The 57,671-nt window shown below is 38.1% G+C and carries 48 protein-coding genes (2 of these 48 cut by a window edge); 29 read left to right on the forward strand and 19 right to left on the reverse strand.

Annotated elements, in window-relative coordinates; genetic code table 11:
- On the reverse strand, positions 1 to 288 hold the 5' portion of the coding sequence (locus CWD90_RS06710) for a DUF58 domain-containing protein (protein ID WP_103475170.1). It extends 579 nt beyond the left edge of the window; the window shows 288 of its 867 coding nt (coding positions 1-288); the start codon lies at positions 286 to 288; the stop codon falls past the left edge of the window.
- Positions 289 to 377: 89 nt separating this feature from the next.
- Positions 378 to 1,379: an AAA family ATPase gene (locus tag CWD90_RS06715; RefSeq protein ID WP_103475171.1), complete on the reverse strand. Its 1,002-nt coding sequence runs from the start codon at positions 1,377 to 1,379 to the stop codon at positions 378 to 380.
- Between the two features lie 159 nt (positions 1,380 to 1,538).
- Between CWD90_RS06715 and CWD90_RS06720 the strand changes: the two genes are divergently transcribed.
- From CWD90_RS06720 to CWD90_RS06730, 3 genes are read left to right on the forward strand one after another with little or no spacing between them, the layout of a single operon-like run.
- Positions 1,539 to 2,414, forward strand: a complete 876-nt coding sequence (locus tag CWD90_RS06720) for an aldo/keto reductase (protein ID WP_103475172.1) — start codon at positions 1,539 to 1,541, stop codon at positions 2,412 to 2,414.
- Between the two features lie 47 nt (positions 2,415 to 2,461).
- Complete coding sequence (locus CWD90_RS06725) at positions 2,462 to 3,235, forward strand: SDR family NAD(P)-dependent oxidoreductase (RefSeq protein WP_103475173.1); 774 nt, start codon at positions 2,462 to 2,464, stop codon at positions 3,233 to 3,235.
- Positions 3,232 to 4,368 (forward strand): ATP-binding protein, encoded by a 1,137-nt coding sequence (locus CWD90_RS06730; protein ID WP_103475174.1) that lies wholly within the window; start codon positions 3,232 to 3,234, stop codon positions 4,366 to 4,368. Before CWD90_RS06725 ends, CWD90_RS06730 begins: the two co-directional genes overlap by 4 nt.
- Positions 4,369 to 4,387: 19 nt before the next feature.
- Here CWD90_RS06730 and CWD90_RS06735 read toward each other — a convergent pair whose 3' ends face one another.
- Both CWD90_RS06735 and CWD90_RS06740 read right to left on the reverse strand, forming a co-directional pair.
- Positions 4,388 to 5,335, reverse strand: coding sequence for a carbohydrate kinase family protein (locus CWD90_RS06735; RefSeq protein WP_103475175.1), 948 nt, complete (start codon positions 5,333 to 5,335; stop codon positions 4,388 to 4,390).
- Positions 5,336 to 5,462: 127 nt separating this feature from the next.
- On the reverse strand, positions 5,463 to 8,015 hold the full coding sequence (locus CWD90_RS06740; RefSeq protein WP_103475176.1) for an adenosylcobalamin-dependent ribonucleoside-diphosphate reductase: 2,553 nt from the start codon (positions 8,013 to 8,015) through the stop codon (positions 5,463 to 5,465).
- A gap of 408 nt (positions 8,016 to 8,423) precedes the next feature.
- Here CWD90_RS06740 and CWD90_RS06745 point away from each other — a divergent pair, with 408 nt between their 5' ends.
- Positions 8,424 to 9,149 carry a metallophosphoesterase gene (locus CWD90_RS06745; RefSeq protein WP_103475177.1) on the forward strand — a complete coding sequence of 242 codons (726 nt, stop codon included), beginning with the start codon at positions 8,424 to 8,426 and terminating at the stop codon, positions 9,147 to 9,149.
- Between the two features lie 63 nt (positions 9,150 to 9,212).
- Entirely contained in the window at positions 9,213 to 10,211 is a 999-nt protein-coding gene (locus tag CWD90_RS06750; RefSeq protein ID WP_103475178.1) for an acyl-ACP desaturase, read from the forward strand.
- 137 nt (positions 10,212 to 10,348) lie between these two features.
- Here CWD90_RS06750 and CWD90_RS06755 read toward each other — a convergent pair whose 3' ends face one another.
- From CWD90_RS06755 to CWD90_RS06775, 5 genes are all read right to left on the reverse strand, one after another.
- A complete protein-coding gene (locus CWD90_RS06755) occupies positions 10,349 to 10,900 on the reverse strand; it encodes a hypothetical protein (protein ID WP_103475179.1) in 552 nt (183 codons plus the stop codon).
- Positions 10,901 to 10,931: 31 nt separating this feature from the next.
- Complete coding sequence (locus CWD90_RS06760; RefSeq protein ID WP_103475180.1) at positions 10,932 to 11,117, reverse strand: hypothetical protein; 186 nt, start codon at positions 11,115 to 11,117, stop codon at positions 10,932 to 10,934.
- 630 nt (positions 11,118 to 11,747) lie between these two features.
- Positions 11,748 to 13,301, reverse strand: coding sequence for an L-piperidine-6-carboxylate dehydrogenase (gene amaB / locus CWD90_RS06765; RefSeq protein ID WP_103475181.1), 1,554 nt, complete (start codon positions 13,299 to 13,301; stop codon positions 11,748 to 11,750).
- Between the two features lie 164 nt (positions 13,302 to 13,465).
- Positions 13,466 to 14,011, reverse strand: a complete 546-nt coding sequence (locus CWD90_RS06770; protein ID WP_103475182.1) for a 3-hydroxyanthranilate 3,4-dioxygenase — start codon at positions 14,009 to 14,011, stop codon at positions 13,466 to 13,468.
- A gap of 122 nt (positions 14,012 to 14,133) precedes the next feature.
- Entirely contained in the window at positions 14,134 to 14,610 is a 477-nt protein-coding gene (locus CWD90_RS06775; RefSeq protein ID WP_103475183.1) for a CAP domain-containing protein, read from the reverse strand.
- A 350-nt stretch (positions 14,611 to 14,960) separates the two neighbouring features.
- On the opposite strand from CWD90_RS06775, the gene CWD90_RS06780 reads away from it, so the two are divergent.
- Both CWD90_RS06780 and CWD90_RS06785 read left to right on the forward strand, forming a co-directional pair.
- The gene (locus CWD90_RS06780; RefSeq protein ID WP_103475184.1) at positions 14,961 to 20,471 is read left to right on the forward strand and encodes an alpha-2-macroglobulin family protein; all 5,511 of its coding nucleotides are present in this window, start codon (positions 14,961 to 14,963) and stop codon (positions 20,469 to 20,471) included.
- Between the two features lie 85 nt (positions 20,472 to 20,556).
- Entirely contained in the window at positions 20,557 to 21,087 is a 531-nt protein-coding gene (locus tag CWD90_RS06785) for a DUF5004 domain-containing protein (RefSeq protein ID WP_103475185.1), read from the forward strand.
- Between the two features lie 71 nt (positions 21,088 to 21,158).
- On the opposite strand, the gene CWD90_RS06790 is transcribed toward CWD90_RS06785, so the two are convergent.
- Positions 21,159 to 21,707, reverse strand: coding sequence for a CvpA family protein (locus CWD90_RS06790; protein WP_103475186.1), 549 nt, complete (start codon positions 21,705 to 21,707; stop codon positions 21,159 to 21,161).
- A gap of 107 nt (positions 21,708 to 21,814) precedes the next feature.
- On the opposite strand from CWD90_RS06790, the gene CWD90_RS06795 reads away from it, so the two are divergent.
- The 4 genes from CWD90_RS06795 (at position 21,815) to CWD90_RS06810 (ending at position 26,620) form a co-directional block, all read left to right on the forward strand.
- On the forward strand, positions 21,815 to 22,171 hold the full coding sequence (locus tag CWD90_RS06795) for a hypothetical protein (protein ID WP_103475187.1): 357 nt from the start codon (positions 21,815 to 21,817) through the stop codon (positions 22,169 to 22,171).
- Between the two features lie 2 nt (positions 22,172 to 22,173).
- Positions 22,174 to 22,485: an antibiotic biosynthesis monooxygenase family protein gene (locus tag CWD90_RS06800; RefSeq protein ID WP_103475188.1), complete on the forward strand. Its 312-nt coding sequence runs from the start codon at positions 22,174 to 22,176 to the stop codon at positions 22,483 to 22,485.
- Positions 22,466 to 24,856, forward strand: coding sequence for a penicillin-binding protein 1C (gene pbpC / locus CWD90_RS06805; protein ID WP_103475189.1), 2,391 nt, complete (start codon positions 22,466 to 22,468; stop codon positions 24,854 to 24,856). Before CWD90_RS06800 ends, pbpC begins: the two co-directional genes overlap by 20 nt.
- A 96-nt stretch (positions 24,857 to 24,952) precedes the next feature.
- Entirely contained in the window at positions 24,953 to 26,620 is a 1,668-nt protein-coding gene (locus tag CWD90_RS06810) for a glycerol-3-phosphate dehydrogenase/oxidase (RefSeq protein WP_103475190.1), read from the forward strand.
- 171 nt (positions 26,621 to 26,791) lie between these two features.
- Here CWD90_RS06810 and CWD90_RS06815 read toward each other — a convergent pair whose 3' ends face one another.
- Entirely contained in the window at positions 26,792 to 27,793 is a 1,002-nt protein-coding gene (locus CWD90_RS06815) for an NAD(P)H-dependent glycerol-3-phosphate dehydrogenase (protein WP_103475191.1), read from the reverse strand.
- A 466-nt stretch (positions 27,794 to 28,259) separates the two neighbouring features.
- Between CWD90_RS06815 and CWD90_RS06820 the strand changes: the two genes are divergently transcribed.
- The 3 genes from CWD90_RS06820 to CWD90_RS06830 all read left to right on the forward strand — a co-directional run bounded on the left by CWD90_RS06820 (position 28,260) and on the right by CWD90_RS06830 (position 31,999).
- A complete protein-coding gene (locus CWD90_RS06820) occupies positions 28,260 to 29,186 on the forward strand; it encodes a nicotinic acid mononucleotide adenyltransferase (protein WP_103475192.1) in 927 nt (308 codons plus the stop codon).
- 222 nt (positions 29,187 to 29,408) lie between these two features.
- Positions 29,409 to 30,380, forward strand: coding sequence for a phytanoyl-CoA dioxygenase family protein (locus CWD90_RS06825; RefSeq protein WP_103475193.1), 972 nt, complete (start codon positions 29,409 to 29,411; stop codon positions 30,378 to 30,380).
- A gap of 83 nt (positions 30,381 to 30,463) precedes the next feature.
- Positions 30,464 to 31,999, forward strand: coding sequence for a SulP family inorganic anion transporter (locus CWD90_RS06830; protein WP_103475194.1), 1,536 nt, complete (start codon positions 30,464 to 30,466; stop codon positions 31,997 to 31,999).
- A 435-nt stretch (positions 32,000 to 32,434) separates the two neighbouring features.
- Here the strand turns inward: CWD90_RS06830 and CWD90_RS06835 are convergent, their stop codons facing one another.
- Together CWD90_RS06835 and CWD90_RS06840 are read right to left on the reverse strand one after the other, a co-directional pair.
- Positions 32,435 to 32,914 carry a c-type cytochrome gene (locus tag CWD90_RS06835; protein ID WP_103475195.1) on the reverse strand — a complete coding sequence of 160 codons (480 nt, stop codon included), beginning with the start codon at positions 32,912 to 32,914 and terminating at the stop codon, positions 32,435 to 32,437.
- Between the two features lie 42 nt (positions 32,915 to 32,956).
- The gene (locus CWD90_RS06840; protein WP_103475196.1) at positions 32,957 to 33,919 is read right to left on the reverse strand and encodes a YheT family hydrolase; all 963 of its coding nucleotides are present in this window, start codon (positions 33,917 to 33,919) and stop codon (positions 32,957 to 32,959) included.
- Between the two features lie 271 nt (positions 33,920 to 34,190).
- Here CWD90_RS06840 and CWD90_RS06845 point away from each other — a divergent pair, with 271 nt between their 5' ends.
- From CWD90_RS06845 to CWD90_RS06855, 3 genes are all read left to right on the forward strand, one after another.
- Positions 34,191 to 35,573 carry a 3-keto-disaccharide hydrolase gene (locus CWD90_RS06845; RefSeq protein ID WP_103475197.1) on the forward strand — a complete coding sequence of 461 codons (1,383 nt, stop codon included), beginning with the start codon at positions 34,191 to 34,193 and terminating at the stop codon, positions 35,571 to 35,573.
- A gap of 27 nt (positions 35,574 to 35,600) precedes the next feature.
- The gene (locus CWD90_RS06850; RefSeq protein ID WP_103475198.1) at positions 35,601 to 36,959 is read left to right on the forward strand and encodes a Gfo/Idh/MocA family protein; all 1,359 of its coding nucleotides are present in this window, start codon (positions 35,601 to 35,603) and stop codon (positions 36,957 to 36,959) included.
- A gap of 251 nt (positions 36,960 to 37,210) precedes the next feature.
- Positions 37,211 to 38,260, forward strand: coding sequence for a substrate-binding domain-containing protein (locus CWD90_RS06855; RefSeq protein ID WP_103475199.1), 1,050 nt, complete (start codon positions 37,211 to 37,213; stop codon positions 38,258 to 38,260).
- A gap of 81 nt (positions 38,261 to 38,341) precedes the next feature.
- Here the strand turns inward: CWD90_RS06855 and CWD90_RS06860 are convergent, their stop codons facing one another.
- Positions 38,342 to 39,316 carry an NAD(P)H-dependent flavin oxidoreductase gene (locus tag CWD90_RS06860; RefSeq protein ID WP_103475200.1) on the reverse strand — a complete coding sequence of 325 codons (975 nt, stop codon included), beginning with the start codon at positions 39,314 to 39,316 and terminating at the stop codon, positions 38,342 to 38,344.
- A 137-nt stretch (positions 39,317 to 39,453) separates the two neighbouring features.
- Between CWD90_RS06860 and CWD90_RS06865 the strand changes: the two genes are divergently transcribed.
- Positions 39,454 to 39,930 (forward strand): acyl-CoA thioesterase, encoded by a 477-nt coding sequence (locus CWD90_RS06865; protein WP_103475201.1) that lies wholly within the window; start codon positions 39,454 to 39,456, stop codon positions 39,928 to 39,930.
- On the opposite strand, the gene CWD90_RS06870 is transcribed toward CWD90_RS06865, so the two are convergent.
- Positions 39,914 to 40,807 (reverse strand): DMT family transporter, encoded by an 894-nt coding sequence (locus CWD90_RS06870; protein WP_103475202.1) that lies wholly within the window; start codon positions 40,805 to 40,807, stop codon positions 39,914 to 39,916. The genes CWD90_RS06865 and CWD90_RS06870 overlap by 17 nt on opposite strands.
- Entirely contained in the window at positions 40,804 to 41,157 is a 354-nt protein-coding gene (locus CWD90_RS06875; RefSeq protein ID WP_103475203.1) for an arsenate reductase family protein, read from the reverse strand. The genes CWD90_RS06870 and CWD90_RS06875 overlap by 4 nt, the downstream gene beginning before the upstream one ends.
- 113 nt (positions 41,158 to 41,270) lie before the next feature.
- Between CWD90_RS06875 and CWD90_RS06880 the strand changes: the two genes are divergently transcribed.
- Positions 41,271 to 41,735, forward strand: a complete 465-nt coding sequence (locus CWD90_RS06880) for a DinB family protein (protein ID WP_103475204.1) — start codon at positions 41,271 to 41,273, stop codon at positions 41,733 to 41,735.
- Here the strand turns inward: CWD90_RS06880 and CWD90_RS06885 are convergent.
- Positions 41,732 to 42,475, reverse strand: coding sequence for a DUF3298 and DUF4163 domain-containing protein (locus CWD90_RS06885; protein WP_103475205.1), 744 nt, complete (start codon positions 42,473 to 42,475; stop codon positions 41,732 to 41,734). The two genes, CWD90_RS06880 and CWD90_RS06885, sit on opposite strands and share 4 nt — an antisense overlap.
- An 89-nt stretch (positions 42,476 to 42,564) precedes the next feature.
- On the opposite strand from CWD90_RS06885, the gene CWD90_RS06890 reads away from it, so the two are divergent.
- The 4 genes from CWD90_RS06890 (at position 42,565) to CWD90_RS06905 (ending at position 48,436) form a co-directional block, all read left to right on the forward strand.
- Positions 42,565 to 43,719, forward strand: a complete 1,155-nt coding sequence (locus tag CWD90_RS06890; RefSeq protein ID WP_103475206.1) for a cystathionine gamma-synthase — start codon at positions 42,565 to 42,567, stop codon at positions 43,717 to 43,719.
- A 104-nt stretch (positions 43,720 to 43,823) separates the two neighbouring features.
- A complete protein-coding gene (gene gdhA / locus CWD90_RS06895) occupies positions 43,824 to 45,167 on the forward strand; it encodes an NADP-specific glutamate dehydrogenase (protein ID WP_103475207.1) in 1,344 nt (447 codons plus the stop codon).
- A gap of 139 nt (positions 45,168 to 45,306) precedes the next feature.
- Positions 45,307 to 46,026 carry a DNA repair protein RecO gene (gene recO / locus CWD90_RS06900; RefSeq protein WP_103475208.1) on the forward strand — a complete coding sequence of 240 codons (720 nt, stop codon included), beginning with the start codon at positions 45,307 to 45,309 and terminating at the stop codon, positions 46,024 to 46,026.
- A 1-nt stretch (position 46,027) separates the two neighbouring features.
- Positions 46,028 to 48,436 (forward strand): TonB-dependent receptor plug domain-containing protein, encoded by a 2,409-nt coding sequence (locus CWD90_RS06905; protein ID WP_239986478.1) that lies wholly within the window; start codon positions 46,028 to 46,030, stop codon positions 48,434 to 48,436.
- 61 nt (positions 48,437 to 48,497) lie between these two features.
- On the opposite strand, the gene CWD90_RS06910 is transcribed toward CWD90_RS06905, so the two are convergent.
- Positions 48,498 to 48,851 (reverse strand): hypothetical protein, encoded by a 354-nt coding sequence (locus CWD90_RS06910; RefSeq protein WP_103475210.1) that lies wholly within the window; start codon positions 48,849 to 48,851, stop codon positions 48,498 to 48,500.
- A 294-nt stretch (positions 48,852 to 49,145) separates the two neighbouring features.
- Here CWD90_RS06910 and CWD90_RS06915 point away from each other — a divergent pair, with 294 nt between their 5' ends.
- From CWD90_RS06915 to CWD90_RS06935, 5 genes are all read left to right on the forward strand, one after another.
- Positions 49,146 to 50,093: a DUF4382 domain-containing protein gene (locus CWD90_RS06915; protein ID WP_103475211.1), complete on the forward strand. Its 948-nt coding sequence runs from the start codon at positions 49,146 to 49,148 to the stop codon at positions 50,091 to 50,093.
- A 126-nt stretch (positions 50,094 to 50,219) separates the two neighbouring features.
- On the forward strand, positions 50,220 to 53,621 hold the full coding sequence (ileS, locus tag CWD90_RS06920; RefSeq protein WP_103475212.1) for an isoleucine--tRNA ligase: 3,402 nt from the start codon (positions 50,220 to 50,222) through the stop codon (positions 53,619 to 53,621).
- A 4-nt stretch (positions 53,622 to 53,625) separates the two neighbouring features.
- Positions 53,626 to 54,009, forward strand: a complete 384-nt coding sequence (locus CWD90_RS06925) for a TraR/DksA family transcriptional regulator (protein WP_103475213.1) — start codon at positions 53,626 to 53,628, stop codon at positions 54,007 to 54,009.
- Positions 54,010 to 54,044: 35 nt separating this feature from the next.
- Positions 54,045 to 54,665: a DUF4097 family beta strand repeat-containing protein gene (locus tag CWD90_RS06930; protein WP_103475214.1), complete on the forward strand. Its 621-nt coding sequence runs from the start codon at positions 54,045 to 54,047 to the stop codon at positions 54,663 to 54,665.
- A 34-nt stretch (positions 54,666 to 54,699) separates the two neighbouring features.
- Positions 54,700 to 55,350 (forward strand): lipoprotein signal peptidase, encoded by a 651-nt coding sequence (locus tag CWD90_RS06935; RefSeq protein ID WP_103475215.1) that lies wholly within the window; start codon positions 54,700 to 54,702, stop codon positions 55,348 to 55,350.
- Here CWD90_RS06935 and CWD90_RS06940 read toward each other — a convergent pair.
- On the reverse strand, positions 55,322 to 55,882 hold the full coding sequence (locus CWD90_RS06940; RefSeq protein ID WP_103475216.1) for a 5-formyltetrahydrofolate cyclo-ligase: 561 nt from the start codon (positions 55,880 to 55,882) through the stop codon (positions 55,322 to 55,324). The two genes, CWD90_RS06935 and CWD90_RS06940, sit on opposite strands and share 29 nt — an antisense overlap.
- Before the next feature lie 577 nt (positions 55,883 to 56,459).
- Here CWD90_RS06940 and uvrC point away from each other — a divergent pair.
- A protein-coding gene (gene uvrC, locus CWD90_RS06945; RefSeq protein WP_103475217.1) for an excinuclease ABC subunit UvrC crosses the window boundary here: on the forward strand, positions 56,460 to 57,671 show its 5' portion. The gene runs 576 nt beyond the window's last position; 1,212 of the gene's 1,788 nt are visible here — the first part of the coding sequence; it begins with the start codon at positions 56,460 to 56,462; the stop codon falls past the right edge of the window.

Genomic DNA, 57,671 nt, shown 5'->3' on the forward strand with positions numbered 1-57,671 from the left:
CTGATTGGTGGTACCAAAAAGTTCTGAACCACTTACGTCTACCATTAGCATCATGGTAAGTTCCCTTTCCTCCTCAAAAACCTTTACATAAGGCTCGTTATAGCGTGCGGTAACGTTCCAATCTATAGACCTTACATCATCGCCAAATTGATATTGACGCACTTCACTAAAGGTCATACCCCTTCCTTTAAAGGTAGAGTGGTATTCCCCACCAAAAATATGGTCGGAAAGACGTCTCGTCTTTATTTCAATCTTGCGAACTTTTTTTAATAATTCCTTGGTATCCATTTTCAGTTTGCAGTTTGCAGTAAAAAGTATTCGGACACATTGTTTATCGTACTAAGACCGATGACTGTGGACCGATAGCTGTAGACTGATTAAGGTACTTCAATTTCGTTTACAATCTTGTTTATAATTTCTTCCGAAGTAATATTCTCGGCCTCTGCCTCATACGTAATTCCAACTCTGTGGCGTAAAACATCATGAATAACGGCCCTTACGTCTTCAGGAACCACATAACCCCGCCTTTTAATAAAGGCATAGCATTTGGCAGCTACCGCTAAATTAATACTACCCCTTGGTGAAGCACCAAAACTTATTAAGGGTTTTAGACTTTCTAAATTGTATTTTTCAGGGTATCGTGTAGCAAAAACAATGTCGAGTATATATTTTTCAATTTTCTCGTCCATATACACATCGCGGACCGCCTTTTGGGCACTTAAGATCTGTTGAACAGTCACCACAGGTTTTACCTCTTCGTAATCACCTTTAAGATTTTGGCGAATAATTAGTTGCTCCTCACTAAGTTTGGGGTAATCTATAACGGTCTTCAGCATAAAACGATCCACCTGGGCTTCCGGCAATGGATAAGTTCCTTCCTGCTCCACGGGGTTTTGGGTGGCCATAACCAAGAAGGGTTTGTCCAAAATAAATGTTTGATCGCCAATGGTCACCTGTTTTTCCTGCATGGCTTCAAGAAGTGCCGATTGCACTTTTGCAGGAGCACGGTTAATTTCATCCGCTAAAACAAAATTGGCAAATATGGGGCCTTTCTTGATAGAGAAATCATTGAGCTTCATATTGTAGATCATGGTTCCCACCACATCGGCAGGCAAAAGATCTGGTGTAAATTGTATTCTGCTAAAACTACCTTGAACAGCTTTGGCCAAGGTATTTATTGCTAAAGTTTTTGCTAAACCGGGAACACCCTCAAGTAGAATATGACCCTGGCCCAAAAGTCCAATTAGCAATCGTTCTATCATATGTTTTTGACCAACTATTACTTTATTCATTTCTAAAATAAGTAGGTCTATAAAAGCACTCTCTTTGGCAATTTTCTCGTTCACGGCGCTGATATCTACCGAAGTATTTTCTTCCATATAATCCTGTGTTTTTTTTTGTTTAATGTGGTTAACTCCAAAAGTGGGTGCAAATTGAAAATTTATTTAGTTATTGGCTGTTAATGTATGGTTAAAAGTTAAGCAATGGGTCCAGTTTTGTGAACTATTTAAGGGAATTATTCATAATTTCACAAACATATGAAAAATAAAACATCTTATTCCAAAATCATTGCAGGGACAATGACTTGGGGTAATTGGGGTAAAAAGCTATCTGTTGGGGAGGGGGCAAAATTAATTGGTCATTGTTTGGATCAGGGAATTACCACTTTTGACCATGCGGATATCTATGGTTCTTATAACAACGAATTGCTTTTTGGAAATGCCTTTACCTCTTCTAACATAAGCCGTGATAAAATACAGCTGATCAGTAAATGTGGAATTCAAATGGTTTGTGAGGAGCGCAAAAACAGCGTTAAGCATTATAACTATTCCAAGGATTATATTATTTGGTCTGTTGAGCAGTCCCTTAAAAATTTAAAAACGGATTATTTGGATATGTTGTTATTGCATAGACCAAGTCCTTTGATGTGTCCTGGGGAAATCGGGGACGCTGTACAGCAATTGAAAAAAGAGGGTAAAATACTTGATTTTGGGGTGTCCAATTTTACACCTTCCCAAGTAGAGTTGTTAGAAACTACGGTAGAGGTACAATCCAATCAATTGGAATTTTCCTTAACGGCCAATGAAGCCATGAATAATGGAGGGTGGGACGATTGTATTATCCATAAAAGAATGGCAATGGCCTGGAGCCCGTTGGGGAGTTATTATCGGGACAAGAATAAGCGTAGCAAGCGCATAAAAAAAGTATTAAAACAATTAAAGAAGAAATACCAGGTAAATGCGAGTCAGCTCTTATTGGCATGGATTTTTACGCATCCGGCGGCAGTACATCCCGTAGTAGGGACCACAAATCCCAAGCGGTTGTCTGATGCAATGAAAGCAACGGAGATAGATCTTGAGCAGGAAGATTGGTTTATGTTGTTAGCGGCCAGTATGGGGGAAGATGTGCCTTAAAGTTAGGCTACCTGTATAATGAGAAACAGTATTTAGAACTAATTTTTATGAATAATACCAACAATGATAAACCAACTGCATTTATAACTGGCGCAACTAGTGGTATAGGCCTTGCAACCGCAAAAATTTTTGCTTCCAACAAGATTAATATAGTTATCTGTGGGAGGCGAAAAAAGCGATTGGATGCACTAAAAAAGGAACTGTCCAGACATACCAAAGTTTTTACTTTGGTATTTGATGTGCAGGACAAAAAGGCGGTTTTTAAAGCTATTGATTCCCTGCCAACGGAATTCTCCAATATTGATATTCTTATCAATAATGCGGGGAATGCCCATGGTCTCAGTTCTATCGAGGAAGGAAATCTGGAAGACTGGGAGGCAATGTTGGACATTAATGTCAAAGGGCTGTTGTACGTTTCCAAGGCCATAATGCCGCAAATGATCAAAAATAAAGCCGGACATATTATAAATATAGGCTCCATTGCAGGCAAAGAGGTGTACCCCATGGGGAATATTTACTGTGCCAGTAAATATGCTGTGGATGCTATAAACCAAGGGATGAGAATTGACCTTAACAAATATGGTATTCGGGTTGGGGCTATAAATCCGGGATTGGTGGAAACAGAATTTAGTAAAGTGCGCTTTAAAGGGGATAATGGCCGGGCTTCTGATACCTATAAAGGATATAAACCGTTACAAGCTGAAGACATCGCAGACATTATCCATTTTATGGTCACCAGGCCTTCACATGTTAATATTGCAGATTTATTGGTTATGCCAACGGCACAGGCGAGTGCTACTATTGTCAATAAGAAATTATGATCAATAAACGTTTACTCGTAAAAAACCTTCTTGCCCATAATGACGAGAACAGCTTTTATGATAAAAAGCGGTTTATAGATATTGGAAAAAGGGAGGGGAAGGCTAAATTTTTAAAGCATGTTTGTGCACTGGCCAATAGTAATCCGAAAAACAACTCTTTTATTGTTATTGGAGTAGAGGATGAGGACAACGAAATTGTAGGGGTCGATTTTTTTGATGATAGCAAAATTCAAAATTTGGTAAATGCCTATTTGGACAATCCGCCACGCATTACTTATGAAAATATTCCTTTTCCCCATTTGCCCATAGGCAAGGTAGTGGGTTTGGTAACTATAAAATCCAATGGCAAGGTTTGTTCTTTACGAAAGAATATATGGAAGTATTATGGGGGAGCGGTATTCTTTAGGGATGGAAGCATTAGTATGCCAAAGGCATATGGAATTGAGTTGACCGATATAAATGCTGAAGCTGTGGCCACCATAGAACAGCATGCTAAAAATAATATTGAACTTACTTTGGATGGGGTGGTCGACTTTTTAAATGAACGGCATAAAGATCTTACAAGTCACTACAAGGTGTTTAAGGAGCAATTTGTGGTTTGCTGGGCAGGAAATCAAAAAAAAGTAAATAATGAAATCTATTACTCCCGTGTTGATATAGAATTGATAAATGAACAAGTGAAGCTATTTTTTTCTGAATTTGATGAAATCACTATAACTTACGATGAAAATTCCTTTACTACCATCGAATATGTTCAGTTGGGATTAAGCAGTCAGCAAAAATATTATCCCTTGGAAAAGGTGGTCATTACCTTTTCAGATAATGGTACATATACCATTCAAAGCGATTTAATATTTGAACCTCCCTTATATGATAAAAAAACACTTCATCATATTTATAATACCAATAGCGCCGTACTTAATAAAATAGAAATGGAAATACCTTTAACTCCAAACGAAAGAAGGGATTTATCCCTATTGTCCGATACCTTGTTAATTTGTTATGTTAATGGCTTTGAAGAGGCCAAGGATATAATGGAAAACGCAAAACCAATAATAAAGAAATACGATCTTCCGGTGTATCAATCTATTAAGGAATCCCTGCGGATCATTAGAAAGATGAAATATAACTAAGCCTAGCCTACCATTGTATTTATAACCTTTTTAATTGATCCTGAGTGGGCAAAGGTTCTATGGCCCCATAATTGGTGGTGGTAATTGCTCCGGCCTTATTGGCAAGTTGAACCATATTTTCTAAAGGTCCAGAATTGGTCATAAGGGCGTCTAGGTTAGTGGTATTGGCAATTTGTTCCAATAAACAGCCAATGAAAGCATCTCCCGCACCTGTAGTATCAATAGGGGTTACCTTTATACTAGGGATTATTTTTTTAATTAAAGGAGTGCTTAAATAGGTTCCTTCCCCGCCCAATGTTACAGTAATTATTTTGCAGCCTAACTGATGTAAAAAAGTACAGGCCTCTTCCAGATCTTCCTTTCCAGAGAGTAGTTGGGCCTCCTCCATACTAAATTTGCACAAATGGGATTTTTCTATAAAAGGGATACATTTTTGTATAAAGATGGCTTCCGTTCCTTTCCAGAGATCGGCCCTGAAATTAGGGTCAAAGGAAATGAAGCTATTGCTGGAAATGGCCTCTTGCAGATAAAGTGAATACGCCTCTTCCAAACTGCCCCCCAAGAATGATGTGGCGGCCCCAAAATGTACAATTTGATCTTTAAACAGATTTTTTAATCTGCGGTCATGTGTTAATTCTTTGTCCGCACCACGGCTAAAAACAAAATCTCTTTCGCCATCTGCTGCTAATGAAACAAAAGCCAAGGTAGTGAAAGTGTCGGACCTCTGCGCTAGGGATACGTCCACTTGTCCCTCGGCTAAGGTGTTGATAAGAAAAGTGCCAAAGGGATCTTTGCCCACACAGCCAATAAAAAAACTTTTACCACCCAGTTTTGCAATAGCCGATGCAACATTTGCAGGAGCACCACCAGCCTTTTTGGTAAAATCATTGGCTTTTGAAAGATCACTTCCTTGTTTTTCGGCAACAAAATCTATTAATAATTCTCCTATACAGAAAACATTCTTCATCCCTTGAATTTATTTGATAAATCTAAAATAAACAGAAATATGTATTAATACTATAAATGCCCCTAAATGCGAACAAATAGAGGCATAATTTTCTAAAATTAAACAAAATGGGTAAAACAAGGTAGGCTTATCCGCATTTTGAAGAACCGCAATCCTTGCAGGTAAGACATCCTTCCTGATAAATCAGATTGTGAGAATTACAGGCATCACATTTTTGGCCTTTGGCTTCTGTGCCATCCGCTACATATCTTTTTAAAGCCCTTGCAACTCCGTTTTTCCATGTATTGATAGATTCGCTGTCCAATTGCAGGCTATTGATCAGGTCTACCACTTTTTCAATATGCATACCATGGCGTAGGGTGCTCGAAATTAATTTGGCATAGTTCCAATATTCTGGATTAAATTTATGGGATAGCCCTTCAATAGTGGTTTTGTAGCCCCTTTTGTTTTTGTACTGAAAATCATAGCGCGAAGTGCCGTCTTGGTTCCTGCTTTTTAAGATTACTCCGTTGTTGACCCATCTAGGAATTAAAATACCGTCTTCATCATCTGCCATACCAGTAAAAATTTCATAAGGCTGGTCATTTATTAACCCAATAAAGGCAATCCATTTTTCTTTATTGTTTTGAAGTCTTACTACGTCTGCCTCCAAAACTTGGGGACGTTTGGTAGGAAAATGTACTAGGGACTCATCCTTTTCGGAATTCTTCGGTTCATTGGATATCAAAACACCTGACCTGGAGCCGTCTCTGTATACAGTGACACCCTTGCAGCCCTGTTTCCAAGCTTCCAAATACAGTTTTCCGACCAATTCTTCGGAAACATCGTTCGGAAGGTTTATAGTGACACTTATGGAGTGGTCTACCCATTTTTGAACGGCGCCCTGTAAACGAACTTTGCTCAACCAATCCACATCATTGGAAGTGGCTTTGTGGTAAGGGGATTTTTCAACAATTTTCTGAAGTTCTTCTTGGGTATAATTTTTTTCTGTATCGATTCCCTTTACGGACATCCATTGTTTAAATTTATGATGGAAGACCACATATTCTTCCCAAGAATCGCCAACTTCATCAACAAAGTCAACTCGGGCATCCTTGTCATTTGGGTTCACTTTTCTGCGGCGCTTGTACACGGGTAGGAAAACGGGTTCTATACCAGATGTGGTTTGGGTCATTAAACTAGTGGTACCGGTAGGTGCAATGGTCAATAAGGCAATATTTCTACGCCCGTATTCCAGCATTTCATAATATAGTTTTTCATCGGCTTCCTTCAGGCGTAGGATAAAAGGGTTGTTTTTTTCCCTTTCGGCATCAAAGATTTGAAATGCCCCACGATCTTTTGCTGCATGTACTGAGGCCCTGTAGGCTTCCAAGGCTATTGTTTTATGTACCTCAATTGAAAATTCGTTGGCCTTGTCACTACCATAACGCAAGCCTAGTGCTGCAAGCATGTCTCCCTCCGCGGTAATGCCAATTCCTGTACGGCGTCCACTCTCTGCTTTTTCTTTTATCTTGTTCCATAAATTGTATTCTACTGCTTTGGTTTCCTCCAATTCGGGATCTGCCTTTATTTTTTCAAGAATGGCATCTACCTTCTCCAATTCCAGGTCAATAATGTCGTCCATGATCCGTTGGGCAGCAGCAATATGTTCTTTGAAGAGCGTATAATTAAAGCTTGCCTTATCTGTAAATGGCTGATCTACATAGGAAAATAGATTTATGGCCAACAAGCGACAAGAATCGTATGGACATAGGGGAATTTCGCCACAGGGATTGGTGGATACCGTATTGTAACCTAAATCTGAATAACAATCGGGTACAGATTCTTTAATGATGGTGTCCCAGAACAAAATGCCTGGTTCTGCAGATTTCCATGCGTTATGAACTATTTTCCCCCAAAGTTTTTGGGCATCAAGGGATTTGGATAGTTTAGGGTCGGAACTATGGACAGGAAATTTTTGGGTATAGGGCTGGCCGTTTTGAACCGCTTTCATAAAATCATCGTCAATTCTAACTGAAACATTGGCTCCAGTTACTTTTCCCTGCTCCATTTTTGCATCAATAAAATCTTCTGCATCCGGATGGTTTATGGAAACCGATAACATAAGAGCGCCTCTTCGGCCGTCTTGGGCCACTTCCCTGGTCGTATTGGAGTACCTTTCCATAAAGGGTACAAGACCAGTAGAGGTCAACGCCGAGTTTTTTACAGGGGAACCCTTTGGTCGTATATGGGATAGGTCATGACCAACTCCGCCACGACGCTTCATTAACTGTACTTGTTCCTGGTCTATTTTCAAAATTCCACCATATGAATCTGACTTGCCGTCATTGCCGATTACAAAACAATTGGAAAGGGACGCAACCTGAAAAGGATTGCCAATACCGGCCATAGGGCTCCCTTGGGGGACTATATATTTAAAATTCTTAATAAGATCAAAAACTTGCCCTTCATTTAGAGGATTTGGATATTTTTGTTCTATTCTAGCAATCTCTTTAGCTATTCTTCGATGCATATCGTCCGGAGTCAGCTCATAAATATTCCCTTCGGAATCTTTTAGGGCATATTTGTTTACCCAAACCTTGGCAGCAAGGTCGTCACCATTAAAATATTTTAGTGAAGCACTAATAGCTTCTTCTTGAGTGAAGGTCTTTTTAGGTCCTTGCGCAATTTTTGTGGGCATAGAATAATTTTTAGTGGTTGTGTAACCTTGGAATTAAAAGCAAAAGTATTAAAAAAAATAGGAAGTAAAACATGATAATTATCATTAAAGTTTACAAATAAATTATGTTAATATATTGTAAATCAATGAAATATGTAATTATGAACAAGAAAAAGTTAACAAATAAAATTTACTTTATTCTAATTTCCTTTTTATTGGCTTCAATTGGGGTGGATTTTATGCATAGGTATTGTAATAGGTTATTAATTTTCACGGCAATACTTTTAGGTACATTTATGTAACCCATGTGGGTTGATATTTATATGTAAAAATGAATAGGATTCGGGCTATTGCCTTAGTATATAGGAATATTTTAATTTTAGTTCTAATTGCCATTGCTATTTATGTGGTATTTGCGATTTTTGCCTAATGAGAACATTAGTGATTGGAGATCTACATTCTGGTTTAAAAGCGCTGAAGCAAGTTTTATCAAGGGCAAAGGTGGCTACAGGAGACCATCTTGTTTTTTTGGGAGATTATGTGGATGGTTGGAGTGATGCTGTTGATACGGTAAATTTTTTATTGGAGCTTAAGACAATTCATAGATGTACTTTTCTTAGGGGGAATCACGATGAACTATGTAGCGATTGGTTAAAAAGTGGAGACCATAACCCTCTTTGGTTGCAACATGGCGGTAGTGCTACTCAAGATGCTTACCTCCAAGTGGGGGAAGAAACAAAAAAAGCCCATATCAAATTTTATGATAATTTGGAAAATTATATAATAGACGCTGAAAATCGTTTGTTTATCCACGCCGGATTTACTAACTTAAGGGGTGTAAAACATGAATATTTTACCAAAACCTTTTATTGGGATAGAACCCTTTGGGAATTGGCACTGTCTTTGGATCCGTCATTAACTGTAAAGGATGAATTTTACCCTCAAAGGTTAACACACTACCATGAGATTTTTATTGGTCATACACCGGTAACAAGGATTGGTAGGACAACGCCAAAAAATGCAGCCAACATTTGGAATGTTGATACGGGGGCAGCCTTTAAAGGGCCTTTGACGATTATGGATGTAGATTCAAAACAATATTGGCAAAGTGATCCCGTATATTTGTTTTATCCTTCAGAAAAGGGAAGAAACTAAAATTAACTGCCTATTGGGGCAAATTATCAAGATTATTAAGGATATTTACATAAAATTTGAAGAATGTCTAATAAGAACGTTAGAATAGAAGTAATGAAATCCATTGAGGGTAAGGTAGATGGGTTTATAGACCAATACCTTATTCCTATACAGGATATTTGGCAACCCACAGATTTTTTACCCGATACACAAAGTGAGGGATTCATGGATCATGTAAATCAGATACGTGAAGAAGCCAAGGAATTAGGGTATGACCTATGGGTTACCCTGGTTGCTGATACGATTACAGAGGAAGCACTGCCTACCTACGAATCTTGGCTAATGGATGTAGAAGGAATAGATCAACACGGTGAGAACAAAAATGGTTGGTCCAAATGGGTGCGCCATTGGACGGCCGAGGAAAATAGGCATGGTGATGTGTTAAATAAATACCTTTATTTGGCTGGAAGGGTCAATATGAGGGAAGTGGAAATTACCACGCAGCATTTGATTGCCGATGGTTTCGACATAGGAACGGATAGGGATCCTTATAAAAACTTTATATATACCTCTTTTCAAGAATTGGCAACCAATATTTCTCATAAAAGGGTTGGCCAAATGTGTAAAAAAGGCGGTAATGCCCTATTGGGTAAAATGTGTACCATTATTGCTGGTGATGAAATGAGACACCATTTGGCATATAGGGAATTTGTTAAGGTGATTTTTGAAAATGACCCAAGTCAGATGATGTTGGCCTTTGCCGATATGATGAAGAAAAAAATTGTTATGCCGGCACATTTCCTAAGGGAGTCTGGTGGAAGTATTGGAACTGCTTTTGAAAATTTTTCCAATTGTGCCCAAAGACTTGGCGTATACACTGCTCAGGATTATATAGAAATTTTGAGAAAATTGAATAGTTATTGGGAATTGGATAGCATAAGAACTCTTAACGACGATGCGGAAAGGGCTAGGGATTATTTAATGAAATTGCCTGAAAGATTGGAGCGAATTGCTACTAGGATGAAATTTCCTGAGGACGACTATAGGTTTAAGTGGGTTGAAGCCAACGGGAGAATGGTATAGTGCTATTGTCTTCTAAAAAAGTTCAACTTGTTATAAAGGAAAAAGTGAAGCAATCAATTGCTTCACTTTTTCCTTTATATATAGCCTCAGTTTCTCTGTCATTTGCATTGGAAACCACTGATGGGGCGGGGCAATTATTATAGTTTGCCCCTTTTGTGCTCCTCTTGCCATTTGTGCAATTCTTTCCATTTGCCTTCATGAGCCATTTTGGCCTGCATAGGCCAGGAGGCAGGGTCATGAATTTTATACCGGGCTCCGCCTGTGTCCAATATTTCTTGACATCTTGCGACAGCCGTTTCGGACAAATCTTTCCAAGTCTTAATATCAAAAGAATTAAATAGTTGCTGTATTTTAGGGCCAATCCCTTCCACAATCTTTAAGTCGTCCAGTTTTATGGCTTTGCCAAAGATTGTTTTAGCAGCTTTCGCGTTAAAGTGAATTTGCGCCTCGCTCGCGGCGATCGGAGCAACTGATTTTGCGGAAATGGTCGGCTCAACTTTTTGAGCAAGTTGTTTGTTGCATGTTGCCAAATCGGCTTGTAGTTGAACGGTTTTGTCCTTTAGTATTCTTAATTCTGAAGACTGATCTATTTGGGGACTCTTTCCTTTACCAATTAAATAGCCAAATAGGGCACAGACGATACCCACTACGGCCGGAATTAACCAGCACCAAATATTCATGTTTTCCATATACGTTAAAGTTTAAGGTTAGTTATTCTATTTAGGGTTCTTTTATTTGCTGCTTTTGGTTTGCTGCCGTACTATTCTTAACAATGATTTCAGAGGCTTCTACTGTAGAAGTATGGTCTAATTCGGTTGTGCATGAATTGCACATCATTATATTAAAGAAGGTTCCTGCAATAATGGTGATTACGATACCCAACAAATTGGTTGTTCTTTTAGACATTTTTAATAGCTGTTTGGGTTTAGCTTAAATATATTAAAAATTCCTTTAAAATGTTAAAATAATGGCCTTAAATATTACCTGTCAATCAGTTAACAGTAGTTGGGGGCCTATTTTGGTCGAATTTTTGCCATTCGTAGATTTAATAGGTTGTTTAAAGCTAGGTGCTGTTTTTAAACTTTTCCTAGCCTGTATATGAATGGTTTAGGAGAGAATCTTACCCCAATAATTGATATCAATGTGCTGAAAACTTACCAATTATACAAATTTCAGTACCATCTGTATAATTTTACTTTTAAACATGGTGTAGAATGTAGACTTTAGAGGAAACATTATAATTACAAAGACCTTATTTCTCCCGACTAAGTTCCGGCATTGAAATAGGTCTTAATCACCATAATTATTTGAGTTAGTTTGGTTAAACCCGCAGCTATTTCTAATGGACCTATTCGGGGGGAGGGGAAATTTACAATTGGCTACGGGTTTATTATTTTCTAAACATTCAAATGTCAAGTTCTTGTCCTGAGGCACTGTTGAATAATTCTTCAGGATGGTATTTGGTTAGTTAGTTAAAACCCGCAATGTATCGGAGCTAAACCAGTACATTGCGGGTTTTTTTATTATACTTTGGTTTTATAAATCAAACTTTATCCCTTGGGCCAGCGGTAATTCGGTGGTGTAGTTAATAGTATTGGTCTGCCTTCGCATATAGATTTTCCAGGCATCCGATCCAGATTCACGGCCACCACCTGTTTCTTTTTCCCCGCCAAAAGCACCTCCTATTTCGGCACCCGATGTTCCAATATTAACATTGGCTATGCCACAATCACTTCCTTGAACAGAAAGGAAACGTTCAGCCTCCCTTAGGTTATTGGTCATAATTGCAGAGGATAGGCCCTGTACCACTCCATTTTGTATTGTAATGGCATTTTCCACATCTCCTGAATATTTTATAAGATATAATACAGGTGCGAAAGTTTCGTGTTGTACAATTTCAAAAGTATTGGAGGCTTCTGCAATGGCAGGTTTTACATAGCATCCGCTTTCATATCCCTCTCCTTGCAATACACCGCCTTCAACAATAAGTTTGCCTCCTTCTTCCACTACTTTTTTAAGCGCATGCTCGTACATCTTTACCGCATCGGTATCGATCAACGGACCTACATGGTTATTTTGATCCAATGGATTTCCGATACGTAATTGCTTGTATGCTGTAACAATGGCTTCTTTCACCTTGTCATAAATGGATTCGTGTATTATTATTCTACGCGTTGAGGTACAGCGTTGTCCAGCTGTGCCTACTGCCCCAAAAACAGCACCAATAACCGTCATTTTTATGTCTGCATCTTGGGTAACTATAATAGCGTTGTTACCTCCAAGCTCCAGAAGTGATTTTCCTAATCGTGCAGCTACTGCTTGAGCCACGATTTTCCCCATGCGGATGGAACCTGTAGCAGACACCAACGGGACTCTTTTGTCGTGAGTCATATACTCTCCAACTTTATAATCCCCGTTGATTAAACAGGAAATACCTTCTGGAAGATTATTTTCCTTGAAAACCATAGCTGCGATGTTTTGACATGCTATTCCACAGAGTGGTGTTTTTTCACTGGGCTTCCAAATACAGACATCTCCCGAAATCCATGCTAATGCTGTGTTCCATGCCCATACGGCCACTGGGAAGTTAAACGCAGAAATAATACCTACAATCCCTAAAGGATGGTATTGTTCGTACATTCTATGTCCAGGTCTTTCGGAGTGCATGGTAAGACCGTGCAATTGTCTTGATAGGCCTACGGCAAAATCACAGATATCTATCATTTCCTGAACTTCTCCCAAACCTTCTTGATATGATTTGCCCATTTCATAGGAAACCAATCTTCCTAAAGGTTCTTTAAGTTCACGAAGTTTATCACCAAACTGGCGTACTATTTCTCCTCTAAGAGGTGCGGGTTTCGTTTTCCAAATTTTAAAAGCGTTGGTGGCAACATCCATAACTTTTTCATAATCTGCTTTAGAGGTCGTTCTTACTTTGCCAATTAAAGCTCCATCTACAGGAGAATATGATGCTAGCTCCTCACCGGAAGAAAAATTGTCCGAACCGGTTGATGTTCCGTTATTTAAAGTTGTTATACCTAATTTCTTCAAGGCTTCGTGGATTCCAAAATCCTGTGCAGTTTTTGACATTTATAACTTTTTTATCGTTAATTGTGATATTTTTCAAATTTACAAATTATTGTGTTGACTAAGGTGTTAGTGTGTATAAATGTTATCTAAAACCTATTTAGTGGTATGATGACCAAAAAAATTTTGATTTAAATTTTAAAGGAATTGCTGAATTGCGAGAGTAGTTATTTGCCCTCTTCTGCAATAAACCTTTCATCAACTGGCATTACTGTTCCACAATTATTGCAGGTACGCAGCTTCTCAGAGGCGTAAAAGGTCTTAAAGTGACCTAAAAAGTCTTTTTCTATATCGTTCAGAGTGAAGTAAACTTCATGTAATTTGTTATTGCAGTTATCACAAAACCACAGTAGCCCATCTTTAGCATCCAACTTGGCCCTTTTACGTTCAATGACCAGACCTATAGAATCAGCATGCCTAACGGGAGAATGTGGCACACTGGCCGGGTGTAGGTACATATCCCCTGGACCCAAATGCATGGTTTTTTTTTGGCCGTTTTCTTGAATATGAACCTCAATAGTTCCTTCCAATTGATAAAAAAGCTCTTCTGTTTCATTGTAATGATAGTCTTTTCGGGCATTGGGGCCTGCGACAATCATAACAATATAATCACCCGATTCTGTATAAAGGTTTTTGTTTCCTACAGGAGGTTTTAAAGTTGCTCTATTTTCGGAAATCCACCTATTAAGATTGAAAGGTTGTTGTATGGACATAGCTGTTTCTTATTGATATTATAATGCCTATTGATTATTGATAGGGATAAATAAGTGTGCTATCAGTTGTTTCAACAAGGATTTATATCAAAAATAAGAAAAGTAAACTGCTTTAAGGAAGACTATCTGTAGAAGAGTTGGGTAAAATATAGTTTGCCATCCAAATTTCTCTTTACGCTTACAGCAGTATGGGTAAATTCTCCTTCGATAGTTTTTCTATGGTCAGAACTGGCTAGCCATTTTTGAAAGGCCTCAATTGCAGAATCATAGTCTTTTGCTACATTTTCAGAAACAAAAGAGGCATTGACGGCTAGGGAGATATCCGATGCCCGTGCGCTAAAATTATCATGATTAATAGAACCTTTGGCTATCATATAGTCGGTATGCTTGTTGGCATACTCATAGGCAACATCGCTAAAATCCAAATCCGTATATCCTAAGGAAATACGGTGGTCATTAACAATGCCAAGTAATTCCTCCTCCACCTCAACAGCGTTTTCTGCTTTGGGACTATTTGCCGACTCTATAGGCTCTGTGGTACAAGAGACTACTACAAATGCGAACAATAGCATTATAAAATAATGCAATTTCGTTTTCATACAATGTTCTATTTGTAAGTAGGAAGAAAGGGAAGAATGGGGAATTCTTGTATTCTCGTAATTGGCTTCTCGTGACCAATCATGTAATATTAAATAAATTATGGAGCACCGAGCCGAATTAATTGGTTTATTCGATGAAATGCACAAATAAGTAATAATCCTGTAATACAAAGATTACTTATAGAGTACAATTTTCTAGATGTTTTTTGTAAAAATAAGTAGTGGTATTTTGATTATTGGCTTCCAATTAAAATGGCAAATTAGATTATTTTTTCTCTGAGTAATTACGGCATAAAATATTCCCCAAAAGAAAATCCTTTTATCTTTACTGTATTAAATTGGCTGCCTCTATGAAATTAATTATCCACACTCTTATATTTGTTTTAATCCTTGGTTGTAACTCCAAAAAAGAGATTGATAAAACCTCAATAGACAACTTAAATCTTTATCAAGACTTTATAACAGAAGTCTCCCATGGTATAATTTCTGTAAAAGCAGATGTACGAGTGGTGATGAACAATCCCGTTGATTCATGGAAAAGTGGACAGGAACTGAGTAGCGATTTGTTGCAGGTAGTCCCTAAGACCAAAGGCAAAGTAGTTGCTTTGGACAGTAGAACTATCGCTTTTATACCTGAAAATGGTTTTCAACAGGATAATACCTATAGGCTTACTCTGGATCTGGGGGCCATTATAAATGATGTCCCAAAAGATTTACGGCAGTTCAATTTCAGTGTAAAAACATTGAAACAACAGTTTAATTTATATACCCAGGCGGTTCAATCCTATTCCAAGGATTACCAATATATAGAGGGGCAATTAAAAACTGCGGACCAATTAAGTTTAGAAAATGCCAAACAGTTGTTGGAGGTAAAACAAAAAGCGAAAAGAGTTTCCGTAAAATTTGATTCATCTATTGCCGAAGGCACCCAATTTTATTTTAAAATTGATAGTATCCAGAGATTTGAAGAGGATACGGAATTGGAGGTTGTTTGGGACGGTAAGGTTTTAAATATAGATAGTTCAGGAAAGAATACAATAAAGATCCCGGGTAAGAGCAATTTCAGTATTCTGGATGTTGTGGTGGAAACCGGTGAAAATCAAATTATAAATATCAACTTTTCGGATCCTTTAAAAAAGGGACAGAACTTTAAAGGTCTAGTAGTGTTGGAAGGCGATGGTAACCCTAAATACAATGTTATAGGGAATACCCTAAAAATATATCCTTCCAAAGAGGTAAATGCTACTCTTCAGCTAGAGGTTTTTGAAGGTATTGAAAGTACTGATGGGTACAAGTTAAAAACAAAGCTAACCGAGAGGGTAGCTTTCGAACAAATAAGACCAGAGGTCCGATTATTATCCAATGGGACAATTTTACCTTCTTCCAATAACCTAAAAATAAATTTTGAGACGGTAAATCTAAAGTCGGTCAACGTAACCGTTCTTAAAATTTTTCAAAACAATGTTTTGCAGTTCTTACAAGGAAATAATCTGAACGGGAACTATAATTTAAAAACAGTTGCTAGACCCATAGCAACAAAGGAATTGGATTTGGAAACCAATCTTAGCAGTAATAGCGGAAAATGGTCAGCACATGCCCTAGATTTAAAATCGCTCATTACTCCAGAAGTCGGTGCCATGTATAGGGTTGAATTTAGTTTTAAGCCATCGTATAGCCTTTATAAATGTGATGACACCAATTTTAAACTGGAAACGTCGACAGGGGATAATTTTGATCAAGAAACGGAAAATAGCTCATGGGACGGGGTAGAGTCTTATTATGAAGATTACTATTTTAATTACGACTGGAACCAACGTGATAACCCTTGCCATGCCTCCTATTATTATGATAAAGCCGTTGGCACCAATGTTTTGGCCTCGGATTTAGGAGTTACCATAAAACAGGGGGTGAACAAAAGTTATTTTGTAGCGGTCAATGATATTGTAAGTTCCAATCCTTTAGGTGGAGTCAAAGTAAATTTTTATAATTACCAGCAACAGCCCATTGGACAAGTTATAACAGCGGTAGATGGCACTTCTATTTTTGACTCCGATATTTTGGCATACTTTGCCATAGCTGAAAGCAATGGGCAAAAAACCTACGTTAAACTGAATGACGGCAATGCCTTATCTGTTAGTAAGTTTAATGTTGATGGCGTTGCTCTGCAAAAGGGAATTAAAGGTTTTATTTTCGGGGAAAGAGGTGTTTGGCGTCCAGGTGATAAGCTTTTTGTTTCTTTTCTATTGAATGATAACGCTAATAAACTTCCGATAGGGCATCCGGTTAAGCTGGAGTTAATAGACCCCTACAACAAGGTGGTGCTTCGCGAAGTAAAGACCAATACCATAGGCAATTTTTACAGTTTTGTTTTAAGGACAGATGAAAATGCACCTACCGGTAATTGGCTGGCCAAGATTTCTGTAGGCGGGGCATCCTTTACTAAAACAATTAAGATCGAAACGATCAAACCTAATCGACTTAAGATTAAAACAGATTTCGAAGATGAGGTTTTGTCCGGTGGTAAACCTATAAAAGGGACCTTACAGGTAGCTTGGCTCCACGGAGCGGTGGCTAAAAACTTAAAAGCGGATGTAACGGCCAAGTTTAATATTCAGACTACAACTTTTAAAAATTTTCCAGCTTATATTTTTGATGATCCCACTAGGGCTTTTGCCACCGAAGATCAAGTAGTTTTTAATAGCACTGTTAATGCCGAAGGCAAGGCGTCCTTTTCCTTAAGCCCACAAATTAATAGTCAGGCGCCTGGAATGCTAAAAGCGGCATTTATTACCAAGGTATATGAAAATGGAGGTGATTTTAGTACGGATGTATTTACAAAACAATTTTCGCCATTCAATACTTACGTAGGTCTAAATGTGCCCAAGGGCGATAAGACCAGAGGCATGTTGCTCACAGATGAAGCCCATAAATTTGAAGTTGTAACGGTAGATGAATTGGGCAATGCCAAAGCCGCCAAAAATCTAAAAATTACCATTTATAAAGTTAACTGGAGGTGGTGGTGGGAGACTTCTGAGGACAATCTTTCCAATTTTACCAGCAGTGAATATCAGGAAAAGGTATTTGAGAAAAATATTAATACAAATTCAAGTGGTAAGGCATCATTTAATTTTGAACTAAAATATCCTGATTGGGGCCGATATTTGGTTAGAGTAGAGGATCCATTAGGCGGACATGCTACAGGTAAAACCATTTATGTGGATTGGCCGGGATGGGCTGGAAAATCAATGAAAAATGACCCTTCAGCAGCTACAATGTTGATGTTTTCAACGGATAAGGAAGTTTATAAAGTTGGGGAAAAGGCCATTGTTACCTTTCCAGGTTCTCAAGGCGGTAGGGCATTGGTCACCATTGAAAACGGAACTGAGGTATTGCATTCGCTCTGGGTGGAATCGGAAAAAGGGGAAACAAAATTTGAAATCCCGATAACTAAATTGTACACGCCCAATGTATACATTAACATTAGTTTATTGCAGCCACATGCCAGCACCTTAAACGATTCCCCTATCCGAATGTATGGAGTGGTTCCCATATTGGTAGAGGATCCATTGACGAAACTACAGCCAGAAATTTCCATGCCAGATGTGTTACGGCCGGAAGAAAGCATCACGGTCAAGGTAAAAGAGAAAGAGGGCAGGTCTATGACCTATAGTATTGCTATAGTGGATGAAGGATTACTTGATTTAACGCGCTTTAAAACCCCAAATCCTTGGAATTCTTTTTATGCGAGAGAAGCTTTGGGAGTTAAGAGTTGGGATGTGTACGATGATGTTATAGGAGCCTACGGGGGAAAAATAAATCAAGTTTTTGCTATCGGAGGAGACGGGGAATTGGCGGGAGCTAAAAATAAAAAAGCAAATCGCTTTGAACCTATGGTAGTTTATCTAGGACCATTTTCCTTGAAGGAAGGGGAAACACAATCACATAAAATAGACATACCTAAATATATTGGGTCCGTACGTACGATGGTCATAGCCGGTAATTCAGGGCAAGCGGCTTATGGTGTCGCAGAAAAAACAACACCGGTGCGAAAACCCCTTATGGTATTGGCTTCCTTACCAAGGAAGATTACTCCAGGAGAGACAGTAACCTTGCCTGTGACCGTTTTTGCCATGGAAAATAAGATAAAGGAAGTGACTTTAAAAATTAAGCCGGACCCTTCCTTTAGCATTCAAGGCGATGCTATACAAATCGTTTCTTTCTCCCAGCCAGATGAGAAAATGGCTTATTTTCAATTGAAAGTAGCCGATTATAACGGTATTGGTAAGGTAGTAGTTGAAGCTTCGGGGAATGGTGAAAAGGCATCATTTGAGGTGCCTATAGATGTGGTGAACCCCAACCCATTAACCACCATTACCGAGGAAGTGGTTTTAGAGGCCAATAGTGAAAGAACGATGGAACTTACTACTTTTGGGATTTCAGGAAGTAACAAGGCAGAAGTTGAATTTTCTACACTTCCACCCATGAATTTTAATGGAAGGTTGCAATATCTGATTCAATATCCACATGGGTGTTTGGAGCAGACTACCTCTAGTGCTTTCCCCCAATTATTCGTTGCAGATATCTTTGATATTAATTCTACAAGGAAAAAAGAGATTCAGCAAAATATGGTGAGTGCCATTAAAAGAATAGGCAGTTATCAAATGCCGAGTGGTGGTTTCTCTTATTGGCCAGGACAAAATTATGCTGATGATTGGAGTTCCTCCTACGTGGGTCACTTTTTATTGGAAGCCGAGAAAAAAGGATATGTTCTGCCAATTGGATTTAAGTCTTCCTGGGTATCTTATCAGCAAAATATGGCAAGACAATGGAGATCAGGGCCTTCCTTTTCAGATTTGACGCAGGCATACCGATTGTATACCCTGGCCCTTTCGGGAAATGCGGACATTGCTTCGATGAACAGACTAAGGGAAACGACCAATCTGTCCAACGAGGGAAAATACCGCTTGGCAGCTACTTACGCACTTGTTGGTCAAGAGAGTGTTGCCCAACAGCTGATAAAATCAGCAAATCTTGATTTTTCGGGGAGTAAAAATGATTATTTCACCTATGGTTCCCCTGAACGTAACAGAGCTATGGTCTTGGAAACGTTTGTGCTTTTAAAAGACAAAATAAAAGCTCAAGAAATGGCCAAGACCTTGGCGCAACTTTTAAGTAACGATCAATGGATGAGTACGCAAAGTACAGCTTATTGTCTTTTAGCACTGGCAAAGTTTGCGGATATGATAGGAGGTAAAGGAATTAAGGCTAGTTTAACGGTAAATGGCGAAAGCACCACTATTGAGACGGCCAAAACGCTGGCCAATATGGGAGTCGGAATTAAAACGGGCACCAATTCTATCAATATAAAAAATGTAGGCTCCAATATTTTATACGTGAGTATCATTAAAAGTGGTATACTAGCAGTAGGGGAAGAGAAGGTGGTTCAGCGAAATTTATCGGCCAATGTAGTTTTCAAAGGGAGGAATGGTACCAAATTGGACCCATCTTCCATAATGCAGGGGACGGATTTTGTAGCTGAAGTATCGCTGACCAATACCAAGGCAGAATTGATCAAGAATGTGGCATTGTCCGAAATTTTCCCTAGTGGATGGGAAATAGTAAATACACGATTCACAGATTTTGGAGATTTTGCTGAAAATGAGGTAACCTATACAGATTTAAGGGATGATAGGGCCAATTTTTATTTTGACCTGAAGAAGAATGAGACTAAAATATTTAGGGTATTGTTGAACGCTTCTTATTTGGGTAGATATTATTTGCCGGGGATACAGGCTGAGGCTATGTACAATAATGATTACGCCGTGCGCACTAAAGGCCAATGGGTTGAGGTGGTGCAGTAATGAAATCCATGCTGCTAAAAAATAAATATCAATTCTGCGCAACCATTTTTACTTTTCTGCATTCTTATAATAAAAATAAGAAGAGATGAAAAAAGGATTTTGTTTTATGCTCATTGGGACCATTGTAATGGGCAGTTTATTTATAGGCTGTAATACAGATAATTCTGTTGAATGTCCTGCCGATTTTGAGGGAGCACTCACAGAGGAAGAAAACGGCTTAATCGGTACTTGGAAATTAACGGCGATACTTGCGGAAAAAGAAGTGGATATAACCAATGACAACGAGGAAAATCCTAAAAAGGATATTTTTATTCAATATTCGGAATGCGAAAGGGATTCCGATTATACCTTTGGGCCAGGCCGCGCTTATGAATTTTCACAAGGTGAAAATGCGACCAGTTGCAGTAATAAGGTTAAACTAGCTGGGACTTGGAAGCTTTCAGCTGGAACCTTAGGCTTAATTGGGAATTGTTCTTCCCAAAATTTGACTATTGTAGTTAATCCTGACAAATCAGCATATTCCATTACTTCCAATTATAATATTACAGATGTTAAGGGACTAACCATACAGACTGATGTGAAATTTACCTATACCAAGGAGGTAGTAACCCCATAGTTGATTTTAAGATAAAGAACAATATCATCCTATGAATACTTTTTTATACTGTATATCATAGGATGATATAATTATACCCCAATCTTTATAAAGGTGCTTTTGTCCTTGTTCATTGGCGGTTCAACTTCCAATGCTTTATTTTCCTTAAGTACCTTACTAAAAACAAAGGCTCCAATTTCCTTTACTGGGCTGTAGAGTTTGGATTCGTCAATAGATTCTTGTTTTACGAATCCTAATTGATTGTTGGTTCTGTCAAAAAATATCAATAATGCACCCAGGATTACGGCTACTTTTAGGGTTCCAAATATACCTCCCGCTATTTTGTTCAGTATTCCCAGCATGGCGAAATCGGCAATTTTAGTCAACAATTTCCCAGCCATATTTACAACTAGGACAATTATTATAAAGGTGATCAAAAACGAGGCAGTATTCATATATCGTTCATTCCACTCCATATTTTTGGAAAGATATTCCCCTACAATATAGGAAAAATGAATAGCGCCGTATAAGCCGGCCACAAGGGCTATTAGTGAGGCCAATTCCACAAAGAGGCCATTTCTAATTCCTTTGTATAGGCCGTAAATTAATAATAGTCCTATTATAATATCCAATACACCCATAGCTAAAAGTCTTTTGACAAATATAAAACTTTGATTTGTACCTTTGAATATTTCTATACACTTGGAGTTACTTAGTATAACATTAGGACTAATTGCAATAAATTACTATGTCGAGAGATACACAATTAAAAGATAGGTGGGAGGTTTTGGTAAAGAAATTATCATCCCAATTCGCAGATAACGATCCCATGGAATTGGATGCTATCATATATTTGGTGGGAGTTCAGGAATTGGGACAGATTCATAATACCTACAAGAAAGATGAAAAATTAAATCTAATGCATATTGCTATATGTAGGTTGTTGGAACCCTATGGTTACTATGAGTTTGATTTTTTTGATGAAGATGGCTGGCCACACTATACGATCAAGGAAGAATTGCCCCCGTTAAAGGCAGGTGAACAATCCGTATTAATGAAAGATGCCTTGGTTACCTACTTTTTGGAAAAGGATTATATTTTATAAATATGGAGCTTCATAAACCCTATTATGCCGTAATTTTTACTTCCACCAGAAACGAAGCTGATCATGGTTATAATGAAATGGCTCAACAGATGGAATTATTGGCTAAAGGGCAGATAGGATTTCTAGGCTTTGAAAGTGCCAGAGAGCAAATAGGGATCAGTGTAAGTTATTGGGATAGTTTGGGCTCCATAGCGGATTGGAAAAGACAAGCGGACCATATGTTCGCTCAAAAAAAAGGCAGGGAGGAGTGGTATAAATGGTATAAGGTCCGTATTTGTTTGGTAGAAAGGGAGTATGAATTTGGGAACGGATAGGAATCCAAATAAGGGAGCCACAACTTATAAAAGGTTGAAGCGGTTATTAGGAAAGCATCCTAAGAAGTTACTTTTTCTTTTCCTACTGTTGACTGCCTATTATTTCTGTTTGCCCAGACATTTATTTAATACACCCAATGCCACAGTTGTTGAGAGTAGGTCAGGGAAACTCTTGGGAGCGCTAATTGCGGAAGATGGGCAATGGAGGTTTCCTGTAGTGGATAGCGTGCCCCGCAAATTTGAGACTTGTATTTTAAATTTTGAAGACGCCCATTTTTTTAGTCATCCCGGCTTTAATCCAATTTCAATAAGCAAGGCTTTTGTTGCAAACATCCTTGCGGGGAAAACGGTTAGAGGAGGAAGTACCCTTACGCAACAAGTGATACGTTTATCCCGTAACCAAAAAAAAAGGTCTTATTGGGAAAAAGTCAAAGAATTGGTTTTGGCAACTAGATTGGAATTTAGATATTCCAAACAGGACATTTTAAAACTATATGCCAGTCATGCCCCATTTGGAGGAAATGTGGTGGGTCTAGAGGTGGCGGCGTGGCGATATTTTGGAATACAGCCAAGTCAATTATCCTGGGCGGAGACAGCTACCTTGGCCGTTTTGCCAAATGCACCAAGTCTAATATACCCTGGAAAAAATCAAATCAAGTTGCTTAACAAGAGAAATAGGCTACTTCAAAAATTATTGCAAAACCATTATATTGATAGCACCACTTACCAACTATCGCTACTTGAAGAATTACCTAAAAAACCATTTCCATTACCGGATACAGCACCTCATTTAGTACAGTATTTGGCAAAAAAAAGCAAAGGGAAAAGAATTTTGTCCCATTTGGATGAAAAACTACAGGTCAACATCAATACTATTATTGATAAGCATTATGAAACTTTGAAACATAATCAGGTTTTTAATGCCGCAGTTCTGGTCATGGATGTTAAGACCCGTAATGTAATTTCATATGTTGGTAACACACCAACGGATAAGGAACATGAAAAGGATGTAGACATGGTGCAAGCCAATCGCAGTACAGGAAGTGTTTTAAAGCCATTGCTGTATAGCGCTATGATGGATGCGGGAGAATTGTTGCCCGGTATGTTGGTGCCAGATGTTCCAACCCAAATAGCGGGTTACAGCCCCGAGAATTTCAGCGAAAGTTACAGTGGTGCCATTGAGGCAGACAAGGCCTTGGCAAAGTCGCTCAATATTCCAGCAGTTCGATTGTTGCAATCTTATGGCCTGGAAAAATTTAGGGACCAATTGGATTTATTCAATTTAAGGGGATTGGACAAGTCTGCCGATCATTATGGACTCACATTAATACTAGGGGGAGCGGAAAGCAATCTGTGGGATTTGTGCAAGACTTATGCCTCCTTGGCTTCAACTATAAATCATTTTAATGAAACCTCCAGTGAGTATTTCACCAAGGAATTTTCTGAGCCTATTTTAACAGTGGACTCCACAGTAGATTTTGGTTCCAGATCTAGCGCGAAAACTATTTTTGATGCCGCCAGTATTTACCTCACTTTTGAGGCTATGAAAAAGGTTAACCGACCTGAGGGAAGCGAATCCTGGGAATTTTTTGATTCTTCCAAGCAGATTGCATGGAAAACAGGCACTAGTTTTGGAAATAAGGATGCCTGGGCCATTGGGGTTACCAAAGACTATGTGGTAGGAATATGGGTAGGCAATGCAGATGGCGAAGGAAGACCAAACGTAACCGGTCTCACCAGCGCAGCTCCAATTTTATTTGATGTTTTTGACGTTTTGCCGGGATCTTCCTGGTTCCTAAAACCTGAGGATGAGTTCACGGAAATTAAAGTTTGTGCAGAAAGCGGTTACATGGCTACAGACATATGTCTTGTTGAGGTGGTATCTATACCCAACAAACAGAATTATGTTAAGGCCTGCCCTTATCATCAACTAGTCCATTTAAATCCGGAAGGCCAGTTTAGAGTTAATTCTTCCTGTGTGGATTTGTCCAAAGCGGTAATCGAATCATGGTTTGTGCTGCCTCCGTTAATGGAATTTTATTATAAAAGGGGTCATCCAACCTATAGGACGTTGCCGCCTTTTTTAGATAATTGCCGCGAAACCAACACTTCTGTAATGGAGTTTATTTATCCAAGGAATGGTAGTAGAATTACGCTGCCCACAAATTTTGAAGGCAATAAGAATGAATTAATAGTAAAGTTGGCCCATGCAATATCCGGAACACCGGTCTATTGGTTTCTGGATGAGAAATTTATCGGAGAAACCACGAACTATCATGAAAAAGGTTTAATTCCTGAAACGGGAAGGCATAGGATTACGGCAGTAGATGCTTTTGGCAATGAAGTTGTTATGACCATAACGATAGAGTAACAATTGTCCTTTGATTTTGGGGGATAATCAGCTACCTTTAATGGCATTAGTTGAAAAATAATAATTTGATCTCCATTAAAACTTTAACTTATAAAGATGACAAAAAATATTCGATTTTCTAATTTGGATAGGAGTAAAACCATTGCCAAACTTACAGAAGAGACATTTGATCTTGTAGTAATAGGTGGCGGAATTACAGGTGGTGGAATTGCCTTGGATGCTGCCTCTAGAGGTTTAAAAGTGGCCTTGGTCGAAAAAAATGATTTTGCATCTGGAACCAGTAGTAAGTCGACAAAATTGATACACGGGGGCTTACGTTATCTAAAACAATTTGATTTCTGGCTAGTAAAGGAGGTGGGTTCTGAAAGGGCTATCGTTCATAATTTGGCACCACATTTGGTGTTGCCGGAGAAAATGCTGTTGCCATTGATAGAAAATGGCTCATATGGAAAATGGCTTACCTCCATTGGTTTAAAAGTCTATGATATTTTAGCACAGGTGACAGGAGATGACAAACGTAAAATGTTGGAGAAAAAAGAAGCTCTGAAATTGGAGCCATTGTTGCCAAAAAAGATATTGAAAGGGGCGGGTTATTATGCGGAATATAGGACAGATGATGCGCGGCTAACCATGGAGACCATTAAGACGAGTTTGCACCATGGTGCTATGGCCCTAAATTATGCTGAGGTGAAGGATTTTATTTATGAGGAGGACATGGTGGCAGGGGTAAAGGTGAAGGATACAGTCTCGGATACTGAATTCTCAATTAAGTCGAAATATGTAATAAGTGCTGCTGGTCCATGGGTAGATGACCTTAGGGGAATTAATAATTCAAAAAAGGGAAAGCGCCTACATCTTACCAAAGGGGTACATTTGGTTTTTCCTTATGAAAAATTGCCAATTAAGCAATCGGTGTATTTTGATGTTCCAGATGGCCGAATGATGTTTGCAATCCCAAGGGGGAAAATTACTTATATTGGAACAACAGATACCAATTTTAACGAGAACAAGGATAATGTAAAAACGGATGTGGCCGATGCCATTTATCTAATCTCAGCCGTAAATAATATGTTTCCCAAGATAAATTTGGAAATGGAAGATATTATTTCTTCTTGGGCGGGATTACGCCCATTAATACATGAAGAAGGCAAGTCGGCCTCGGAATTATCCCGAAAAGATGAAATTTTCACTTCGGATACGGGCCTTATAAGCATTGCTGGAGGAAAACTTACGGGTTATCGTAAAATGGCGGAGCGGGTTGTGAACAGAGTAGCCAAAAAATTGGAGGAAGATTATGAGATTACAATAAAACCTTCAGATACCGAGCATATTCCATTATGTGGTAATGAATTTAAAAAGTATAAATATGTTAAGAAATATATTGCCGAAATCCATGAAAGATTAACTCCTGAGGGATTCTCAAAATACGATGCTTGGTATTTGGTCACCAATTATGGGAAACAGACGGAAACAATTTTACAATACTATGCAAAACAGAAAGAAGATGACCATGAGTTGGGAATGGCAAAAGCCGAATTAAAGTTTGTTATTGAGAATGAAATGGTGCAAACTCCTATGGATTTCTTTATACGAAGAACTGGCCGTTTGTACTTTGATATTGACAGTGTTAGAAAATTGCTAGAACCGATATTGATAGAATTCAAAACCATTTTTAAACTGGAAGATGAGGTTATTAACTCCTATAGGGCAACCTTGGAGAAGGAAATGGAGGAGCACTCCAATTTTTCACTGGATAGAATTTAGGGAATGCATTTACTCGTTAAGTGAGATTTGAATAGTCCGACGCTTGCCTGCCCATTCTGTTCTGGCAGGCGTTGAATAAATATTATAAGTAGTTTCCTTTCGATGCCTCATGGGCTTGCCCTGAGAGAATTTACGAGCATTTTTTTGGATCTACGAAACTATTTTCTATAATTAATCTAACTTTTCAGTCAGTTCCTTGAATACTTTTTTCGGACTTTTATTTTCATAAAGGATTTCGTAAACAGCATTTAAAATAGGTGTTTTCGATTTTTTATTGTGTTTTGAAGCTATTAAATAGGCACTATTGGTGGCATAATAACCTTCGGCCACCATTTTCATTTCCATCATGGCACTTTTTACGGTATACCCTTTGCCGATCATATTGCCGAACATACGGTTTCGGCTAAAAACTGAATAGCCCGTTACCAAAAGGTCTCCTAAATAGGCCGAGTCGTTTATGTTGCGTTTCATTTTATGGACTCGTTTTATAAACCGCTTCATTTCTCTTATAGAGTTGCTCATGAGTACACTTTGGAAATTATCTCCGTAGCCTAATCCGTGAGCAATACCGGCAGCAATGGCGTAAATATTCTTTAACATTGCTGCGTATTCCGTTCCAATAATATCGTCGGATATTTTAGTTTTTATATAATCACTGCTCAAATGTTTAGCCACCAATTTGGCTTTTTCGGTATCTGCACAGGCTATGGTTAAATAGGATAAACGCTCCAATGCAACTTCCTCCGCATGGCATGGCCCGGTAATGACCCCAATATTTTCGAAAGGAATATTATAGTTGATATGAAAATGTTCTCCGACTATTAAACTGGTTTCCGGTACAATGCCCTTAATGGCAGAAAAAATAATTTTGTCCTTAATATCAACTGTTAAAAGCTTCAATTCGTTTTCCAAGAAGGCGGAAGGAATGGCAAAAATCAGTACATCGGCATCAGCAACTGCTTCGTTAATGTTGTCCGTTAAGTTTAATTGTTCCGTATTAAATTCTACCGAACTCAAATAATTGGGATTATGACGCTGTGTTCTAATGTGCTCAATGGCATCCGTATTGCGCATATACCAATTTACCACATCGGTATTTTCTGTCAACATTTTAACTATAGCCGTGGCCCAGCTGCCACCGCCCAAAATAGCAAATTTCATATTATTTTTCATCTATTTAAAATTTTGTACTAACCTGAAATAGATCTTAATAAAAATTTTCTGCAAAGATCAATCGCTTTTCTACTGCCTAAAAAATTTAATTATTTCGGTTGCTGAGCAAAAATATATTTTGTTTATGCTCATTTTATTCTTTAAAACTTCGTGTTGTACGTCTATAGCCCAATAATACGGGCTCAAGTCAATTAAAAAAACTACAACGGACTATAATTGTCCTATATACAATTAGTGGAACACATTGTTAAATATAATCCATGGCAATGTAGGACTGTTTTTTGGAGATTCAAAACAAGAATTCAATCCATATGGGATTAAGTTTTGGCCCTTTTCGGGAAGGTATGTTTTTGTCTGCTTAACTGTTCTCTAATCTTGTGGTCTTGTAATATGCTGATTATGAGTGCATAAAAATAATGGCATAAAGATTGTTTTTAATGTCAATAGTAATATCAATCTTTAAAATATGAGGACTATAAAACTACTATTTGCAACTTTAACAATTGGTTTATTGGTAAGCAGCTGTTATACAGAAGTTATTATTGAGGATGAATATATAGAGGCACCCTTTGTGCATCTAAATACAGTTTTAAAATCCTATGAACTTTGGTATGTAGATATTAATGCAACTAGCGGCAATGGGGAGGTGCCTTTTTTGCAACGTGCGTTTACCATTTCTTTTAATGGAGAAATCCTTTATGCTAACAACAATTTAGTGGGAATAGGTAAAACCGGAAACGGATATGGATTGGATATTGGTTATTTCAATGCAGATAATGGAAGTTTGCAAATAGACCATGATTTAGATGGTTATTGGAATTTGGAGGTATTTGTAGTTAATAATAATACTATTGAGTTATATGATGCCAAGAGCCGGACATCTTATTTTTTAGAAGGTTACCAAAGAAATAACTTTGATTACGACATGGTATTTTATGACAATCTGCAATACCTTCTCCAGGAATATGATGTTTGGGAAAAAATAGCAACCAGTGAAGAAGGAGATCTGAACGACTTTGATTTGGAAAATTACTTACAGTTCTATAATGACGGCAACATAAACATGTTTAATTCCTCCGTAGACCCCTACGGGATGCATTTCAACGATATTTTATGGGACTATAGAGGGGAGTATTCCCTATTTGATGTATATAACGATGAAACGCTCAAAACTTTAACACTGGATTACGAATACATGGGCAATGATTACTTTGAGTTGTACGTTATTAATGATAGTACAATAGAGCTTTATCATTCCTCTAGTAAAACGGTTTATAAGTTTAGAGGAAAGGGATTTATTACCTATTTGAAGTCTGGAAAATCCCAATTGGATAAGAAAAGGACAAAAACCGAACATGGGACCATGAAAGTGGCCAGAAAAAGGAAGATATAATTATTGCCGTAGTAATTTGCGGTTCCAATATAAAGAAGTTTTTGGTTGGTTATTTTGTTAAAGACCGCCTTGGAGTAATTACCCAGGGCGGTTTTTTATTTATCATAATTCTACAGTATGCCAAAAGACTTATTCAAATTACTATTGGTATACGTATAGCGGATTATTTCAATTAATTTTCTTAAATTATGGTATTCTTCGTGACGCTAAAATATCCAGCAGATGAAATCCAAGTATACCAAGGTGAACAAAAAGAATCCACATGAGGAGATTCCGGGGAATCCTTCCACATCCACTACTAGCAAAATAATTTTGAACGACCGTAGTAACGGAGATCCCTTAAGGGTCTTGAGTGAGGAGGATTGGAAATTTTGGTTGTACAACGGGTATATTGTTGTCAAGAATGCGATTGCCAAGGACCAAGCGCAGGAAACAGCCCAATTTTTATGGGAATTTGAAGAAAAAGACCCTAAAAACGCGGACACTTGGTATAGTTCTCCAAGGGCGGAAATGAAAATGAAGGAATTAACGGGTACAGGAATGGTAGAGGTATATAACCATCAGTATCTTTGGAACAATAGGCAACAAAAGAAAATTTACGATGCTTTCGTAGATATTTGGGGAACGGAAAAACTTTGGGTAACTATTGATAGGGCTAATCTAAACTTCCCAATTCGACCAGGATTTGACCAAAGAGGTTTTATACATTGGGATTACGACCCGGAAACAAGACCCCAGAATGTGCAGGGAGTATTAGCTTTGGCAAACCAGACCGATGAAAATATGGGCGGTTTTCAATGTATTCCTTGGCTATACCGAAATTATGATACATGGAAACTAGTCCAACCTGAAGATCGGGACCACTTTAAGCCAGATGTTAGCGATCTACAGGAAAAGATCGTAAAGGTTAAGATGGAGGCTGGTGATCTTTTAATATTTAATAGTACGCAACCGCATGGGATAAGGCCAAATCGTTCTAAAGATAAAGTACGTATTGCCCAGTATATCTCTATGATGCCCGCAGAGATTGATAATGAGTCTCTTAGGGCTTGGCGGATCAATTCATGGAAAAATAGATGGGCACCAGAAGGATATGCATTTCCCGGTGACCCTAGAAATTGGGAACAGACCAAGTACAATACGGCTGAATTAAATGATTTGGGGCAGAAATTATTAGGCCTTCAATCTTGGTAATTTGTTGTAAATGTCACATTTAGGCATATCGTGGCCGTTAAAACAAGAAAATCCACTACTTTTGCGCCCTTAAAAACAAAGACGTGAAGAAGTATTTAAATCTATTCGATTTTAAACAGAAGGTAGATTATAAGAATGAAGTTTTAGCTGGGCTTACCGTAGCTATGACAATGATACCTGAGTCTCTCTCATTTGCTATTTTAGCTGGATTATCCCCTCTAACTGGGCTTTATGCAGCCTTCCTAATGGGTATCGTCACCGCCATTTTTGGAGGAAGACCAGGGATGGTTTCTGGAGGGGCAGGTGCTACCGTGGTTGTTTTAATTGCATTGGCTTCTTCTCACGGCGTGGAATATCTTTTTGCAGCCGTTGCTTTAGCCGGAGTTTTGCAATTATTAGTAGGCCTATTTAGGCTAGGGAAGTTTGTTCGCCTAATTCCGCAACCTGTTATGTACGGTTTTTTAAATGGCCTTGCAGTGATTATTTTTATGGCCCAAGTAGCTCAATTTAAAATATCTGAAAACGGTATTGATGGCTGGATGCAAGGTTCGGCATTATACATAATGGCAGGCTTGACCCTCTTGACGATTGCCATCGTAGCTGTATTACCTAAGATTACTAAAGCTGTGCCTGCTTCATTAGTAGCCATATTGATTGTATTTGGTGTAGTTTTTTTCTTTGACATAGATACCAAAAAAGTATATGATATTGCTTCTGTAAGCGGCTCCTTGCCTTCATTCCATATTCCAGATATTCCTTTTAATATGGAGACCCTTATACTTATTTTTCCATATGCATTGGTCATGGCAGGTGTTGGGCTTATTGAGTCTCTTTTAACGCTTAATATGGTAGACGAAATCACCAATACTAGAGGACAATCAAATAGAGAAGCTGCGGCACAGGGTATTGCAAATATTACCAACGGATTTTTCGGTGGTATGGGAGGATGTGCTATGGTAGCACAAACTTTGGTAAATGTGGGATCAGGAGCAAGAGCACGACTTTCCGCAATTATAGGTGCAATGACTATCTTAATAATTATTTTAGTAGGTGGACCAGTAATTGAACAAATCCCGATGGCTGCATTGGTGGGAGTGATGATGGTCGTTGCCATTGGTACTTTTGAGTGGATAAGTTTTAGAGTAATTAACAAAATGCCTAAACACGACATTTTTGTTTTGATATTGGTTGCTGTGGTTACAGTAGTGTTACACAACCTGGCCTTAGCGGTATTGATTGGCGTTATCATTTCTTCTTTGGTATTCGCTTGGGAAAGCGCTAAACGCATTAGGGCAAGAAAACATGTAGACGAAAATGGGGTAAAACATTATGAAATATACGGCCCACTTTTCTTTGGTTCCACCGCCACATTTTTAGAAAAATTTGATGTAGCCAATGACCCGGATGAGGTTGTAATAGATTTCAAGGAGAGCAAGGTGGTAGATATGTCGGCCATAGATGCGCTAAATAAAATCACTGCTCGATATGAAAAGGAAGGTAAGACATTACACCTGAGGTATCTGAGTCCTGACTGCCTAAAGCTATTGACAAATGCTGAAAGTGTTATTGAAGTAAACATTATTGAAGATCCTACTTATAGGGTAATGATTAGTAAATAACGATTAAGGCCAGAGCAATACCTCTACAGTTATTAATTAATACGCCTTTACGCCCCTCGGTATAATGGTGATAAATTGTTTTTTGATGCTATTTTACATGCCTAAAGGTATTCTGAGGCGTAAATCAGGGTTATAATATTTATGTTATAGTATAAATGTAGTTGAAACAGATTCCCTTGGATGGCCAGTACAGCTTTCATTGCATAGCCGTATTTCGATGCCCATATTTTTAAATCTACTAGGGCTTTTTCTTTGAAGTTAAATATTTAGAACCGCCACAACTAGGTAATTATACATGTATCCATGATTGAAGACCCCACCTATAAAGAGGAAGTGGATAAGTTTTAATATTTATAAATAATACATAAAATGAAAAGCGTTTGTAACAATCCAAGATTGCTGCAAACGCTTTTTAATATGTAGTAGTGTTGAATACTATAAAGTCCTTAAATACTCGGCAACCGCACGTGTATCTTCCTCAGAAAGATTCTGGTTTAGCATAACGGCATTGTTATACTCTTTTAACAAGGCTTTTGCTATAGGATCTTCTTTAAGCATACCATCAGGGTTCATAATCATATTCATTACCCATTCTGGACTTCTTCTCTCAAAAACACCTTTTAGTGCAGGGCCAATTAAACGTTGCTCCACCATATGGCATGCCACGCAAATGGTACTAAATGTTTTTTGTCCTTTTGCAGCTAGTTCAGTATCTATTGCCTCTGCAAAATTTACAGATTTAATAGGTCCAACACCTTTATTGCTCATGTCTACAGGCACACCCTCACTAACAGGTTCAGCTTTCACTTCTTTTTTAGCTCGGTTCATTTCAAAACCTTCCTTCTTTTCTTCTTTTTTTTCGCCGCAGCTAAGAATCAATCCAGCTAAGGCCAAAGGGATAAATAATTTTCTCATCGTTTTAGTATATTATTTTACGAAGATAGCAAATAGATTATTTTAATATAATTCTTCAACGAATTTTAATGCTTTTTTTTCGGTATAAGTGATATTTTTTTGGTCATAAAACCCTACATGGCCTCCGTACAATGGCTGTTCAAATTGTACTGATTCATTTTGTCGCGCTTCTATGGAAGGGTAACACTTGTCGCCTAAAAAGGAATCATTTTTCGCGTTAATAATCAGTGTGGGTGTGTTAATTGCATGGAGAAATTGTAACGAACTGGACTTTTGGTAATAATCAAGGGCATTTTTAAATCCATGTGCCCTACTGGTATAGATGTCATCAAAATCTTTTAAGGTGTTTATTTTTGCAATATCCGCATCGCTTATACTCTTTGGAAACAGAATTTTTTTTGACTGCAGTTTTTCCACAAGACGCTTTTTAAACCGTTGGGCATACATTATATTTTTGGGTTTTAAAAGTTCTATCAAGGAACTATGTAAATTGACGGGGGCAGATACAGCGATCGCCCCTTTTATTTCATTTGGAAGCGATCTACCTTCTCCCAAGTACTTTAAAATCATATTGCCACCTAAACTAAATCCCTTTAAATAAATACGGGTATATTTTTTTTCTTTTAGGATGTAATTTATTACGGCTTCCAAATCTTCTGTTGCACCAGAATGATAAGATCGGAAAAGGCGATTTGTTTCACCGCTACATCCTCTATAATTAACCGCACAGGCATCGATGCCAAAAGTATTGAATTGCTTTGCACTACCAGTAATATAAGGGCGTTGCGCATTGCCTTCCAAACCATGTAAAAGTATTACTACTTCAGAAGATGGTGTGGCAGCATAGCTCCAATCCAAATCCATAAAATCCCCATCGCTAAGTTCTATTCTTTCGCGTTCTTGAACAAGACCAATTACTTTCCTTATTATCCCTGAATAGATAGTGGAAAAATGTCCATTTTTAAAAAGAAAAGGTGGGTTGTAATTGGAGGGAATTATAGGCATTGAAGTTTTTCTATATAAGAATTGTTAATTTATTAAAATGTAATTACAAGATAAGGTAATCCGTTAAGTATTAAAAATGGAAATAATTAGACCTTAGAAAGGGTTGTATTATATGGGCATAAATTTTTGAATTTGTTGGTTATATTCCTTAAATTCTATTCAATTCATCATTATTATAAGTTATAAGTAGGAAATAGTCAAATAATTAATGGCAGTTTAAACATATTTTTATATTTTCGTTAACGTTAACGAAAATTAATTAACGAAAATTATGGCTAATAGAAAATCGACCAACTTGTGCTTGGTATTACTGCTTCATTTTACATTTTTCTTTACTTCTGCCCAAGATGGCTGGGAAATGCTATTTAATGGAAAGGACTTCTCCAATTTTGAACAATTGAACGGAAATGCAAAATATAAGATCGAAAAGGGGGAAATGGTAGGTACTTCCAGATTAAATACGCCCAATAGTTTTATGGCTACAAAAAAGGCCTATGGCGATTTCATTCTGGAATTTGATGTATATGTAGAAAATGGACTTAATTCCGGAGTTCAATTTAGAAGTCTGAGCTCTCCTGAATATAATGACGGTAGGGTACATGGATACCAATGTGAAATTGAAACCAGTGACAGAAAATGGGCTGGTGGGGTTTATGATGAGGCCCGTAGAGGTTGGCTATATCCCTTGTCTAGAAATGTTCAAGGACAGAATGCTTTTAAAGCCGGGGAATGGAACCACTATAGAATAGAGGCTATTGGTCAAAACATTAGGACATGGGTAAATGGAGTCCAATGTGCCAACCTAGTGGATGATGTTACCGCAAAAGGATTTATAGCTTTTCAGGTGCATTCTATCCATAATGAAAGTCTGGAAGGTAAAATAGTAAAATGGAAGAACATTAGGATCAAGACCTCCGACTTGGAGAAGGAGCGTAAGCAGGTAGCTGTATATGCCCCGGAAATAAGCTACTTGAATAATCAGCTTACCTCTGATGAAATAAGAAAAGGATGGCGATTATTGTGGGACGGAAAAACTTCTGAAGGCTGGCGAGGTGCCAAATTGAATGCGTTTCCAGAGAAAGGCTGGAATATGCAAGATGGAACACTAAGTGTTCTGTCATCTGATGGAGCCGAATCCAGGAATGGGGGTGATATTGTAACTACATCGGCGTATAGTAATTTTGAATTAAGTGTAGATTTCAAATTGACCGAAGGAGCCAATAGCGGCATTAAATATTTTGTTGATCCAGGCCTTAATATGAGTGAAGGTTCTGCCATAGGCCTTGAATTTCAAATCCTTGACGATAAAGTGCATCCTGATGCCAAAAAGGGTCATAATGGCAATAGGACCGTAGGGTCTTTATACGATCTGATTCGGGCAGAGAACTTCGAAAATTCAAGAGGCAAGAATTTTAATGGCATTGATAAATGGAACAATGCACGTATCGTTGTCAAGGATGGCCATGTTGAACATTGGCTTAATAATGTGAAGGTCGTGGAATTTGACAGGTTTAGCCAGACATTTAAAGCCTTGGTTGAAAAAAGCAAGTACGAGAAATGGGAAAATTTCGGAACAATTCCGGCAGGTATGATCCTATTGCAAGATCATGGGGACCATGTTTCCTTTAGAAGTATAAAAGTAAGGGAGTTCTAAATTAGGTTTAATTTTAAAATATAGATCATGAGCGAAGGACGTAGAAATTTTATTAAGAAAACGGCATTGGCCTCTGGTGGAATAGCCTTAGGTGTTAATTCCATGAGTGCTAAGAGTTACAATAAAATCATCGGTGCAAACGATCGAGTAAGGGTGGGTATCGCAGGGTTTTCGAATAGAGTAAAAGGGGCCTTGATACCGGCATTTTTGGGCCACCACAAAAAACAGAACTTTGAAATTGTAGGGGTTTCGGATATTTGGAACCGTAGAAGGGACGAAGGCGCTGCTTACCTTAAGGAAAAAACAGGAGAGAAAGTCAAGGTTTGGAGAAACCATGATGAAATGTATGATGAAAATAAAATTGATGCTGTTATAATCTCTACCCCAGATTTTCAACATGCGCTGCATACCGTTCAAGCGGCCAATGCCAAAAAAGATATTTATGTGGAAAAACCATTTGCTGAAACCATGGATGATGCAAGGGTGGGTAAAAAGGCCGTCCAAGATTCAGGAATAGTGTTTCAAATTGGTTCCCAAAGACGAAGTGGTCGTAATTACCATGCAGCCAACGATTATATTAAGTCTGGTAAATTTGGTGATATCGTCATGGTGGAAATGAGTTGGAATGTTAACCAGCCGGATAGATGGCGCTTGCCTCAACTCACCAGTGAAATTAAGGAGTCGGATACCGATTGGAAACGTTATTTGTTAAACCGACCTTACGAAGCCTGGGATCCCAGAAAGTATCTGGAATATCGATTATTCTGGCCTTTTTCCTCTGGAATTCCAGGGCAATGGATGTCCCATCAGATAGATACTGTTCACTGGTTTACAGGATTAAATCATCCCAGAAGTGTTGCAGCGAATGGTGGAATTTATCTTTGGAAAGATGGAAGAAAAAATTACGACACCATGACGGCAGTATTCGATTACGGCCCATCAGATGATATGTCCAAAGGTTTCCAAGTGGTATATTCCTCAAGGTTTACCAATTCTGCAGGCGGTACCAAGGAAATTTATTATTCCAATGGCGGAGAATTAAACTTGGACACCAATAAGGTTAGTCCAAATGGAGGATTGAATGCTTCCCACGCCAACAAAATGGGTATGGAGGCAAATCAATTACAAGAATTTGATCTATCAGAAAGTGCTACACAGGTGGTTACCTCTGCTGATACAGGAGCTGATGATATGACCTCTTTGCATATGTTGAATTGGATGGAATGTGTTAGGAGTCGCAAGGAAACAAATGGAACGATAGAGGCAGCTTATAATCACTCTATTGCCAATATAATGACAACTGCAGCCTTGAGGACAGGATTGAAATCCACTTTTGATGAAAAGGCTCAAAATGTTTTGGCTGGAGACAAAGTGTTCAAGTATTGATCTCAGGATATTCCATATTTTAAAGCAGATAGAAGGCTTGAAGTGTTTAAGGTAATTGATTTTTGTGATAGTTGAATGTACTATGGTTAATGGCCATATACCGTGCTCTTATTGTAGTCAATTCATACAAGGGAAGAAATAGAAATACACTTTAAGAAGATATTTTTGGGTGGGCTTTAAACCAATGCATTTTGTAATTTTGGTGTTATCATTTTTTGCCCTTCATTGTTAAATTAAGATATTCCCTGTATATGGATAACCTTATAGGAATTAAGCAAATTGCCAAGTTGGCCAATGTTTCCATTGGAACGGTGGATAGGGTGTTGCATAATAGGGATGGGGTTTCCAAGGCAACTCGCGAAAAGATAAAAGCCATAATAAAGGAAACTGGATATAAAAAAAACACAGTAGCTAGTCGCCTTAATTTGGCTGCTCGTAAGAAATTGAAAATTGCCGTGCTTATCCCTGAAGTTTCTAAGAATTGGAGTTATTGGGATCTTCCCAAAAAGGGTATTGATAAGGCTGTAGAGGAATTGAGTGAGATGGGTATTTTAGTCTCCTACTATTACTTTACGGATCCTTTTTCCTTCATAAAAATGGGTGACATCATTTTAAATAATAAATACGACGCTGTGGTTACGGTGCCATTTTTCATGGTGGAGAGTAATAATCTTTTAAGCAAGGCCAAGGGAGATAATATACCAATAGTATTTTTGGATACTGAGGTAAAGCTAGATTATCCATCCTATTTTATTCGGCAGGACTCGCACATTGCAGGTAAAGTGGCCGGAAGGCTCCTGCATGGACTAGTTGGTAATGACGGACTTTATTTTGTTGTCAATATCGTTACCGAGAGAGGCTTACATGCCAATAATCAACAAAGGGAAAATGGATTCAGGGAATTTTTTAAAACAAATTTCAAGGATAGTGATATTTCCATTTTTACCATTAATCAACCTGTAGATAGGCCTTTTGAAATCAATTCCGAAATTGAAAGCTGGTTTAGTGATCAAAGGCCAAAAGGGATTTTTGTAACAAATGCAAGGTCTTATTTAATACCCGATATACTTAAGGCCCATAATGTTTCCAACGTGTCGGTTGTTGGTTTTGATTTACAAGAGGACAACCTTAAATGTCTCAGAAATAAAGAGATTGATTTTCTGATCAATCAAAAACCCGAATTTCAGGGCTATACCGCCATCAAAGGATTGTTCAAATTTCTTACTGAACAGGATCCTTCGGATTTAAATATGGATGTCCCAGTAGAAATTATTGTTCAAGAAAATTGCAATTTGCTGTAGCCCTTGTTTTATATGGATTAACTGAGAAAGCTGGCTTAGGTTCAGTCCTATAAAATATAAAAACAATGGTCGAAGCAATTCCTACTTAGGGTAGGTATCCAATACTTTTATTTGTTCCTGTATTGCCGTTTTAAATTCGGATTTTAAATTTGCTACTAATTCTGAAACCGGTTCAACGTTATCTATTGTTGTGACGCCCTGACCAGCAGACCAAATTGTTTTCCACGCCTTGGCTTCCGTATTCAGCTCCTTTCCAAAATCGATTTTGGTGTCTTTTTTTAGATCTTCTTCTGTAATTCCAGCCGCTTTTAAACTAGCGCCCAAAAAGTTGGCGTGAACTCCGGATATTGACGCAGTATAGACCACATCGCTTGCTCCGGAATCGATAATCATTTTACGATATTCTTCAGGTGCCCGGCTTTCTTTGGTGTTTATAAAACGAGTGCCCATGTAGGCTAAATCCGCACCCATTTGCATTGCTGAGGCTATATCCCTCCCTGTACTGATACAACCCGAAAGCAATATAGTCTTGTCGTAGAATTTTTTGACTTCGGCAATTAAGGACATGGGATTTATAGTACCCGCGTGTCCTCCTGCGCCAGCGGCAACTAAAATTAATCCGTCCACACCTGCTTCTGAGGCCTTTTCTGCATGTCTCTTTTTAATGATATCATGGAAGACAAGGCCACCATAACTATGGATGGCATCTACTACCTTGGCCACCGCACCCAGAGAAGTAATAATTAAAGGGACTTTATGTTTTATACAAATTTTTAAATCGGCTTCTAATCGTGGATTGGTTGGGTGGACTATTAGATTTACTCCATAAGGGGCGGCTTTCTTTCCAGTTTCCTCCTCATATCTCTTTAATTCGGTTTTAATCTCAATAAGCCATTCCTCAAAACCTTCCGTTGTACGTTGATTAAGTGCAGGAAAAGTACCTACTATTCCGTTCTTGCAGCATTCGATGACCAATTGGGGGCCAGATATCAGGAACATGGGAGCCGCTACTACAGGTAGTGAAAGGTCTTTTATAAAGGCTGCTTTGTTGCTCATTTCGGTAATGGATTTAAAGAATTAAAAATAATCTGATATGCCAAAAATGGAAACAAAAATATCTATTGTTTGCAAAAAATAGTACTTTTGAAATTATTATGCATGCATAATAATTTCAAAAGTACAAAAATAAAAGTATGTATATAAAAGAATTCGAAATTCGTTGGAGCGACGTGGATGCCAATCGTCACATGGCCAATTCGGCCTATTTAAATTTCATGAGCCATACGAGGATGTCATTTTTGTTGGAACTAGGGTTTAACCAAAAGACAATGTCACAGCATAATATTGGACCAGTGGTATTCCATGAACATGTTTATTATTTTAAGGAAGCATTTTTAGGGAAGCCTGTAAAAGTTTCCTTGGAGTTGGTAGGATTGAGTGCCAATGGAATGTTTTTTGAATTCCATCATAATTTTTATGATGGAAACGGAAAGAATTTTGCCCACTGTCAGATTATGGGAGCATGGATAGATTTAAAGACAAGAAGTTTGACCGGTTTGGGGGCGGAGTTTCTGGCGGCTTTTAACAAGGTTCCGAAGGGAAACACATTTAAAGTACTTACCAAAGAGGATACACGAAAACTTTCGGTGCGCCCTAAGGACTTGGTCTAACTTGTTTGCTTACCAAGTAGACCCCTATCAATACCAGAACTATCGCAAGTAGCTTAATTAAAGTGAGATGGTCTTTTCCAGAAGCAATGGCAAATATGATACCTATTAATGGTTGTAGGTACATAAAAACACCTACTGTCGAGGCCTTTAATTGGGTCAAGGCAAAAACATTGAACAAATAGGTTAAAAAAGTAGTTCCAATAATTACAAAGGCAATAGCTCCAATAGCTTCCACAGGAAGCTGCCCCCATTGTATTTCTGTAAATTCGGAGTACGTTATTGGAAGGGTTATGATGAGCCCAATTCCGAACATCCATTTCATGAGGGTAAAAGGATGGTATTTTTCCAATAGCTTTTTTACTAAAATAAGGTACAGTCCATAGGAAGTGGCATTCACAATAAACAACATGTTTCCCAAAGGAATATTGCTGGCATCCTGTCTAATTTCTGCTCCAAATAGGATTAAGGCCAATGCCCCTATTAGGCCCAAAAAAACACCAATTCCTCTCTGAATGGTGATTTTCTCCTTGATAAATAGCGCTGATAATATGACAACAAGTATGGGGGTAATGGTTATGAGTACTGCACTATTGATCGGAGTGGAAAGGTCCAAACCTTTAAAGAACGATAGCATATTGATGCCCATACCGAAGAAGGCACACACCAACAATCTGCTCCAATCCCCTCGTTCCAATTTTTCTCTAGGCCCAAAAAAGGAAATACCCCAAAACAACAATGTTGCCCCAAAAAGCCTGAGGAAAATAAATCCAAAAGGTTTAACATATATAGGCATTACACCTTTGGCTATGGTGTGGTTTATACCATAGATGGTGGTAGCCCCCAAGGCGGCCAAGATGGCAAGGGTTCGTCTACTCACGAATTTAATTTTGCTTTGGCCTCTGCCACAACAGCTTTACTATTTCCAACAAAAATAAGGTCGTCCATGAGTATAACGGGGCGTTTTAAAAAGGTATAGTGTTCAAGAATTAGAGCTTTGAAGTCGTCCTCAGTAAGATTTTGTTCCTTCAGATTTCGTTCTTTATAGAGTCGGGCACGCTTACTAAACAAGCTCTCATAGCTCCCGGATAAACTTGCCATATATTCCAGTTGTTTAGGGGTAATGGCTTCGGTTTTTATGTCTTGAAGTGTAAAACTGCTGGGGGCCTCCAATTCCTTCAATATCCTTTGGCAGGTATCACAAGTGCTCAGGTGAAATATCTTTTTCATTTTTGTAAATCTCTTTCTCTGTATATTATTTAGTATACAAAGAAACCCAATTACGTTGAATTGTACTATTTTTAGCGGCAATTGTAAAAATTAATAACAGAAAACTTTCAACCTTGGAAAACGCATTCAACATTACCCTACAGAACAGGAAAATACTTTATAAATTTTTAAAAGAAACACCAAAGGAGTTATTGCTGCAAATTCCTAAGGGATTCCGTAACAACATATGGTGGAATATTGCCCATGTTGTGGTTACCCAACAACTTTTGATCTACAAGCTTAGCGGACAACCTATGAGGTTGGATGATGCTCTGGTAGAAAAATTTAAAAAGGGCACCGTGCCCGATGGCACAGCAACGGATGAAGAATTGCAACTAGTGGAAGACTTATTATTGCCTGCCGTAACATGGATGCAAGAAGACTATGGGAAAGGAATATTTAAAGGGTATAATGCATACACAACCAGTGCAAACGTTACATTAAGCACGGTGGAAGATGCCATTATGTTCAATATCTTTCATGAGGGTATACACCTTGGATCTATTTTAGCCCTTTTAAAGGTTGTGGTTAAAAATTAGGACGGAATTTTAATTTTTAGATAGGGTTTTATTTCCTCCAAAGACAAGGTTAATGTTATTGGTCCGTCCGCATAGGAGGCTACCTCGTATTGCTCATATAACAATTGTAAGCCTTCCTTGGTAAAACCAATATTTAGGGGAAGATAAAATTCATCGTTCTCAAACATAAAGCCAGTGGCATTAACCGATCCAGACACAGGAATATTTTCTTGTACCCTAAATTTTCCCTCAGCAAAATTTTGAAAATCCAAGGGGTCCTTAAAAAGTTCCATAGTTTCAAATTCTAGCCCATTAATCTTATCAAAATTTAAAAATCGCGTTGAGGTAAAACCATGGGCCCCACCGGTAAAGGAATAAGAATCGACTTGAATCGTCAAAATATTTTTATCTTCATAGGTCACTTTGCCTTCAATATCCGCTTCCCATCCAACTGGTTCATCTGGATATAATTTTTTTAATTCCAAATACCCGTTCTTAAAAGACTGAATCGCTTCTTCAATATTGGTAGCCTCAATTTCATCATCATAAATAAGCATTGAAATCACCTCTTCTTTCAGGGAGTTGTTTATGGTGGCACTTATGGCGCTACCATCCAAGGCTTTTGGAATATGGATAGTTACCTTCGGACAATTGTCGCAATTCTCTGCCGTATACGCGGTGGGTTCAAAAGGGATTCGATCTTCATTTTTACAATTCCATAAAAATAATACGATAAATAAATAGGCTAATTTAATCTTCATAAAAGCAATGGTGTTAGAAAGGTGTAAAGCTACAAGATCATTGTAATCTCAGAAAGATAAAGGTACATTTGTATAGCGATATATTTATCATGGGTAAAAAACAATTAAAGTTCAATAGCAAAACTATTCATGGAGGGCAGTTTCCGGACAAAGCATATGGTGCGGTTATGCCCCCCATATATCAGACTTCGACCTATGCACAGAGTACACCTGGAGGTCATAAGGGATACGAGTATTCAAGAAGCGCAAATCCAACTAGGACTGCATTGGAGAATTCCTTGGCCAGTATTGAAAACGGGACATATGGTTTGGCCTTTGGCAGTGGATTGGCGGCAATAGATGCGGTAATTAAACTTTTGAATCCAGGAGACGAGGTTATTTCCACAAGTAACATTTATGGGGGCAGTTACCGAATTTTCAAAAAGATATTTGAAAAATACGGCATCGTTTTCCACTTTGTTGGAATGCAGGATACCAATGAAATAAGCCAACAAATTAATTTAAAGACCAAACTGATTTGGGTAGAGACACCTACTAACCCAATGATGAATATTATCGATATAAAAAGGGTTTCCCTACTGGCAAAAAAACATAAAATCCTACTTGCCGTAGACAATACCTTTGCAACTCCATACTTACAACTTCCTTTGGATTTGGGAGCCGACATTGTAATGCATTCCGCCACGAAATACCTTGGGGGACATAGCGATGTTGTCCTAGGAGCTTTGGTGTTAAGGGATAAGGCCCTGGCGGATGAACTGTATTTTATACAAAATGCAAGTGGTGCTGTTTGTGGACCAATGGATAGCTTTTTGGTACTGAGAGGAATAAAGACCTTGCATGTAAGGATGCAGAGACATTGTGAAAATGGTAAAGCAGTTGCTGAATTCTTGGCAAATCATCCTAAAATTGAAAAAGTATATTGGCCAGGATTTCCAAGTCACCCAAATCATGAAGTGGCAAAAAGACAAATGAGTGATTTTGGGGGAATGATTTCTTTTGTGCCAAAGGGCGGCCATTACGAAGATGCCATAAAGATTGTTGAAAATCTTCAAATCTTTACCCTTGCCGAATCCTTGGGCGGGGTAGAAAGTTTGGTTGGTCATCCTGCCAGCATGACCCATGCCAGTATACCTAAAGAGGAAAGGGAAAAAAGCGGTGTGGTAGATGCCTTAATTCGACTCAGTGTAGGTATTGAGGATAAGGATGATTTAATTGATGACCTAAGGCATGCGATTAAATAAAGATTTTATCAAATTTTGAAAAATATAGGGTTTAAATTATAGAAATAATATAATTTTGCCTTCAAACTCAATATTTATCAACAATTAGCAATTACTCGTATTTTATGGAAGACAAGATAAATGCTTTTATGGAGGAGGTAAAAGGTCGTAATAGCCACGAGCCGGAATTCATACAAGCTGTACAAGAAGTGGCAGAAACAGTTATTCCTTACATTAGTAATAATGAGATTTACAATGGAAAGAATATTTTATTAAGGATGGTGGAACCGGAAAGGTTAATTTCCTTTAGGGTTTCATGGGTAGATGATGACGGCGAAATACATGTAAATAGAGGTTATAGAATTCAAATGAATTCGGCTATAGGTCCTTATAAGGGAGGACTTAGGTTTCATCCTACTGTAAATGCAAGTGTTTTAAAATTCCTGGCCTTTGAACAGGTTTTTAAAAATAGCTTAACAACATTGCCAATGGGTGGTGGAAAAGGAGGGTCCGATTTTGATCCGAAAGGAAAATCAAATGATGAGGTCATGCGTTTTTGCCATGCCTTTATGACGGAACTTTCTAGGCACATTGGACCTAATACCGATGTACCTGCAGGGGATATTGGTGTTGGCGCCAGGGAAATAGGGTTCCTGTTTGGGATGTATAAAAAAATCAGAAATGAGTTTACTGGGGTTTTAACCGGTAAAGGTCTTTCTTGGGGCGGTTCTAAAATACGCCCGGAAGCTACGGGTTATGGCACTGTTTATTTTGCCCAGAGTATGTTGCAATCCCAAAAGGAAGATGTTAGGGGTAAAACCGTAGTTATTTCAGGTTCTGGAAACGTAGCACAGTATGCAGCCGAAAAAGTAATTCACTTGGGAGGCAAAGTAGTTACTCTTTCGGATTCCAGTGGCTACATTTACGATAAGGAAGGTTTAAGCGAGGAAAAACTGGCCTTCGTAATGGATATTAAAAACAATAAACGGGGTAGAATATCCGATTATATTAAAAAATATAAATCTGCAGAATTCCATGCAGGTAAGACCCCTTGGGGTGTTCCATGTGAAATGGCACTGCCATGCGCTACACAAAATGAATTGGACGGCAAAGATGCTAAAATATTGCTAAAAAATGGATGTATTTGTGTAGCCGAAGGAGCTAATATGCCTTCGACCCCGGAAGCAATTCATGCTTTTCACGAGGCTAAAATATTATTTGCTCCTGGAAAAGCATCCAATGCTGGTGGAGTAGCAACTTCAGGCTTGGAAATGTCACAGAATTCCTTGCGTATTAGTTGGACCAGGGAAGAGGTAGATGAACGATTGCAAAAAATAATGAAGGATATTCATGATTCCTGTATAGAATACGGAAGGGATGTGGATGGATATTGCAACTATGTAAAAGGAGCAAATATTGCCGGTTTCGTAAAAGTTGCTGATGCTATGTTGGCACAGGGAGTTATTTAAGTTTATACAACCTAGTATTGTATCCTAGTCTCATTACCGGATTATAGAATGGAATTTTAAGCAATTTCAGAGACCCGTAAGGTTTTATAAAACCTTACGGGTCTCTTTGTGCTATCTTTGTTCCAAGATTTGATTTATAATGCAGGTTACCACTAAAGCCATTGTTTTAACGTCTATTAAATATGGGGACACCAGTTTAATAGTCAAGATACTTACCTTATCGGATGGAATAAAATCTTATCTGTTGAGGGGTGTTCTTGCTTCAAAAAAGGGTAAGTTAAAAACGGCCTATTTCCAACCATTGCTGCAACTGGATTTGGTGGCCTCCCATAAAAACAAGGGAACCTTGGAAAGTATTATTGAAGCTAGGGTAAGTTATCACTACCAGACGCTTCACACCGATATTGCCAAAAATGCCATTACGTTTTTTTTGGCAGAAATGTTGGGTAATAGTATCCATGAGGAAGAGCGTAATGAAGGGCTGTTTAACTTTATTGAGGCCTCGCTGCAGTGGTTGGATTCTCACGATGAATTTGCTAATTTCCACCTGTACTTTTCACTGTCTTTGACTAAATATTTTGGGTTTTATCCAGATACCAACAATATGGATTTTTTATACTTTGACCTTCTGGAGGGGGAGTTTATAAAATCGCCATCCTTAAATCCAACCCTAAGCGGAGAAAATTTAAAATACTTCAAGGACCTTTTGGGCATAAATTTTGATGCAGTACATACTATTAAACTTAACAAAAAGAACCGTCAGGAACTCCTAAAAACCCTTGTCCTATATTTTGAATTACATTTGCAAGGATTTAGAAAACCGAAGTCATTGGCCGTTTTAAATGAAGTTTTTAGCTAATATGCAAAAAATAGTCTTCATAATTGTTCTCTTTTTTTATCTAGGGGTAACGGGACAGGAAATTGTTATTTTGGATGAGGAGGACCATCGGCCAATTCCCAATGTAATTGTTTATAATTGGGATAAATCCAGAACATCCCTTTCCGACTTTGATGGTAAATGTGACCTTTCCAAATTTGATCATGGTGAACGTATCACCTTCACACATATTGGCTACCAAAATTTTAGGAGTACAAAGGGCCATGTGCTAAGAAAGGGAAAGCTTTATTTGGCATTGAATGCTGAACAGCTGGATGAAGTAGTGATGTCTATCTCCAAATGGGAGCAACAGAAAAAGGATATCCCCCAGAAAATAGCAATAATAAATGCCAAAACAATTGATTTTACGGCGCCCCAAACTTCGGCAGATCTACTACAGAATAGTGGAAAAGTATTTGTCCAGAAAAGTCAACTTGGAGGAGGTAGCCCAATGATAAGAGGCTTTGCAACAAATAGATTACTACTTTCCATAGATGGTGTTCGCATGAACAATGCCATATTTAGGGGGGGGAACGTGCAAAATGTAATTTCCATTGACCCATTTACAATTAAAAGTACGGAAGTAATTTTTGGTCCTGGGTCTGTAATCTACGGTTCCGATGCCATAGGGGGGGTCATGAATTTTTATACCAATAATCCACAATTTTCCAAGGCGGATAGTTTAAATTTTTTCGGGAAAGGGAATTATAGATATTCCTCTGCCAATAATGAGAATACTTTTCACGTTGATTTCAACTTGGGAAAAAGGAAATGGGCATTTTTGAGCAGTATGACTTATAATGATTTTGACGATCTTAAAATGGGGTCCCATGGTCCAAATTCCTATTTAAGGACTAATTATGTGGCAACCCAAAATGGAGAGGATGAGCTCTTGGAAAATCCTAAGCCCGAATCGCAGTTGCCCACAGGTTATAATCAAATTAATTTAATGCAAAAAGTGGTTTTCAAACCCAATAATAATTGGAACATTAATTTAAGTGCCTATTACTCGGAAACCTCGGATTACTCTAGATATGACAGACTTATAAGGCCATCCAAGGATGGGCTTGGTCTGCGCTCTGCGGAATGGTTTTATGGTCCGCAGAAATGGTTTATGGGAAACCTTCAATTTTATAAAAACGGTAAAGGAAAATTTTATGATGGATTGAAAATAACTACAGCCTATCAAAATTTTGAAGAAAGCAGGAATGATAGGAGTTTTCAAGATGCCATAAGGTACATGACCAAGGAGAATGTAGATGCTATTTCCACGAACATCGATTTTGAAAACAAACGTATTGGAAACCTTAGACTATACTATGGAGGGGAGTATGTATTTAATAAAATTGGCTCCAGCGGAAATGAGTTGAACGTAGAGACCCTAGACTTGTTACCTTCTGCATCCAGGTATCCGGATAATTCCACTTGGCAGACCTTGGCGGGTTATATAAGCGGTGAGCTACGCGCCAAGCCCAATTTCACTTTCTTGTCCGGACTGCGCTACAGTCATGTTTGGATTGATGCTGTTTTTGACCAGACTTATTATTCTTTCCCCTTTAATGATGCCGATCTTAGCACTGGTGCCTTAACCGGAAGTATAGGCTTTAGTTGGTTCCCAAAAGCTGATTTGCAATTTACTTTCAATGGTTCTACGGGCTTTAGGGCCCCAAACATTGATGATGTTGGTAAGATATTTGATTCCGAACCAGGATCTGTGGTAGTCCCAAATCCAGAATTGGAACCGGAATATGCTTACAATTTAGAAGTAGGGATTCAGAAAAATTTCAATGATAAATTAATGCTAAAAGGCGCTTCCTTTTATACGTATTTGGTAGATGCGTTGGTCCGAAGAGATTTTCAATTTAATGGAAATAATGAGATAGTATATAATGGGGAGCTAAGTAATGTCCAGGCGATACAGAACGCAGCAAAAGCCTATGTTTACGGGTTCGAGTTTGGATTGGATGCTTTTTTAACGGAAAACTTATCGCTGAATTCCAACCTAACCCTTACTAAGGGCATCGAGGAAGAGGAGGATGGAACGGATTCGCCAGGCAGACATGTGGCGCCCACATTTGGGGATTTTCACATGATATGGAAAAATCAAAAATTGAAAACCGATCTATTTGTCAATTTTAATGGGGAAATCAGCTATGATGATTTGTCAATGTCCGAAATAACCAAGGACTATATATATGCTGTTAATGCCAATGGAAATCCCTACTCCCCTTCTTGGTATACTTTAAATGTTCGTTCGCAATATCAATTTTCCCACGCATTAAAAGGTACCGTGAACTTAGAGAACATTACCGATCAAAGGTATCGTTCCTATTCCTCTGGAATCGTTGCACCGGGGATCAATTTAATACTGGGGGTAGGATATACCTTTTAAAAGTAAAGGCCCGATATGTTAATACCGGGCTTTTATTTTATTTAGAGGAAAATGCAGTTATTTACTCCTCGATTTCCTCTTTTACCTGCTTGGCTGCGGCCTTGGTTTTATCGGCTGCCGTATTAGCAGCATCTTTTACATCTTCGCCTACTTCCTTGGCTGTTTCACCAGCTTTATCTAGTGCTTCGGCGCCAGCTTCTTTCATATCGCCTCCTATTTCTTTGGCACCATCCATTGCTTCGTTCGCAGCTCCTTTAACATCCTCACCCACTTTTTTCATATCCTCGCCAACTTCTTTTAGCGCTTCATTAGTTTCTTCCATAGCGTCTTTGGCCTTGTCCTTGGCATCTCTACAGGAAGTAAATGAAATGCTCAGGGCAAACATTAAAATAGAACCTAAAATTACTTTTTTCATGTTTTTAGTTTTAGTATTTAAATAACTTTTACACCAGTATGTACGTAAATATTGATGTTTCGGACTATTTGTGGGCCATTTGTTCAACAGAGGCAAGAGTTTAATTTCTGGAGTAAAAGAAAGGGATATTGGAATTCCCTTTGCTTAAAACATAAAAAAATATGCAAAAAAAATATCGACATAGACTTCTGGGTATCAATAATCTAGTAAACAATCTTTTTTTTTTCAAATTTTGGAGGTAGGGGAAGACTGGTCTTGATTGTTATATAGGCAAATGTTTAAAAATATATAATTATGAAGAATTATTTAAAGATTTCAGGATTAGCTTTAGTGGCTTTAGTAGGAATGATGTCATGTAGCAAAAATGACGACGCTGCCATGGATGGGGAATCATATAATACATCCTTTGAAGTTACCGATGCACCAATAGATAACGCCGAGGTAGAGGCTGTTTTTGTTACCATTACCAATGTTTCCGTAGACGGAAAGTCTCTAGAGGGATTCAATGCAACAACAGTAAACCTTGCCGCTTTGGTAAATGGTAAAACTGAGGCTTTGGGGAACATGGATTTACAGGCCAAATCATATTCCAGTATCGTTTTTGAGTTGGATTTTGATAAGGATGTGAACGGTGATGCTCCAGGTTGCTACGTAGAAAAGGCAAATGGTGAAAAAGATGCCTTGGTTGCCTCATCCAACAAAATTACCATAAATGATACCTTTGAGGTACTTGCAAATGCCACTAATGTTATTGTAGTGGATTTTGATCTTAGAAAAACGATTAAGGAAGAGAAGGACGGATTGTCCAGCGATTTCAATTTTGTTACCATGGCAGAGCTCACTGCAGGAATAAGAACGGTAAATGCAGAATTGACCGGAAAAATTTCAGGGAGTGCTAATGATGCCAACAATACATCGGACAAGATTATTGTCTATGCCTATGAAAAAGGGACTTTCAATGCGGATGTTGAAACACAGGGAAAAGGGGAAAGTGAAGTTACCTTTGCCAATGCCGTAACTAGTGCGGAGGTAAAAAACTTAAGTGGATCCTATAGTCTGGATTTCTTGGAGGAAGGGGAATACGAATTAATTTTTGCATCCTATAAGGAAGATGAGGCTAGTGGGTTCTCTTTCAATGCCTTGTTAAATGTGGAGTCGACTACGGGGATTAATTTGGGGGCCATCACGGTTAGTTCGGCCATCCAGATAAGCGCAAATGTTACCGTAACCGGGACAAAATAATTTGATCTACTTATAAAAACAAAAAAAAGCTCCTTTTCGAAGGGGCTTTTTGCTTTTAACGGAATCATTTTACACTTAAAATCATTAGTTTTGCAAACTTAAAATGAAGCATTAGAAGCTGTTATTATGAAGTTTGCAGAATACAAGGGTTTAGATTTACCGAAAGTAGCTGAGGAGGTATTACACTATTGGAAAGAGAACAATGTTTTTGAGAAAAGTGTAAGCAGTAGGGAAGGCAAAGATAGTTTTGTTTTCTACGAGGGACCACCTTCGGCAAATGGATTGCCTGGTATTCACCACGTAATGGCTCGGACCATAAAGGATATTTTCCCTCGCTATAAGACCATGAAAGGGTTTCAAGTGAAGCGCAAGGCAGGCTGGGATACTCATGGACTTCCTATAGAGTTGGGAGTTGAGAAGGAATTGGGCATCACTAAAGAGGATATTGGCGCCAAAATATCGGTTGAAGAATACAACGCGGCCTGTAAAAAGGCAGTAATGAGGTATACCGATGTTTGGAATTCCATGACCGAAAGAGTAGGATATTGGGTAGACATGGAAGACCCTTATATCACCTACAAATCCAAGTATATGGAAACTGTTTGGTGGTTACTAAAACAGATATATGACAAGGGGCTAATTTACAAGGGGTATACCATCCAACCATATTCGCCTAAGGCAGGTACGGGATTAAGCTCGCACGAGCTAAATCAGCCAGGGACCTATCAAGATGTAACGGATACTACTGTAGTGGCACAGTTTAAGGCTATTAGAGAAACACTTCCAGATAACTTTAAGGAGGTACAGGGGGATATATTCTTTTTGGCATGGACTACAACGCCATGGACGTTGCCGTCGAATACGGCGCTCACCGTAGGTCTCAAGATCGAGTATGTTCTTGTGAGAACCTTCAATCAATATACTTTTGAACCTATGCACGTTGTTCTGGCCAAATCCTTGGTAGGGAAACAATTTAGCGGAAAGTTTTTTGAGGTTGAAAGTGACGCCGATTTTGAAAATTATACCTCTGCGGACAAAAAAATACCTTATCAAATTATTGGTAGCTCAAAAGGGCAGGACCTAATAGGGGTTAAATATGAGCAACTATTGGATTATGTACTGCCTTATCAAAATCCAGAAAATGCCTTTAGGGTCATTGCAGGTGATTTTGTGACCACGGAAGATGGTACAGGTATTGTTCACACGGCACCTACTTTTGGGGCAGATGATTCCTTGGTAGCAAAACTGGCAGAACCGGAAATACCGCCTATGTTGGTTTTGGATGAAAACAATAATCCAGTTCCTTTGGTGGATCTTCAAGGGAGATTTAGGCCCGAAATGGGAGAGTATGCCGGTAAGTATGTAAAGAACGAATACTACGACGATGGTGAGGCTCCAGAGCGATCCGTAGACGTAGAGTTGGCTATTCAATTAAAAGAAGAAAACAGGGCTTTTAAGGTGGAAAAATATGTTCACAGTTATCCCAACTGCTGGCGTACAGATAAGCCAATCCTATATTATCCTTTGGATTCATGGTTTATAAAGGTCACGGATGTAAAAGATAGGATGTTCCAACTAAATCAATCCATTAATTGGAAACCTAAAGCTACAGGTGAAGGAAGATTTGGGAATTGGTTGGCAAATGCCAATGATTGGAATCTTTCCCGTTCACGTTATTGGGGAATTCCGTTGCCGATTTGGCGTACAGAAGATGGTAAAGAAGAGCTGATGATAGGTTCTGTTGCAGAGCTTAAGGCAGAAATGAAAAAGGCGGTAACAGCAGGTGTATTAGGGGAAGATATCTTCGCCGATTTTGTTGTTGGTGACATGAGTGAGATCAATTATGACAAAATAGACCTTCACAAGAATATTGTGGATCAAATAATCCTAGTGTCTCCTTCGGGAAAAGCTATGAAGCGCGAAAGCGACCTTATCGATGTTTGGTTCGATAGTGGATCTATGCCCTATGCCCAATGGCACTACCCTTTTGAGAATAAGGATTTAATAGATGAAGGAAAGACCTTTCCTGCCGATTTTATAGCAGAAGGAGTGGATCAAACCCGAGGTTGGTTTTATACATTGCATGCCATAGCCACTATGGTATTCGATTCTGTGGCCTATAAAAATGTGGTTTCAAATGGTCTAGTACTGGATAAGGAAGGTAAGAAGATGTCCAAGCGTCTAGGAAATGCGGCAGATCCTTTTGAAACCATGGATAAATTTGGGGCGGATGCCACTCGATGGTATATGATATCGAACGCTAATCCATGGGACAATCTAAAGTTTGATGTGGAGGGCATTGCCGAAGTTAAACGTAAGTTTTTTGGTACTTTGTACAACACCTACTCCTTTTTTGCACTTTATACTAACATAGATGGCTTTAATTATAGCGAAGCGGAAATACCTCTGAAGGAAAGACCAGAAATTGATCAATGGATTTTATCAGAACTTCATTCCCTAATCAAAACCGTGGATGAAGCCTATGAAGATTACGAACCAACTAGGGCAACAAGAGCTATATCGGACTATGTTCAGGAGAACCTTAGCAATTGGTATGTGCGTTTAAGTAGAAGGCGTTTTTGGAAGGGAGATTATCAAAGCGATAAAATATCGGCTTACCAAACATTGCATACCTGTTTGATCACGATAGCCAAGCTTTCTGCGCCTGTAGCTCCATTTTATATGGATAGGTTATACAAAGATTTAACCATTACAACACAGAAGGAGCCATTTGAAAGTGTTCATTTAGCCGATTTTCCAAAATATGATGCCTCATTGGTGAATAAGGAATTGGAAAGTAAAATGGCAAAGGCACAGACCATATCATCCTTGGTTCTGTCCATTCGTCAGAAAGAGAAGATCAAGGTACGTCAGCCGTTGCAGAAGATTATGATTCCAATATTGGATGATAAACAAAGGTTGGAAATTGAGGCTGTTGCCGATTTGATAAAGTCTGAAGTGAATGTAAAAGAGATCCAATTGTTGGATGACGCTTCGGGAATCTTGGTAAAACAGATTAAGCCAAACTTTAAAACCTTAGGGCCTAAGTTTGGGAAGGATATGAAGTTGATTGCCAGTGCTGTAGCACACCTTAATCAGGATGATATCCAAAAAATTGAACAGGAAGGCGAAATTTTTCTGCATTTTGATAATAAAAGTATTACTTTACAGTTACAGGATGTAGAAATCTCTTCTCAAGATATAGAGGGTTGGTTGGTAGCAAGCTCAGGACCACTTACTGTGGCCTTGGATATTTCTATCAATGAGGACTTAAGAAAGGAAGGTATTGCTAGGGAACTAGTCAATAGAATTCAAAACCTAAGAAAGGAATCGGGTTTTGAAGTGACGGATAAAATAGATATTAAATTATTGAAAAATGGATTTGTCCAGGAAGCGGTAGAAAGTAATATGGCATATATTAAAACCGAAACCCTGGCAGCAGAACTTGATTTTGAAGAGAGCTTGGATATGGGAATAGAGATAGCTTTCGACGAAGTTAATACTAGATTGTTTATAGTAAAACACTAAGATTATGGCCGAAGAATTAAAAGTAAGGTACGCGGATAAGGATTTAAACGAGTTTAAAGTCCTTATCGAAGAGAAAATTTCTAAAGCCAAAAGTCACTTGGAACTTTTAAAGAGTTCTTATATGAATGATGGTAATAACGGTACGGATGATACATCACCAACATTCAAGGCTTTTGAGGAAGGCTCTGAAACAATGAGCAAGGAAGCAAATACCCAATTGGCCATTCGTCAGGAGAAATTTATCAGAGATTTGAAAAATGCTTTGTTGCGTATAGAGAATAAAACCTATGGCATTTGTCGCGTTACAGGAAAGTTGATCAGTAAGGAGCGACTAAAGCTTGTACCACACGCAACGCTGAGTATAGAAGCAAAAAACATGCAATCTTAAATCTTTAAAAACGCCTTTTTAGGCGTTTTTTTATTATGAGACAGGTTTTGGTGCTTAGCGTTCTAATGGTTACTTTTATTTTACCGGCCCAAAAAATGGTTGTTAAAACCATAGAAGTATCCAAGAGTCCATTTGTACAGATCGATACAAAAAATTGTTATTCCATTGCCTTGGAAACAGTAGATATTCCCAAGATTACAGTGGAAGGGTTTATTGATGGCGAATATTTGCAAAATTTATTGGTAAATGTAAAACAAGTGGGGACTACGGTAATGGTCAGTGCGGGATTCCAACCTAATTTTGTTTTCCCAAATGACAAATTAAGTGCACACAAGGTAATCTCTATCTCCCTAAAAATTTCAATCCCAGCATATCTGAATGTACTGTTGTACGGAACCAGTAGTAATGTTAACGTAACCGGAGAATATACCGATCTAAAAATTAGCCTGTCTGACGGGAGATGTACTTTTGAGGGAGTGGGTGAAAATGTTTCTATTAGTACACAGAGTGGAAATATTGATCTTATTACTAAAAATGCCGATATTAGGGCAATTTCTAAATATGGCCAAATTGAAAGAGAGGTAATGCCTTCTGGCGATAATCATTTTACCCTTAATTCTGTAAGCGGAAATATCAACATAAGGAAAACCGAATAATATGTTTATTTTTGCCGAACCTATTTTTTAAGTAATGAGTATAAAAAAATCCCTAATTATCATAGTAGCAATTCTGGCCATTGATCAGATAAGCAAAGTTTATATCAAAACACACTTTGTTTTAGGTGAATCGGTAGATGTTTTTAATTGGTTCAAGATTTTGTTTATAGAAAACGAAGGTGCTGCTTGGGGAACTAAACTAAGCGATTTACTACCTATATCGGATGTAGTGGGTAAGCTGGTGCTGACCATATTTCGACTGTTCGCCATTTTTGGGATAGGGTATTGGTTATATGATACCATAAAAAAGAATTCTTCTAAAACACTAATCCTGGCTGTGTCACTTATATTCGCAGGGGCATTGGGCAATATATTGGATTCTGTTTTTTACGGAATGATCTTTAATGATAGCTATTCTCAAGTAGCAACAGCTTTTTCTTCGGAACCATATGGTAGTTTATTTCACGGAAAGGTGGTGGATATGCTTTATTTTCCAATGATCGACTCCACGTGGCCAGAGTGGATGCCCATAGTAGGTGGAAATAATTTTCGGTTTTTCGAACCTGTCTTTAATATTGCGGATACGGCAATAAGCACTGGAGTAGGAATTTTAATTGTTTTTAATAAAAGAGCTTTTGGGGAAACTGCTGATGAAGTTAAAACGAATATATCCGTTCAGGAGTAACACAATAGTTTAAAGGTATATCGTGCGGATATATATCCAATATTTTTTCCTCTGCCTCAAAAAGGGATAATCCGACCTTAATAACATCTGGTCTGCACTTTTGTAGTAGCACATCATAAAAACCCTTACCGTAGCCAACTCTGTTGCCCTCTAGGTCAAAAGCCATTAAAGGAATAAATACTACATCTATCTTATCATTGGATACTTCAATTCCATCTATTGGTTCAGGGATGTTCCAAGCATTTTTTTTAAGGGCTGTATTGTCGGTTAGTAAAAAATTGATGAGATTTTGGTTGTCCAGCATTTTAGGAAGAAGAATATTTTTGTCCTTGCCTTGTAAAATGGACATAATAAAGTTGGTGTCGACTTCTTTTTTTTCAGTAATGGACAGGAATAAATGATAGTAGGAATAATTCCAAATAGGTAATTTAAGTAGCAGGTTGGCTAGGGATAAACTTAAATCTGATATTTTTTCGGAAGTAAGATTTTTACGGCGTTCGGAGTAGATTAAACGCAAATCTTTTTTCAACATATGGGTTGGTTAAACTCTAGGCTTTCGAGGGCAGGGATACAACAGGAAAACTATTCCTTGGAAGCCACTGCATAATAAATTTTGAAAAAAAGCATAAGAATTAAATATGTTCCCAAAGTTATTATATAGTTGTCCATCTGTTAAATATTTTTTGATTTTCTAAATATAGGTAAAAAAATAATAAATCATCCACCAAGGGTATCATTTTATCGATGAAATACACGTTTTTTAACAATTATTTTGGATTTGTGTAGATTTGGTGATCACAATTTCTACCTTAATAAAGGTAAAATGCTGTATTACAATAAGTTATGTAATAGTGTACGATAACGCTTTTTTTGGGTTAAAGTGCACTTAATCGATAATTTTTTTGACTTATCGAGTTTTATTGGATTAGTTATAGAAAATGGAGACCACTATTTTGGAAAACTTGAATAAGGATATATACTAAATGATTGTCTTATTTATTCTTTACAAAACTGAAGACGAAGTTAAAAATATATAATTACTGTGTCCTTTGAGAAAAACACAGTAATTTTCCTAAGTAAAGTAAAATAGAAAATCTCTTTAAAAATACATGTCGCATATACCTTTAGAAGTTCAATTAAGTTCGCTTCCATCCAATCCCGGGGTATATCAATTTTATGATTTAGAAGATAAGATTCTATATATAGGCAAGGCAAAAAACCTTAAGAAAAGAGTTGGCTCGTATTTCAATAAAAATCATGAGCAAGGTAAAACCCGTGTTCTTGTAAAGAAAATATGGTCTATTAGACATATCGTTGTGCCTACCGAGTCCGATGCACTCCTGTTGGAAAATAATCTTATTAAGAAATACCGCCCTAAGTATAATGTTTTACTAAAGGATGATAAAACATTTCCTTGGATTTGTATTAAAAAGGAAAAGTTTCCTAGAATTTTTCCTACCAGAAAATTTATCAAGGATGGGTCGGAATATTTTGGACCGTATACCAGCATGAAAACTGTTCATATCTTATTGGATCTTATAAAAAGTGTATACCCTTTGCGCACATGCACCTACGATCTTTCTTCGGAAAAAGTGACTGCAGGTAAATATAAAGTTTGTTTGGAGTTCCATTTGGGAAACTGTAAGGGCCCTTGTGAAGGTTATCAGTTGGAGGTGGATTACAATCGGCAGATACAAGAGATAAGGGAAATTATAAAGGGAAATTTTAAATCTTCCCTCCACTATTTCAAAATGCAGATGGCTGCTTTGGCACAGGAAATGAAGTTTGAGGAAGCACAGCTTATAAAGGATAAGATAGATGTTTTGGAAAATTATCAGGTAAAGACCACTATTGTAAATCCTAAGATTAACAATGTAGATGTGTTTACTATTATCTCTGACGAGGTCTTTGCCTACGTTAATTTCTTGCAACTTTCCCATGGTTCTATAATTCGTTCCCATACCATGGAAATCAAGAAGAAATTGGATGAAGCGGATAGGGATTTGCTCCAATTGGCTATTATTGAAATTAGACAAAGATTCAATTCCCTTTCAAATGAGATTTACGTCCCGTTTGCCGTTACCCTGGAAGCGCATCTAAAAGTGGTTGTTCCTAAATTGGGAGATAAAAAAAAGATATTGGAACTCTCGGAGCGTAATGCTAAATTTTTTCGACAGGACAGGTTTAAGCAAATTAAGATTATAGATCCGGACAGACATACCAATAGGATAATGGGACAAATGAAAAAGGATTTGCGACTTTCTACGGAACCAAGGCATATTGAGTGTTTTGATAATTCCAACATCCAGGGAAGCAATCCG

The sequence above is a fragment of the Arenibacter catalasegens genome, from assembly GCF_002909235.1.
Lineage (GTDB): Bacteria > Bacteroidota > Bacteroidia > Flavobacteriales > Flavobacteriaceae > Arenibacter > Arenibacter catalasegens.

Excerpts from the sequence above, each read along its gene's own strand:
- CWD90_RS06810 (WP_103475190.1), top strand. The coding sequence starts at position 24,953 with ATGACAAAAAATATTCGATTTTCTAATTTGGATAGGAGTAAAACCATT.
- CWD90_RS06865 (WP_103475201.1), top strand. The coding sequence starts at position 39,454 with ATGTATATAAAAGAATTCGAAATTCGTTGGAGCGACGTGGATGCCAAT.
- CWD90_RS06725 (WP_103475173.1), top strand. The coding sequence starts at position 2,462 with ATGAATAATACCAACAATGATAAACCAACTGCATTTATAACTGGCGCA.
- CWD90_RS06745 (WP_103475177.1), top strand. The coding sequence starts at position 8,424 with ATGAGAACATTAGTGATTGGAGATCTACATTCTGGTTTAAAAGCGCTG.
- CWD90_RS06925 (WP_103475213.1), top strand. The coding sequence starts at position 53,626 with ATGGCCGAAGAATTAAAAGTAAGGTACGCGGATAAGGATTTAAACGAG.
- CWD90_RS06845 (WP_103475197.1), top strand. The coding sequence starts at position 34,191 with ATGGCTAATAGAAAATCGACCAACTTGTGCTTGGTATTACTGCTTCAT.
- ileS (WP_103475212.1), top strand. The coding sequence starts at position 50,220 with ATGAAGTTTGCAGAATACAAGGGTTTAGATTTACCGAAAGTAGCTGAG.
- CWD90_RS06775 (WP_103475183.1), bottom strand. The coding sequence starts at position 14,610 with ATGAAAACGAAATTGCATTATTTTATAATGCTATTGTTCGCATTTGTA.
- CWD90_RS06840 (WP_103475196.1), bottom strand. The coding sequence starts at position 33,919 with ATGCCTATAATTCCCTCCAATTACAACCCACCTTTTCTTTTTAAAAAT.
- CWD90_RS06910 (WP_103475210.1), bottom strand. The coding sequence starts at position 48,851 with ATGAAAAAAGTAATTTTAGGTTCTATTTTAATGTTTGCCCTGAGCATT.
- CWD90_RS06730 (WP_103475174.1), top strand. The coding sequence starts at position 3,232 with ATGATCAATAAACGTTTACTCGTAAAAAACCTTCTTGCCCATAATGAC.
- CWD90_RS06935 (WP_103475215.1), top strand. The coding sequence starts at position 54,700 with ATGAGTATAAAAAAATCCCTAATTATCATAGTAGCAATTCTGGCCATT.
- CWD90_RS06885 (WP_103475205.1), bottom strand. The coding sequence starts at position 42,475 with ATGAAGATTAAATTAGCCTATTTATTTATCGTATTATTTTTATGGAAT.
- CWD90_RS06750 (WP_103475178.1), top strand. The coding sequence starts at position 9,213 with ATGTCTAATAAGAACGTTAGAATAGAAGTAATGAAATCCATTGAGGGT.
- CWD90_RS06875 (WP_103475203.1), bottom strand. The coding sequence starts at position 41,157 with ATGAAAAAGATATTTCACCTGAGCACTTGTGATACCTGCCAAAGGATA.
- CWD90_RS06940 (WP_103475216.1), bottom strand. The coding sequence starts at position 55,882 with ATGTTGAAAAAAGATTTGCGTTTAATCTACTCCGAACGCCGTAAAAAT.
- CWD90_RS06850 (WP_103475198.1), top strand. The coding sequence starts at position 35,601 with ATGAGCGAAGGACGTAGAAATTTTATTAAGAAAACGGCATTGGCCTCT.
- CWD90_RS06740 (WP_103475176.1), bottom strand. The coding sequence starts at position 8,015 with ATGCCCACAAAAATTGCGCAAGGACCTAAAAAGACCTTCACTCAAGAA.
- CWD90_RS06835 (WP_103475195.1), bottom strand. The coding sequence starts at position 32,914 with ATGAGAAAATTATTTATCCCTTTGGCCTTAGCTGGATTGATTCTTAGC.
- pbpC (WP_103475189.1), top strand. The coding sequence starts at position 22,466 with ATGAATTTGGGAACGGATAGGAATCCAAATAAGGGAGCCACAACTTAT.
- CWD90_RS06735 (WP_103475175.1), bottom strand. The coding sequence starts at position 5,335 with ATGAAGAATGTTTTCTGTATAGGAGAATTATTAATAGATTTTGTTGCC.
- gdhA (WP_103475207.1), top strand. The coding sequence starts at position 43,824 with ATGGAAGACAAGATAAATGCTTTTATGGAGGAGGTAAAAGGTCGTAAT.
- CWD90_RS06855 (WP_103475199.1), top strand. The coding sequence starts at position 37,211 with ATGGATAACCTTATAGGAATTAAGCAAATTGCCAAGTTGGCCAATGTT.
- recO (WP_103475208.1), top strand. The coding sequence starts at position 45,307 with ATGCAGGTTACCACTAAAGCCATTGTTTTAACGTCTATTAAATATGGG.
- CWD90_RS06720 (WP_103475172.1), top strand. The coding sequence starts at position 1,539 with ATGAAAAATAAAACATCTTATTCCAAAATCATTGCAGGGACAATGACT.
- CWD90_RS06755 (WP_103475179.1), bottom strand. The coding sequence starts at position 10,900 with ATGGAAAACATGAATATTTGGTGCTGGTTAATTCCGGCCGTAGTGGGT.
- CWD90_RS06780 (WP_103475184.1), top strand. The coding sequence starts at position 14,961 with ATGAAATTAATTATCCACACTCTTATATTTGTTTTAATCCTTGGTTGT.
- CWD90_RS06760 (WP_103475180.1), bottom strand. The coding sequence starts at position 11,117 with ATGTCTAAAAGAACAACCAATTTGTTGGGTATCGTAATCACCATTATT.
- CWD90_RS06790 (WP_103475186.1), bottom strand. The coding sequence starts at position 21,707 with ATGGGTGTATTGGATATTATAATAGGACTATTATTAATTTACGGCCTA.
- CWD90_RS06800 (WP_103475188.1), top strand. The coding sequence starts at position 22,174 with ATGGAGCTTCATAAACCCTATTATGCCGTAATTTTTACTTCCACCAGA.
- amaB (WP_103475181.1), bottom strand. The coding sequence starts at position 13,301 with ATGTCAAAAACTGCACAGGATTTTGGAATCCACGAAGCCTTGAAGAAA.
- CWD90_RS06915 (WP_103475211.1), top strand. The coding sequence starts at position 49,146 with ATGAAGAATTATTTAAAGATTTCAGGATTAGCTTTAGTGGCTTTAGTA.
- CWD90_RS06785 (WP_103475185.1), top strand. The coding sequence starts at position 20,557 with ATGAAAAAAGGATTTTGTTTTATGCTCATTGGGACCATTGTAATGGGC.
- CWD90_RS06825 (WP_103475193.1), top strand. The coding sequence starts at position 29,409 with ATGAAATCCAAGTATACCAAGGTGAACAAAAAGAATCCACATGAGGAG.
- CWD90_RS06860 (WP_103475200.1), bottom strand. The coding sequence starts at position 39,316 with ATGAGCAACAAAGCAGCCTTTATAAAAGACCTTTCACTACCTGTAGTA.
- CWD90_RS06815 (WP_103475191.1), bottom strand. The coding sequence starts at position 27,793 with ATGAAAAATAATATGAAATTTGCTATTTTGGGCGGTGGCAGCTGGGCC.
- CWD90_RS06930 (WP_103475214.1), top strand. The coding sequence starts at position 54,045 with ATGAGACAGGTTTTGGTGCTTAGCGTTCTAATGGTTACTTTTATTTTA.
- CWD90_RS06770 (WP_103475182.1), bottom strand. The coding sequence starts at position 14,011 with ATGTCCATACAACAACCTTTCAATCTTAATAGGTGGATTTCCGAAAAT.
- CWD90_RS06905 (WP_239986478.1), top strand. The coding sequence starts at position 46,028 with ATGCAAAAAATAGTCTTCATAATTGTTCTCTTTTTTTATCTAGGGGTA.
- CWD90_RS06715 (WP_103475171.1), bottom strand. The coding sequence starts at position 1,379 with ATGGAAGAAAATACTTCGGTAGATATCAGCGCCGTGAACGAGAAAATT.
- CWD90_RS06890 (WP_103475206.1), top strand. The coding sequence starts at position 42,565 with ATGGGTAAAAAACAATTAAAGTTCAATAGCAAAACTATTCATGGAGGG.
- CWD90_RS06820 (WP_103475192.1), top strand. The coding sequence starts at position 28,260 with ATGAGGACTATAAAACTACTATTTGCAACTTTAACAATTGGTTTATTG.
- CWD90_RS06795 (WP_103475187.1), top strand. The coding sequence starts at position 21,815 with ATGTCGAGAGATACACAATTAAAAGATAGGTGGGAGGTTTTGGTAAAG.